General features: G+C 59.9%; 55 protein-coding genes, 4 tRNA genes and 1 riboswitch (2 of these 60 running past the window's edge). Of the genes, 18 read left to right on the forward strand and 41 right to left on the reverse strand.

The window, feature by feature from the left end:
* Positions 1-578, forward strand: partial view of a catalase family protein gene (locus tag FBY01_RS02915; RefSeq protein ID WP_145305833.1) — the 3' portion only. Its footprint begins 556 nt before the window's first position; only the last 578 of its 1,134 coding nucleotides appear in the window; its start codon lies beyond the left edge, outside the window; it ends in the stop codon at positions 576-578.
* Between the two features lie 85 nt (positions 579-663).
* Here the strand turns inward: FBY01_RS02915 and FBY01_RS02920 are convergent.
* The 4 genes from FBY01_RS02920 to FBY01_RS02935 form a co-directional block, all read right to left on the reverse strand.
* Positions 664-740: transfer RNA gene (locus FBY01_RS02920), tRNA-Asp, on the reverse strand.
* A gap of 19 nt (positions 741-759) precedes the next feature.
* Positions 760-835 (reverse strand) — tRNA-Val (locus FBY01_RS02925).
* 189 nt (positions 836-1,024) lie between these two features.
* Positions 1,025-1,101, reverse strand: a tRNA-Asp gene (locus tag FBY01_RS02930).
* An 18-nt stretch (positions 1,102-1,119) separates the two neighbouring features.
* Positions 1,120-1,195, reverse strand: a tRNA-Val gene (locus FBY01_RS02935).
* A 160-nt stretch (positions 1,196-1,355) separates the two neighbouring features.
* Between FBY01_RS02935 and rdgC the strand changes: the two genes are divergently transcribed.
* The 3 genes from rdgC (at position 1,356) to sugE (ending at position 3,821) form a co-directional block, all read left to right on the forward strand.
* Entirely contained in the window at positions 1,356-2,276 is a 921-nt protein-coding gene (rdgC, locus tag FBY01_RS02940) for a recombination-associated protein RdgC (protein WP_077749804.1), read from the forward strand.
* A 145-nt stretch (positions 2,277-2,421) separates the two neighbouring features.
* Positions 2,422-3,387 carry a bile acid:sodium symporter family protein gene (locus FBY01_RS02945; RefSeq protein WP_077749803.1) on the forward strand — a complete coding sequence of 322 codons (966 nt, stop codon included), beginning with the start codon at positions 2,422-2,424 and terminating at the stop codon, positions 3,385-3,387.
* Between the two features lie 119 nt (positions 3,388-3,506).
* Positions 3,507-3,821: a quaternary ammonium compound efflux SMR transporter SugE gene (gene sugE, locus FBY01_RS02950; RefSeq protein ID WP_010456757.1), complete on the forward strand. Its 315-nt coding sequence runs from the start codon at positions 3,507-3,509 to the stop codon at positions 3,819-3,821.
* Between the two features lie 125 nt (positions 3,822-3,946).
* Here sugE and FBY01_RS02955 read toward each other — a convergent pair whose 3' ends face one another.
* From FBY01_RS02955 to FBY01_RS02970, 4 genes are all read right to left on the reverse strand, one after another.
* Entirely contained in the window at positions 3,947-5,821 is a 1,875-nt protein-coding gene (locus FBY01_RS02955) for an MFS transporter (protein WP_145305831.1), read from the reverse strand.
* 99 nt (positions 5,822-5,920) lie between these two features.
* On the reverse strand, positions 5,921-7,072 hold the full coding sequence (locus FBY01_RS02960) for a TDT family transporter (protein WP_145305829.1): 1,152 nt from the start codon (positions 7,070-7,072) through the stop codon (positions 5,921-5,923).
* Between the two features lie 104 nt (positions 7,073-7,176).
* Entirely contained in the window at positions 7,177-7,488 is a 312-nt protein-coding gene (locus FBY01_RS02965) for a cupin (protein ID WP_010456760.1), read from the reverse strand.
* Between the two features lie 42 nt (positions 7,489-7,530).
* Positions 7,531-8,724, reverse strand: a complete 1,194-nt coding sequence (locus FBY01_RS02970; protein ID WP_145305827.1) for an MFS transporter — start codon at positions 8,722-8,724, stop codon at positions 7,531-7,533.
* Positions 8,725-8,815: 91 nt separating this feature from the next.
* Between FBY01_RS02970 and FBY01_RS02975 the strand changes: the two genes are divergently transcribed.
* Both FBY01_RS02975 and FBY01_RS02980 read left to right on the forward strand, forming a co-directional pair.
* Positions 8,816-9,355 carry a TetR/AcrR family transcriptional regulator gene (locus FBY01_RS02975; RefSeq protein ID WP_010456762.1) on the forward strand — a complete coding sequence of 180 codons (540 nt, stop codon included), beginning with the start codon at positions 8,816-8,818 and terminating at the stop codon, positions 9,353-9,355.
* Between the two features lie 279 nt (positions 9,356-9,634).
* Positions 9,635-13,105 carry a hybrid sensor histidine kinase/response regulator gene (locus FBY01_RS02980; RefSeq protein ID WP_077749800.1) on the forward strand — a complete coding sequence of 1,157 codons (3,471 nt, stop codon included), beginning with the start codon at positions 9,635-9,637 and terminating at the stop codon, positions 13,103-13,105.
* 137 nt (positions 13,106-13,242) lie between these two features.
* On the opposite strand, the gene rmuC is transcribed toward FBY01_RS02980, so the two are convergent.
* On the reverse strand, positions 13,243-14,607 hold the full coding sequence (gene rmuC, locus FBY01_RS02985; protein ID WP_169857066.1) for a DNA recombination protein RmuC: 1,365 nt from the start codon (positions 14,605-14,607) through the stop codon (positions 13,243-13,245).
* 175 nt (positions 14,608-14,782) lie between these two features.
* Positions 14,783-15,106 (reverse strand): sel1 repeat family protein, encoded by a 324-nt coding sequence (locus FBY01_RS02990; RefSeq protein ID WP_077749798.1) that lies wholly within the window; start codon positions 15,104-15,106, stop codon positions 14,783-14,785.
* 940 nt (positions 15,107-16,046) lie between these two features.
* Here FBY01_RS02990 and FBY01_RS03000 point away from each other — a divergent pair.
* From FBY01_RS03000 to FBY01_RS03010, 3 genes are all read left to right on the forward strand, one after another.
* Positions 16,047-16,271, forward strand: coding sequence for a hypothetical protein (locus FBY01_RS03000; RefSeq protein ID WP_008031832.1), 225 nt, complete (start codon positions 16,047-16,049; stop codon positions 16,269-16,271).
* Between the two features lie 277 nt (positions 16,272-16,548).
* Positions 16,549-17,031 carry a hypothetical protein gene (locus FBY01_RS03005; protein ID WP_077749797.1) on the forward strand — a complete coding sequence of 161 codons (483 nt, stop codon included), beginning with the start codon at positions 16,549-16,551 and terminating at the stop codon, positions 17,029-17,031.
* A 146-nt stretch (positions 17,032-17,177) separates the two neighbouring features.
* The gene (locus FBY01_RS03010) at positions 17,178-18,449 is read left to right on the forward strand and encodes an OmpP1/FadL family transporter (RefSeq protein ID WP_077749796.1); all 1,272 of its coding nucleotides are present in this window, start codon (positions 17,178-17,180) and stop codon (positions 18,447-18,449) included.
* Between the two features lie 90 nt (positions 18,450-18,539).
* Here FBY01_RS03010 and FBY01_RS03015 read toward each other — a convergent pair whose 3' ends face one another.
* From FBY01_RS03015 to cobO, 14 genes are all read right to left on the reverse strand, one after another.
* Positions 18,540-19,091, reverse strand: coding sequence for a glutathione peroxidase (locus FBY01_RS03015; protein WP_010456770.1), 552 nt, complete (start codon positions 19,089-19,091; stop codon positions 18,540-18,542).
* Between the two features lie 55 nt (positions 19,092-19,146).
* Complete coding sequence (locus FBY01_RS31770; protein WP_010456772.1) at positions 19,147-19,269, reverse strand: hypothetical protein; 123 nt, start codon at positions 19,267-19,269, stop codon at positions 19,147-19,149.
* Positions 19,266-20,474 (reverse strand): MFS transporter, encoded by a 1,209-nt coding sequence (locus FBY01_RS03020; protein WP_010456774.1) that lies wholly within the window; start codon positions 20,472-20,474, stop codon positions 19,266-19,268. The genes FBY01_RS31770 and FBY01_RS03020 overlap by 4 nt, the downstream gene beginning before the upstream one ends.
* 52 nt (positions 20,475-20,526) lie before the next feature.
* A complete protein-coding gene (locus tag FBY01_RS03025) occupies positions 20,527-20,931 on the reverse strand; it encodes a MarR family winged helix-turn-helix transcriptional regulator (RefSeq protein WP_010456776.1) in 405 nt (134 codons plus the stop codon).
* A 203-nt stretch (positions 20,932-21,134) separates the two neighbouring features.
* Positions 21,135-21,866, reverse strand: coding sequence for an adenosylcobinamide-GDP ribazoletransferase (locus tag FBY01_RS03030; RefSeq protein WP_102595111.1), 732 nt, complete (start codon positions 21,864-21,866; stop codon positions 21,135-21,137).
* A gap of 2 nt (positions 21,867-21,868) precedes the next feature.
* The gene (gene cobC, locus FBY01_RS03035) at positions 21,869-22,444 is read right to left on the reverse strand and encodes an alpha-ribazole phosphatase family protein (protein WP_083376022.1); all 576 of its coding nucleotides are present in this window, start codon (positions 22,442-22,444) and stop codon (positions 21,869-21,871) included.
* Positions 22,441-23,496 carry a nicotinate-nucleotide--dimethylbenzimidazole phosphoribosyltransferase gene (gene cobT, locus FBY01_RS03040; protein WP_145305824.1) on the reverse strand — a complete coding sequence of 352 codons (1,056 nt, stop codon included), beginning with the start codon at positions 23,494-23,496 and terminating at the stop codon, positions 22,441-22,443. The genes cobC and cobT overlap by 4 nt, the downstream gene beginning before the upstream one ends.
* The gene (cobU, locus tag FBY01_RS03045; protein ID WP_010456782.1) at positions 23,493-24,014 is read right to left on the reverse strand and encodes a bifunctional adenosylcobinamide kinase/adenosylcobinamide-phosphate guanylyltransferase; all 522 of its coding nucleotides are present in this window, start codon (positions 24,012-24,014) and stop codon (positions 23,493-23,495) included. Before cobU ends, cobT begins: the two co-directional genes overlap by 4 nt.
* 118 nt (positions 24,015-24,132) lie before the next feature.
* On the reverse strand, positions 24,133-25,584 hold the full coding sequence (locus tag FBY01_RS03050; RefSeq protein ID WP_145305822.1) for a cobyric acid synthase: 1,452 nt from the start codon (positions 25,582-25,584) through the stop codon (positions 24,133-24,135).
* Entirely contained in the window at positions 25,581-26,573 is a 993-nt protein-coding gene (cobD, locus tag FBY01_RS03055) for a threonine-phosphate decarboxylase CobD (RefSeq protein WP_010456784.1), read from the reverse strand. Before cobD ends, FBY01_RS03050 begins: the two co-directional genes overlap by 4 nt.
* The gene (gene cbiB, locus FBY01_RS03060; RefSeq protein WP_145305820.1) at positions 26,566-27,474 is read right to left on the reverse strand and encodes an adenosylcobinamide-phosphate synthase CbiB; all 909 of its coding nucleotides are present in this window, start codon (positions 27,472-27,474) and stop codon (positions 26,566-26,568) included. The genes cobD and cbiB overlap by 8 nt, the downstream gene beginning before the upstream one ends.
* Positions 27,471-28,121 carry a 5,6-dimethylbenzimidazole synthase gene (bluB, locus tag FBY01_RS03065; RefSeq protein WP_010456788.1) on the reverse strand — a complete coding sequence of 217 codons (651 nt, stop codon included), beginning with the start codon at positions 28,119-28,121 and terminating at the stop codon, positions 27,471-27,473. Before bluB ends, cbiB begins: the two co-directional genes overlap by 4 nt.
* Positions 28,118-29,515, reverse strand: a complete 1,398-nt coding sequence (locus tag FBY01_RS03070) for a cobyrinate a,c-diamide synthase (RefSeq protein WP_145305818.1) — start codon at positions 29,513-29,515, stop codon at positions 28,118-28,120. The genes bluB and FBY01_RS03070 overlap by 4 nt, the downstream gene beginning before the upstream one ends.
* Before the next feature lie 10 nt (positions 29,516-29,525).
* Positions 29,526-30,137: a cob(I)yrinic acid a,c-diamide adenosyltransferase gene (cobO, locus tag FBY01_RS03075; RefSeq protein ID WP_010456792.1), complete on the reverse strand. Its 612-nt coding sequence runs from the start codon at positions 30,135-30,137 to the stop codon at positions 29,526-29,528.
* A 79-nt stretch (positions 30,138-30,216) separates the two neighbouring features.
* Positions 30,217-30,450: riboswitch (cobalamin riboswitch) on the reverse strand.
* 155 nt (positions 30,451-30,605) lie between these two features.
* Here cobO and FBY01_RS03080 point away from each other — a divergent pair.
* Together FBY01_RS03080 and FBY01_RS03085 are read left to right on the forward strand one after the other, a co-directional pair.
* Positions 30,606-31,190 carry a hypothetical protein gene (locus tag FBY01_RS03080; RefSeq protein WP_077749786.1) on the forward strand — a complete coding sequence of 195 codons (585 nt, stop codon included), beginning with the start codon at positions 30,606-30,608 and terminating at the stop codon, positions 31,188-31,190.
* Positions 31,191-31,257: 67 nt separating this feature from the next.
* Positions 31,258-32,571 carry a sorbosone dehydrogenase family protein gene (locus FBY01_RS03085; protein WP_145305816.1) on the forward strand — a complete coding sequence of 438 codons (1,314 nt, stop codon included), beginning with the start codon at positions 31,258-31,260 and terminating at the stop codon, positions 32,569-32,571.
* Between the two features lie 102 nt (positions 32,572-32,673).
* Here FBY01_RS03085 and FBY01_RS03090 read toward each other — a convergent pair whose 3' ends face one another.
* The 6 genes from FBY01_RS03090 to FBY01_RS03115 form a co-directional block, all read right to left on the reverse strand.
* Entirely contained in the window at positions 32,674-33,327 is a 654-nt protein-coding gene (locus tag FBY01_RS03090; protein WP_145305814.1) for an O-methyltransferase, read from the reverse strand.
* Positions 33,328-33,349: 22 nt separating this feature from the next.
* Positions 33,350-33,886, reverse strand: coding sequence for a C40 family peptidase (locus FBY01_RS03095; protein ID WP_010456801.1), 537 nt, complete (start codon positions 33,884-33,886; stop codon positions 33,350-33,352).
* A gap of 219 nt (positions 33,887-34,105) precedes the next feature.
* A complete protein-coding gene (locus tag FBY01_RS03100) occupies positions 34,106-34,732 on the reverse strand; it encodes a C40 family peptidase (protein ID WP_010456802.1) in 627 nt (208 codons plus the stop codon).
* A gap of 214 nt (positions 34,733-34,946) precedes the next feature.
* Entirely contained in the window at positions 34,947-35,651 is a 705-nt protein-coding gene (gene hda / locus FBY01_RS03105) for a DnaA regulatory inactivator Hda (protein ID WP_010456804.1), read from the reverse strand.
* 230 nt (positions 35,652-35,881) lie between these two features.
* Complete coding sequence (locus FBY01_RS03110) at positions 35,882-36,955, reverse strand: AI-2E family transporter (RefSeq protein WP_145305812.1); 1,074 nt, start codon at positions 36,953-36,955, stop codon at positions 35,882-35,884.
* A 38-nt stretch (positions 36,956-36,993) separates the two neighbouring features.
* On the reverse strand, positions 36,994-38,052 hold the full coding sequence (locus FBY01_RS03115) for a DUF2066 domain-containing protein (RefSeq protein WP_102595119.1): 1,059 nt from the start codon (positions 38,050-38,052) through the stop codon (positions 36,994-36,996).
* 384 nt (positions 38,053-38,436) lie between these two features.
* On the opposite strand from FBY01_RS03115, the gene purM reads away from it, so the two are divergent.
* Genes purM through FBY01_RS03130 form a run of 3 tightly spaced genes read left to right on the forward strand, consistent with a single transcriptional unit; the run spans position 38,437 to position 40,867 of the window.
* On the forward strand, positions 38,437-39,495 hold the full coding sequence (purM, locus tag FBY01_RS03120; protein ID WP_010456810.1) for a phosphoribosylformylglycinamidine cyclo-ligase: 1,059 nt from the start codon (positions 38,437-38,439) through the stop codon (positions 39,493-39,495).
* Positions 39,495-40,145 (forward strand): phosphoribosylglycinamide formyltransferase, encoded by a 651-nt coding sequence (purN, locus tag FBY01_RS03125; protein WP_010456811.1) that lies wholly within the window; start codon positions 39,495-39,497, stop codon positions 40,143-40,145. The genes purM and purN overlap by 1 nt, the downstream gene beginning before the upstream one ends.
* Positions 40,146-40,153: 8 nt before the next feature.
* Entirely contained in the window at positions 40,154-40,867 is a 714-nt protein-coding gene (locus tag FBY01_RS03130) for a DUF3108 domain-containing protein (RefSeq protein WP_077749780.1), read from the forward strand.
* A gap of 64 nt (positions 40,868-40,931) precedes the next feature.
* Here the strand turns inward: FBY01_RS03130 and FBY01_RS03135 are convergent, their stop codons facing one another.
* From FBY01_RS03135 to FBY01_RS03145, 3 genes are all read right to left on the reverse strand, one after another.
* A complete protein-coding gene (locus FBY01_RS03135; protein WP_145305810.1) occupies positions 40,932-42,110 on the reverse strand; it encodes a PLP-dependent aspartate aminotransferase family protein in 1,179 nt (392 codons plus the stop codon).
* Entirely contained in the window at positions 42,107-43,483 is a 1,377-nt protein-coding gene (locus FBY01_RS03140; RefSeq protein ID WP_077749778.1) for a pyridoxal-phosphate dependent enzyme, read from the reverse strand. The genes FBY01_RS03135 and FBY01_RS03140 overlap by 4 nt, the downstream gene beginning before the upstream one ends.
* Before the next feature lie 149 nt (positions 43,484-43,632).
* On the reverse strand, positions 43,633-44,643 hold the full coding sequence (locus FBY01_RS03145; RefSeq protein ID WP_010456819.1) for an amidohydrolase family protein: 1,011 nt from the start codon (positions 44,641-44,643) through the stop codon (positions 43,633-43,635).
* 142 nt (positions 44,644-44,785) lie between these two features.
* On the opposite strand from FBY01_RS03145, the gene FBY01_RS03150 reads away from it, so the two are divergent.
* Together FBY01_RS03150 and FBY01_RS03155 are read left to right on the forward strand one after the other, a co-directional pair.
* Positions 44,786-45,202, forward strand: a complete 417-nt coding sequence (locus FBY01_RS03150) for an OsmC family protein (RefSeq protein ID WP_010456822.1) — start codon at positions 44,786-44,788, stop codon at positions 45,200-45,202.
* A 61-nt stretch (positions 45,203-45,263) separates the two neighbouring features.
* Positions 45,264-46,124, forward strand: a complete 861-nt coding sequence (locus FBY01_RS03155) for a pirin family protein (protein ID WP_145305809.1) — start codon at positions 45,264-45,266, stop codon at positions 46,122-46,124.
* A gap of 135 nt (positions 46,125-46,259) precedes the next feature.
* On the opposite strand, the gene FBY01_RS03160 is transcribed toward FBY01_RS03155, so the two are convergent.
* From FBY01_RS03160 to FBY01_RS03175, 4 genes are all read right to left on the reverse strand, one after another.
* Positions 46,260-46,988 (reverse strand): dienelactone hydrolase family protein, encoded by a 729-nt coding sequence (locus FBY01_RS03160; RefSeq protein WP_010456825.1) that lies wholly within the window; start codon positions 46,986-46,988, stop codon positions 46,260-46,262.
* A 66-nt stretch (positions 46,989-47,054) separates the two neighbouring features.
* The gene (gene htpG, locus FBY01_RS03165) at positions 47,055-48,959 is read right to left on the reverse strand and encodes a molecular chaperone HtpG (RefSeq protein ID WP_102595537.1); all 1,905 of its coding nucleotides are present in this window, start codon (positions 48,957-48,959) and stop codon (positions 47,055-47,057) included.
* Positions 48,960-49,040: 81 nt separating this feature from the next.
* A complete protein-coding gene (locus FBY01_RS03170) occupies positions 49,041-49,493 on the reverse strand; it encodes a PaaI family thioesterase (protein ID WP_010456830.1) in 453 nt (150 codons plus the stop codon).
* Positions 49,490-49,966: a PaaI family thioesterase gene (locus FBY01_RS03175; RefSeq protein ID WP_102595531.1), complete on the reverse strand. Its 477-nt coding sequence runs from the start codon at positions 49,964-49,966 to the stop codon at positions 49,490-49,492. The genes FBY01_RS03170 and FBY01_RS03175 overlap by 4 nt, the downstream gene beginning before the upstream one ends.
* 157 nt (positions 49,967-50,123) lie before the next feature.
* On the opposite strand from FBY01_RS03175, the gene FBY01_RS03180 reads away from it, so the two are divergent.
* On the forward strand, positions 50,124-50,381 hold the full coding sequence (locus tag FBY01_RS03180; RefSeq protein WP_010456834.1) for a hypothetical protein: 258 nt from the start codon (positions 50,124-50,126) through the stop codon (positions 50,379-50,381).
* 68 nt (positions 50,382-50,449) lie between these two features.
* On the opposite strand, the gene FBY01_RS03185 is transcribed toward FBY01_RS03180, so the two are convergent.
* Both FBY01_RS03185 and FBY01_RS03190 read right to left on the reverse strand, forming a co-directional pair.
* On the reverse strand, positions 50,450-50,851 hold the full coding sequence (locus tag FBY01_RS03185; protein WP_145305807.1) for an MAPEG family protein: 402 nt from the start codon (positions 50,849-50,851) through the stop codon (positions 50,450-50,452).
* Positions 50,851-51,588, reverse strand: coding sequence for a DUF599 domain-containing protein (locus FBY01_RS03190; RefSeq protein ID WP_010456838.1), 738 nt, complete (start codon positions 51,586-51,588; stop codon positions 50,851-50,853). The genes FBY01_RS03185 and FBY01_RS03190 overlap by 1 nt, the downstream gene beginning before the upstream one ends.
* A gap of 262 nt (positions 51,589-51,850) precedes the next feature.
* On the opposite strand from FBY01_RS03190, the gene FBY01_RS03195 reads away from it, so the two are divergent.
* Complete coding sequence (locus FBY01_RS03195) at positions 51,851-53,122, forward strand: hypothetical protein (protein ID WP_145305805.1); 1,272 nt, start codon at positions 51,851-51,853, stop codon at positions 53,120-53,122.
* Between the two features lie 90 nt (positions 53,123-53,212).
* Here FBY01_RS03195 and brnQ read toward each other — a convergent pair whose 3' ends face one another.
* Positions 53,213-54,526, reverse strand: coding sequence for a branched-chain amino acid transport system II carrier protein (gene brnQ / locus FBY01_RS03200; protein ID WP_010456842.1), 1,314 nt, complete (start codon positions 54,524-54,526; stop codon positions 53,213-53,215).
* Positions 54,527-54,989: 463 nt separating this feature from the next.
* Positions 54,990-55,536 carry the 3' portion of a succinate--CoA ligase subunit alpha gene (gene sucD, locus FBY01_RS03205; protein ID WP_008148605.1) on the reverse strand. 335 nt of this gene lie beyond the right edge of the window, so 547 of the gene's 882 nt are visible here — the last part of the coding sequence; its start codon lies beyond the right edge, outside the window — the gene reads right to left on this strand; its stop codon occupies positions 54,990-54,992.

Raw genomic sequence — 55,536 nt, forward strand, 5'->3', positions numbered from 1 at the left:
CCGATGGCAAGAAGCTGATGGCGTTTTTCCCCGGATGGGATCCGCGCACATGGCAGGTCCGTCATCTGTTTATCGCTTTGGCGACACTCTCCCCTGCGCCGGAAAGTCCGACACAGACGACGTACTTTTCGGTCTCGCCCTACAAGTTCGGTAACGCCAATGCGAAGTTTCGGGTGACGCCCGACCCTGACAGTTGCCCGGCCTACACGTTGCCGGCGCAGAACCAGAAGCTGCCGAATTTTTTACGCAATGCGCTGAATCAGCAGTTGTCGACGGATCGGGTGCCCGCGTGCTTTGTCTTGCAGATCCAGCGCCAGGATCCGGGCAAGTACATGCCGATCGAGGACACGAGTATCCAATGGAAGGAAAAGGATGCGCCGTTCGAAACCGTGGCACGGATCAGGCTGCCCGCCCAGGACTTCGACACGCCAGCGCTAAACGTGCAATGCGATAACCAATCGTTCAACCCGTGGTTCGGGCTTGAGGCTCATCGCCCGATTGGCGGGATCAACCGTCTGCGCAAGGCGGTGTACGAAGCGATCAGCGATTACCGACACAGCCGCAACGCCGAGCAATAAAGCCAAATCCCGGACAGCAAAAAGCCCGCATAAAGCGGGCTTTCTGTGTGGTGACCTGGCGTTCAGCGTTCCAGATTACCGAATATGGCGCAGCGGACGGGACTCGAACCCGCGACCCCCGGCGTGACAGGCCGGTATTCTAACCGACTGAACTACCGCTGCGCGTAGCGTTGAAAGTAAGTGGTGGGTGATGACGGGATCGAACCGCCGACATTCTGCTTGTAAGGCAGACGCTCTCCCAGCTGAGCTAATCACCCTTTACCTTCGTTGCGGGGCGCATTGTGCCACAGATTTTCGTAAAGTGTTGATTTAATTGAATAAATCTTCAAAAAAATCTGAAAACCGGTGAAACAACACATTCCGCAGGAACAACAGACAGAAAAAAACCCGCATTGAGCGGGCTTTTCCGTGGTGACCTGGCGTTCAGCGTTCCAGGTTACCGAATATGGCGCAGCGGACGGGACTCGAACCCGCGACCCCCGGCGTGACAGGCCGGTATTCTAACCGACTGAACTACCGCTGCGCGTAACACTAAAGCGAATGGTGGGTGATGACGGGATCGAACCGCCGACATTCTGCTTGTAAGGCAGACGCTCTCCCAGCTGAGCTAATCACCCTTCACTTTCGGTGTGGCGCGCATTCTACGGAGCGACCCAACCTCTGGCAAGCACTTTTTACAATAATTTTTGCAGGCCTTCCAAAGGCTTAGAGAAGGGTTGGCCTATGGCTTCGCTAAGAGAATAATGCCCCCCTTTGTATAAAGGAGAGACTCGCCCCATGTGGTTCAAAAACCTGCTTATCTATCGCCTGACCCAAGATCTGCCTTTTGATGCCGAGGCGTTGGAAACTGCACTGGCCACCAAACTGGCGCGTTCATGTGCAAGCCAGGAGTTGACCACCTATGGTTTCGTCGCGCCCTTCGGCAAAGGCGAAGATGCCCCCCTGGTGCACGTCAGCGGCGACTTCCTGCTGATCTCCGCCCGTAAGGAAGAGCGCATCTTGCCGGGCAGCGTCGTGCGTGACGCTGTGAAGGAAAAGGTCGAAGAGATCGAAGCCGAACAAATGCGCAAGGTCTATAAAAAGGAACGCGACCAGATCAAGGATGAAATCATCCAGGCGTTCCTGCCGCGTGCCTTTATCCGTCGTTCGTCGACCTTCGCTGCTATCGCGCCGAAACAAGGCCTGATCCTGGTGAACTCGGCCAGCCCGAAACGCGCCGAAGACCTGCTGTCCACCCTGCGCGAAGTGATCGGCACACTGCCGGTACGTCCGCTGACCGTTAAAATGTCGCCGACCGCGACCATGACCGAATGGGTCACCACCCAGAAAGCCGCGGACGACTTCTTTGTGCTGGACGAGTGCGAACTGCGCGACACCCACGAAGATGGTGGCATCGTGCGTTGCAAGCGTCAGGACCTGACCAGCGAAGAAATCCAGTTGCACTTGAGCACCGGCAAAGTGGTGACTCAGCTGTCGCTGGCCTGGCAAGACAAGCTGTCTTTCGTCCTCGACGACAAGATGGTGGTCAAGCGCCTGAAGTTCGAAGACCTGCTGCAAGACCAGGCGGAACAGGACGGCGGCGAAGAAGCCCTCGGCCAGCTGGACGCCAGCTTCACCTTGATGATGCTGACCTTCGGCGACTTCCTGCCGGCCCTGGTTGAAGCGTTGGGCGGTGAAGAGCTTCCGCAAGGGATCTAAAAGCGTGTGATATCACTGTGGGAGCAAGCCTGCTCGCGAAGGCGTTGTGACAGTCGGCATTTATGTCGACTGATACACCGCATTCGCGAGCAGGCTCGCTCCCACATTGGTTTTTGTGGTGTTACTTAATAATAAGGATCAGGCCATGCGCGCCCTCGCTGCATTGAGTCGTTTTGTCGGCAACACCTTCGCTTACTGGGTATTGATTTTCGCGGTCGTGGCGTTCTTGCAGCCGACGTGGTTTATCGGCCTGAAAGGCGCGATCGTGCCGCTGCTGGGCCTGGTGATGTTCGGCATGGGCCTGACACTCAAACTCGAAGACTTCGCCGAAGTCGCTCGCCATCCGTGGCGCGTGGCGCTGGGCGTGGTTGCACATTTCGTGATCATGCCCGGTGTGGCGTGGTTGCTCTGCCAGGCGTTTCACCTGCCACCGGAAATCGCCGTCGGCGTGATCCTGGTCGGCTGCTGCCCAAGCGGCACCTCGTCGAACGTGATGACCTGGCTGGCACGCGGCGACCTGGCGCTGTCGGTGGCCATCGCCGCCGTCACCACCCTCCTCGCTCCGCTGCTGACCCCGGCGCTGATCTGGCTGCTGGCCTCGGCGTGGCTGCCGGTGTCCTTCATGGAGCTGTTCTGGTCGATCCTGCAAGTGGTGCTGTTGCCGATCGTGCTGGGTGTGGTTGCCCAGCGTTTGCTCGGCAGCCGGGTGCGCCATGCGGTGGAAGTATTGCCGCTGATTTCGGTGGTGAGCATCGTGATCATCGTCACCGCCGTGGTGGCCGCCAGCCAGGCGAAGATTGCCGAGTCCGGCCTGCTGATCATGGCCGTGGTGATGTTGCACAACAGCTTCGGATATCTGCTGGGTTACTTCACCGGGCGCCTGTTCAAGTTGCCGCTGGCCCAACGCAAATCCCTGGCACTGGAAGTCGGCATGCAGAACTCCGGCCTCGGTGCTGCGTTGGCCAGTGCGCACTTCTCGCCACTGGCGGCGGTGCCTAGTGCGCTGTTCAGCGTCTGGCACAACATTTCGGGGGCGTTGCTCTCGACGTATTTCCGTCGCATGAGCGAAAAACAAGACCGGGAAACCGCAGTTCAGCAAGCGGCCGAGTAATCCGCAAACTTGATCCCCGGGTTAATGATGGGCACTCTATGGCGCAACGCGAGGACGACCTCGCGGCTCGATCGAGTCATTAATCTGGGGACGACCCCGTCAATCGATGGAGGTCTTTCATGTCCTGGATCATTCTGTTTTTCGCCGGCCTGTTCGAAGTCGGCTGGGCCGTCGGCCTGAAATACACCGATGGTTTCAGCCGCCCTCTCCCCACCGCATTGACCGTTGCCGCCATGGCGATCAGCCTTGGCTTGCTGGGCCTTGCCATGAAGGAATTGCCGCTGGGCACGGCCTATGCGATCTGGACCGGTGTGGGTGCGGTGGGCACGGTGATCGCCGGGATCATTTTGTTTGGTGAATCCATGGCGCTGTTCAGGCTGGCCAGTGTGGCGTTGATTATTGCCGGGTTGATTGGGCTCAAGGTCAGCGCCTGACCTTTAGATGGCCTTCGCGGGCAAGCCTCTTTCCTGCAGGGTTTCTGGCGCATCCCGAATGATGGATATGCCACAAACCCCGCAGGAGCGAGGCTTGCCCGCGAAGAGGCCCTCACAGTCACCGACTATCTAACGGCCCCACGCAAATCCCCGACCATCGCCTGCAACGTCGCCGGCTCCGCCGCCTCAACCGCCACCGCCGGCCCCGCCACCAACGTCACCCGCGACCACAACCGACGAAACAAGCCCTTGCCCGGATCGCGGCTGAAGAAACTCCCCCACAACCCTTGCAACGCCAGTGGAATCACCGGCACCGGCGTCTCTTCGAGAATGCGCACCAGCCCGCCCTTGAACTCACTCATCTCCCCGTCAGCGGTCAACTTGCCTTCCGGGAAGATGCACACCAGTTCACCGTCCTTCAGGTATTGAGCGATACGCGTGAAGGCTTTTTCGTAGATTTGAATGTCTTCCTGGCGCCCCGCAATCGGAATCGTCCCCGCCGTGCGAAAGATAAAGTTCAGCACCGGCAAGTTGTAGATCTTGTAGTACATGACAAAGCGAATCGGCCGACGCACCGCACCGCCAATCAGCAACGCATCCACAAACGAAACATGGTTGCAGACCAGTAATGCCGCGCCTTCATCCGGGATCAAATCGAGATTGCGATGCTCCACGCGGTACATCGAATGGCTGAGCAGCCAGATCAGGAAACGCATGGTGAACTCAGGCACGATGCTGAAGATGTAGGCGTTGACGCCGATGTTCAGCAGCGACACCACCAGAAACAGCTGCGGAATCGACAGCTCGACCATGCTCAGGAGCACGATCGAGACAATCGCCGACACCACCATGAACAGTGCGTTGAGAATGTTGTTGGCGGCAATCACCCGCGCCCGCTCATTCTCGGGGGTGCGCGACTGAATCAGCGCATACAGCGGCACAATGTAGAAACCGCCGAAAATCCCCAGGCCCATAATGTCGATCAGCACCAGCCAGGCGTGACCAAAACCAAGGATTTCGATCCAGCCGTGGCCGGCAACGCTGTCTGGGATACCGCCGGAATGCCACCACAGCAGCAAGCCAAAGACCGTCAGGCCAAACGAGCCGAACGGCACCAGGCCAATCTCGACTTTGCGTCCGGAGAGCTTCTCGCAGAGCATCGAACCGAGCGCGATCCCCACGGAAAACACCGTCAGAATCAGCGTCACCACGGTCTCGTCGCCGTGCATCCATTCCTTGGCATAGGCCGGGATCTGCGTCAGATAAATCGCCCCGACAAACCAGAACCACGAGTTGCCGACGATGGAACGCGATACCGCAGGCGTCTGCCCCAGGCCCAGTTTCAAGGTGGCCCAGGATTGGCTGAAGATGTTCCAGTTCAGGCGCATTTGCGGCGACGAGGCCGCTGCCCGTGGAATGCTGCGACTGGCCAGGTAGCCGAGCACCGCGACAGCGATGATCGCGGTGGACACGATGGGCGCGTAATGACTGGACGACATCATGATCCCGGCGCCGATAGTCCCGGCGAGGATCGCCAGGAACGTGCCCATTTCCACCAGCCCGTTGCCACCCACCAACTCTTCTTCACGCAGGGCCTGGGGCAGGATCGAATATTTCACCGGCCCGAACAGCGCCGAGTGCGTGCCCATGGCAAACAGCGCCACCAGCATCAGCGACAGGTGATCGAACAGGAAACCCACGGCGCCGACCGCCATGATGGCGATTTCCCCGAGCTTGATCAGTCGAATCAGCGCGTCCTTGGCGAACTTTTCCCCGAACTGGCCGGCCAGCGCCGAGAACAGAAAGAACGGCAGGATAAACAGCAACGCGCACAGGTTGACCCAGATCGAACGGTCACCGTCGATGGTCAGCTTGTACAGAATGGCGAGGATCAACGACTGCTTGAAGATGTTGTCGTTGAACGCCCCGAGGGACTGCGTGACAAAGAACGGCAGGAAGCGCCGGGTGCGAAGCAAAGTGAACTGTGAGGGGTGGCTCATCTTCCATGGGTCCCTGAGATTGGGTAAAGAGTGGCTTGGCGATTTGCTATTGGAATGTCGAACGTCGATCCAGGCCACACATTACCTAATCTTTGCGGCTTATTTCTTTAATCCTGCAATGCACGGCGAGACAAACAACTCACCCCGCCACGCGCCCCGCACTGTGCGTTTCGAGACAATCAGCCACATCACCGCCAGCATCGCCACCAGCACGCAGCCAAAGACATTGAAAAACGCCAGGTTCAAGGTGCTGCCCAGTTTCAACGTCGTCAGAGAATAGACGCCCAGCGGGAAGGTGAAGCCCCACCAGCCCAGGTTGAACGGGATACCGTCGCGCAGGTAACGCACGGTGATCAGCACCGCCATCAGCATCCACCAGAAGCCGAAGCCCCACAGCGTGATCCCAGCCACCAGGCCCAACCCGGCTGCAATTTCACCGATGCCTGGCAGGCCGTTGGCCGCAAAGATGGCCGGCGCATCGGCGCCCAGCAGCAACATGCCCAACGCCCCGGTGCCGATCGGCCCCAGCGCCAGCCAGCTGGAGGCGGCCATGTTTTCGTGCGGCAGTTTATGCAGCGCCATGCGCAGCAACAGAATGGTCAGAATGCTGAACGCCACCGGCAGGGAAAAGGCCCACAGCACGTAGCTGGTTGTCAGCACGACCAGTTGCGAATGGGCATCGGTCAAGTGCGGTGCCAACAGGCCCCCACTGGCGGCCGCCACTTCCGCCGCAACCACAGGCAACAGCCAGACCGCTGTCATCTGGTCGATGCTGTGCTCCTGACGGGTGAACATCATGTAGGGAATCAGCACACCGCAGGCCAGCGACATGACCACATCGAGCCACCACAGCACCTCGGCGACATGAATCACTCCATCGCCCCAGCGCGGCAAGCCGAACACCAGGAAGCCATTGATGATGGTCGCCAACCCCATGGGGATGGTGCCGAAGAACATCGAGACCGTGGAGTGACCGAAGATCCGCCGAGCCTCATCGAAGAACAGCACCCAGCGTGCCGTGTACGCGGCGGTGAATAATACGAACAAGCAGATATTGAGCAGCCAGAGACCTTCGGCCACCGCCTTCAGTCCGGGTATGGCGACGGGCAATTGCGCCAGCGCCAATGCCAGCACGCCCGTGCCCATGGTTGCGGCGAACCAGTTGGGCGTGAATTGGCGAATCGCCTCAAGCGGGTGCTGCAAATGGCTGAACGGTCTTGAACCGAGGGTGGTGCTGTTGGGGCATGTCATGGTGAATTCCTCTCCTCTTGTGAGGTGGAATCCATGGTAGATCCGAATCGAATATCTATATAACGGGTAATATCTCTAACTGTTATCTGTTTTGTAGATATGCGTCAGACGCTACCTTCCGTCTCGATCACCAGGATCCGCGCCGCACCTTGTGGATGGGCAACGTGTTCGGTGCCCACCGAGGCGTAGAAAATGTCGCCGATGTCGAGCAGCGTGTCCTTTTCAACGCCGTCTTCGCGATAGCGCATCTGCACTTGGCCATCGAGTACGACGAACACTTCCTGCCCATCGTTGACGTGCCATTTATACGGCTGATCGGTCCAGTGCAAACGGGTGGTGATGCCGTTCATGTTGGCGATATCCAAGGCGCCCCAGGCGCGGTCAGCAGTGAAGGATTTGCTGCGGATGATCTTCATCGGGTGGTCCGTTGAAATGGGTGGCGACGCCAAGGCTAGCGGTCATCGAGCATCGGCGCCACAGACTTTGGCAGGCTGTTGACGCATCAACGCGGGCAGAGCACTGACCGCCAGGATAATCAGCACCGCGCCATAACCATCAGTCGTGGTCACCAGCCCAAAAGCCCGCGTCAGATTCCCCGCCAGCAACGATGGCAGGCAGAACGCCAGATAACTGAGCACATAAAACGCCGACATCAACCCGGCCCGTTCATGAGGCAAGGCTAGCGGCACGACACTGCGCAACGCGCCGAGGAAACTCGCGCCAAAACCGCAACCGGCGACCAGCGTCCCGATGAAAAACAACGGCAGGCTGGCGCTGTGAACCGCCAGTAAAATCAGCGCCACACCGACGGGCAGAATGCTCGCGCCGACCCGCAAGACTTTGTCGGCCGGGCGACTGCGCAAGGTGTAGATCATCAGCGCGCCGGTGACGGTCAGCACCGCCACTGTCGCACCGCCAATCAGATTTGAAGTCGATCCGGTGGCCGTCCGCACAAGGGATGGAGCGAGGGACGCGTAAAAACCGCCGAGCGCCCAGGCGGCGGTGTTGATCGGCAACACCAGCCACAACGCACGCCTTGCCTGGGTGGGCACATGCAGGGTCGGGCGCAGCGACGCCAACGCGCCACGTTGCGCACTGACACTTTCCGGCAGACGCCAGACGTACAGCGCCTGCAACCCGAACATCGCGAGCAGCACCCAGAAGGTCAATTGCAGTGGCAGCGGCGCAAACTCGGCCAACAAACCGCACCCCATGGCGCCGGCTGCCATGCCGAGCAGCGGAGCGACGCTATTGACCAGCGGACCTTGCTGGCGATCCGTGTCGAGCAGCGCGGCGCCCAACGCAGCCGTGGCCATCCCGGTAGCAAAACCCTGAAGCACCCGGGCACTGATCAACCAGGCGACGCTGTCGGCATTGATAAAAAGCAGCATGGCCAGCATGTTCAGCGCCACAGCGGTGAAAATCACCGGTTTGCGTCCCAGGTAATCCGAGAGCGAACCGACCGTGAGCAGCGCGGCGAGCAAGCTAATGGCGTAGACGCCGAAGATCAGGGTCAGGGTCGCCGGCGAAAATTGCAGGTGTTCCTGATACAAGTGGTACAGAGGCGTTGGTGCAGTGGAAGCGGCGAGAAAACTCAGTAAAGTGATCGCCAGGAACCACAGGCTGGAACGGTTTGATATCGAGCTGGACATGCGCACACTCCGCAAAAGCTAATTTATTGCTTTTGCGGAGTGTGCTACTGGGCCGCGCTTAAAGCAAATTCTTTGTGTTAAGGTCCGCCGTATGGCTATTAAAGAAGGTTTACGCCCGGGCGGTCGAAGCGCCCGGGTGCAAGAGTCGATTCATTCGGCTGTCCGCGCTCTGCTTGAAGAGCAGGACCGCTCGACCGTGACCGTCCCGCAAATTGCTGCGCGCGCGGGTGTAACGCCGTCGACCATTTATCGGCGCTGGGGCGATTTGTCGGTGTTGCTGGCAGACGTCGCGCTGGCGCGCATGCAACCCGACAGCGAACCCGCCAATACCGGCAGCCTGCGCGGTGACGTGCGAGCCTGGGCCGAGCAATACCTGGACGAGATGAGTTCCGAGCCTGGCCGCAACATGCTTCGCGACGTGCAATGCAGCCTCACACCGGTCTATTGCACGACGATCATTGGCGGGCAGTTGCAGACGATTCTGGACCGTTACCCGGATCAGCCGAAGCCGAGTGTTGATCGATTGATCAACCTGGTGGCGGCACCGACGGTGTTTCGTATCCTGTTTTCAGCGGCGGCGCTGGAGGTTGAGGAGTTGCATCAGTTGATCGAGATTGCTTTGAATCAGTGAGGCCGCTTTCGCGGGCAAGTCGGGTCGCCGCATCTCACGCTCCTACAGGCTTTTTTGTCGTTCGCAGATTATGTAAACGACACATAACCTGTAGGAGCGTGAGATGCGGCGACCCGACTTGCCCGCGAAGAGGCCAGCACAAACACTAAAAATCCAACTGACAAACACCCTGCGACACCCCACCACGCCACGACCTTGGTCGACACTGACTATCCCCGGCCATCGTGCGAGACTGTCTGACCGGGCGGGAGTCCCGGGTGTCTTTTGTCGGGAGTTCCCATGTCGCTGTCCAGCGGGCTGATCGCCGCCGTCGCCCTGGCCTATATGGCCATCATGTTCGCCATCGCCTTTTACGGCGACCGTCGCAGCACACCGTTGCCGCCGCGAGTGCGCGCCTGGGTATACAGCCTGTCGCTGGCGGTCTATTGCACCAGCTGGACCTTCTTTGGCGCCGTCGGCCAGGCCGCCGAGCAACTCTGGTCATTCCTGCCAATCTACCTCGGGCCGATCCTGCTGCTGGTCTGCGCGCCGTGGGTCCTGCAAAAAATGGTGATGATCAGCAAGCAGGAGAACATCACCTCCATCGCCGACTTCATTGCCGCCCGCTATGGCAAATCCCAATCGCTGGCGGTGGTGGTGGCGCTGATCTGCCTGGTGGGCGTGTTGCCCTACATTGCACTGCAACTCAAGGGCATCGTCCTCGGGGTGAACCTGCTGATCGGCGCCGGTGCCGACGCCATGGGCACCCGCGCCCAGGACACGGCGCTGATCGTGTCGCTGGTGCTGGCGCTGTTCACCATTGTCTTCGGTACCCGCAACCTCGACGCCACGGAACACCACCGCGGCATGGTGCTGGCGATTGCCTTTGAATCGCTGGTCAAGCTGTTCGCGTTTCTCGCGGTCGGCGCGTTCGTGACTTATGGCCTGTACGACGGATTCGACGACCTGTTCAACCAGGCCATGCTCGCCCCGCGCCTGGAGGCGTACTGGAAGGAAACCATTAACTGGCCGTCGATGGTGGTGCAGACCGGTGTGGCCATGATGGCGATCATCTGCCTGCCCCGGCAGTTCCACGTGACGGTGGTGGAAAACATCGACCCTCAGGATTTGCGCCTGGCGAAATGGGTGTTCCCTGCCTACCTGGCGCTGGCAGCGCTGTTTGTCGTGCCTATCGCCCTCGCCGGCCAGATGCTGCTGCCCAGCTCGGTCCTCCCGGACTCTTTCGTCATCAGCCTGCCACTGGCCCAAGCCCATCCGGCCCTGGCGATGCTGGCCTTTATCGGTGGCGCCTCGGCGGCGACCGGCATGGTGATTGTCGCCAGCGTGGCGCTATCGACCATGGTTTCCAACGACATGTTGCTGCCGTGGCTGCTGCGCCGAAACAACGCCGAGCGACCGTTCGAAGTGTTCCGCCAGTGGATGCTGTCGGTGCGCCGGGTCAGCATCGTGGTGATTCTTTTGCTGGCTTACGTCAGTTATCGCCTGCTCGGCTCCACAGCGAGCCTGGCGACCATCGGCCAGATCGCCTTCGCTGCCGTGACCCAATTGGCCCCGGCCATGCTCGGCGCGCTGTACTGGAAACAGGCTAACCGCCGGGGCGTGTTCGCCGGTCTCGCCGCCGGGACATTCCTCTGGTTCTACACCCTGATTCTGCCGATCGCGGCCCACAGCCTCGGTTTGTCCTTGAACAGTTTCCCGGGGCTGGCCTGGTTGCACAGCAACCCGCTGAACCTGCCGCTCACCCCGCTGACCCAAGGCGTCGTACTGTCGCTGGCGGCCAACTTCACGCTGTTCGCCTGGGTGTCGGTGCTGTCACGCACGAGGGTGTCGGAACACTGGCAGGCCGGTCGTTTCATCGGTCAGGAAATCAGCGCGCGCCCCAGCGCCCGCTCGATGCTCGCAGTGCAGATCGACGACTTGCTGCAACTGGCCGCACGCTTCGTCGGTGAAGAACGGGCGCGGCAGAGCTTCATCCGTTTTGCCTACCGCCAAGGCAAAGGCTTCAACCCGAACCAGAACGCCGACGGTGAATGGATCGCCCACACCGAACGCTTGCTGGCGGGTGTACTCGGCGCTTCTTCGACGCGAGCGGTAGTCAAGGCCGCCATCGAAGGTCGGGAAATGCAACTGGAGGATGTCGTGCGGATCGCCGACGAAGCCTCGGAAGTGTTGCAGTTCAACCGCGCCCTGTTGCAAGGCGCCATCGAAAACATCACTCAAGGCATCAGCGTGGTCGACCAGTCGCTGAAACTGGTGGCCTGGAACCGGCGTTATCTGGAACTGTTCAATTACCCCGACGGGCTGATCAGGCTTGGCCGCCCGATTGCCGACATCATTCGCTACAACGCCGAGCGCGGACTGTGCGGCCCCGGTGAAGCCGAAGTGCACGTCGCCCGCCGCCTGCACTGGATGCGTCAGGGCCGCGCCCACACCTCTGAAAGACTGTTTCCCAACGGGCGTGTGATCGAGCTGATCGGCAACCCGATGCCCGGCGGCGGTTTCGTCATGAGTTTCACGGACATCACCGCGTTCCGTGAGGCCGAGCAGGCGCTGACCGAAGCCAACGAAGGCCTGGAGCAGCGGGTCACCGCGCGGACCCACGAACTGTCCCAACTGAACGTGGCCTTGACCGAAGCCAAGGGCACCGCCGAATCGGCCAACCAGTCGAAAACCCGCTTTCTGGCGGCGGTCAGCCATGACTTGATGCAACCGCTGAATGCCGCACGCCTGTTCTCCGCCGCGCTTTCCCATCAAGAGGACGGTCTGTCCAGCGAGGCGCAGAAACTGGTGCATCACCTCGACAGCTCGTTGCGCTCGGCCGAGGACCTGATCAGCGATCTTCTGGACATTTCCCGCTTGGAAAACGGCAAGATCAACCCGGACCCCAAACCCTTCGTGCTCAACGAGTTGTTCGATGCGCTCGGTGCCGAGTTCAAGGCACTGGCTCAGGAACAAGGGCTGAAATTCCGTGTTCGGGGCAGCACATTACGGATCGACAGCGACATCAAACTGCTGCGTCGGATCCTGCAGAATTTCCTGACCAACGCCTTCCGCTACGCCAAGGGGCCCGTGCTGCTCGGCGTCCGGCGGCGCAAGGGCGAGTTGTGCCTGGAGGTGTGGGACCGTGGACCGGGAATCCCTGAAGACAAGCAGCTAGTGATTTTCGAAGAATTCAAACGCCTCGACAGCCACCAGACGCGCGCCGAGAAAGGCCTGGGACTGGGGCTGGCGATTGCCGACGGGCTGTGTCGCGTTTTGGGTCACACTTTGCGTGTAAGGTCCTGGCCGGGGCGCGGCAGTGTGTTCAGCGTCAGCGTGCCGCTGGCGCGGGCTCAAGTCGTCGCGCCAACCCAGGTCAGCGAGCTCAATGGCCATGTGCTGAGCGGCGCGCAGGTGCTGTGTATCGATAACGAAGACAGCATCCTGATCGGCATGAACAGCCTGCTGACACGCTGGGGTTGCCAGGTCTGGACCGCACGCAACCGCGACGAATGTGCGGCGCTGCTGAAGGACGGTGTACGCCCGCAATTGGCGCTGGTGGATTACCACCTGGACCATGGCGAGACCGGGACCGAGTTGATGGCGTGGTTGCGCACCCAACTGGGTGAACCGGTGCCGGGGGTGGTGATCAGTGCCGATGGCCGGCCGGAGACGGTGGCCCAGGTGCATGCGGCGGGCCTGGAGTACTTGGCCAAACCGGTGAAACCGGCGGCGTTGCGGGCGTTGTTGAGCCGGCATTTGCCGTTGTAAGGACAGGTTTTAATCCCGTAGTGATTGAACCGACACCTTCGCGAGCAGGCTCGCTCCCACGGTGGATCGGTGTTGCTGCCTACATCGAGTGAACATACAAAACCCTGCGGGAGCGAGCCTGCTTGCGATGCTTTCAGCTATTCAGGCAACTCGGCCAAGCCATCGACGTCGGTCATCGCTCGCTCCAACAGATCAGCCGGCAAGCTCTTGCTGGCGCGCGCTCCCAGCAGCTTCAACTGCTCACTGCGACTGACCAGGTTGCCGCGCCCTTCTGTCAGCTTGTTGCGCGCAGAGCTGTAGGCCTTGTCCAGTTGCTGCAAGCGATTGCCGACTTCATCCAGGTCCTGGATGAACAACACGAACTTGTCGTACAGCCACCCGGCGCGCTCGGCAATTTCCCGGGCGTTCTGGCTCTGGCGCTCTTGCTTCCACAGGCTGTCGATGACCCGCAGGGTCGCCAGCAACGTGGTCGGACTGACGATGACGATGTTGCGGTCGAAGGCTTCCTGGAACAGCGTCGGCTCAGCCTGCAACGCAGCGGAGAACGCCGCTTCGATCGGCACGAAAAGCAAGACGAAATCCAGGCTGTGCAAGCCGTCGAGTCGCTTGTAATCCTTACCTGACAGGCCTTTGACGTGATTGCGCAGCGACAGCACGTGCTGCTTGATGGCGATCTGGCCGATGGCATCGTCGTCGGCTGACACGTATTGCTGATAGGCCGTGAGGCTGACCTTGGAATCGACCACCACCTGCTTGTCGCCCGGTAGATAAATGATCACGTCCGGCTGGAAACGCTCACCGTCCGGCCCCTTGAGAGTGACCTGAGTCTGGTACTCGCGACCCTTTTCCAGCCCGGCGTGTTCAAGCACGCGCTCGAGAATCAACTCGCCCCAGTTGCCTTGGGTTTTCTGCCCTTTCAACGCACGAGTGAGGTTGGTGGCTTCGTCGCTCAGGCGCAGGTTCAGTTGCTGCAGGCGTTCCAGCTCCTTGGCCAGGGAAAACCGTTCACGGGCCTCGGCCTGATAGCTTTCCTCAACGCGTTTTTCGAAAGACTGAATGCGTTCTTTCAAAGGATCGAGCAACTGGCCCAGGCGCTGCTGGCTGGTTTCGGCGAAACGCTGCTCGCGTTCGTCGAAGATCTTGCCCGCCAGTTCGGCGAATTGCGCTCGCAGCTCGTCACGCGAACCTTGCAGGTCGTTGAGGCGTTGTTGATGGCTGTCCTGCTGCTCACGCAGCTCGGCCTGGAGCGAGGCCGCTTGAGAGTCCAGACGCCGCAGTTCGGCTTCTTTGCCGGCGCGCTCGATGTTCCAGGCGTGAGCCGCATCGCGGGCATCGTCGCGCTCTATCTGTAGCAGTTCGATTTCGCGGCGCATGGCGGCCAGCTCTGCCTGCTTGGCGGCGTTGGCCTGGCCAAGATCACCGATTTCATCGCGGCAGGCTTCGAGCTGAGCGTTCAAGCCGTCCTGCGCCAGTAGCGACATGGCCAGACGCTCTTCCAGCAAAGCCACCTCGGCTTGCCCCACGCTCGCCCGACGCTGGATTTGCCAGGCCAGTACCAGCAAGGGCAGTGCGGCACCCGCCAGACCCAGCAAAATGCTGGTCAAGTCCATAGCCATAGCGACTCCTGCCGATGAGATAAAGCTTGAAGGGTAACCAAGGCGTCAGGACTTGGACAGCTCAGTCTTCGACCAGGCCCAGTTCCTGTTGAGCACGCCGGTCCCCTGCCCGCGCCGCCTGGCGCAACAGATCCTGACCAATGCGGCGATCGCGGGCATTGCCGCATTCGCGGCACATCAGCTGGCCGAGACGACTTTGCGCGGCCACCACGCCTTCACGGGCAGGCTGTTTGAGCAAGCGTCCGGCGAAATGTTTGACGTTGGTGTTTTCACCCAGGCGCGGGCTATCGAGCAGCCACTCCGCCACGCGCATCGAAAAGCGTTTGGGAGGGGTAACACTGGGAGGTGTTGAGGTAGCAGAAACTGATACGGAGCGAAACTTCATAAAGCACTGTGGGGCAGATCGGAAGGCGCGCCACTCTACTCTTTTTTTCTTACAGGTAAAGCCTAAAAAAACCCGGCACGCCCGTCCTAGAGCAAGCGCTCGGGACAATCCACAGAAGCTGTGGATAACTCAGTGGACAACCGCCCTTGAACTCGCGCAAAGCCCTGTGGAATGGGGCTCGCAGTCAAACTGACGATTTTTTCACCAGTAAAAAAAAGCGATGTTTTTCATTGACTTAAATTTTCAATACAGGCACCCACTGGGGTCGTGGCGTGGATGACAGTCCGGTTACAGTCTGCGCAACTTATGTGCACAAGTACCTTCGCGGCAGTTATATCGATGCGTTTTTTCGGAGCGTTTTGTAGGCATTTTCTGGGGATAACCTTGGCAAACCCTTGTTCCAGGCGTTTGCCCGAGCGACGACCAATGGTCGGAAATGATCCCATTACCCAGCGTGTCAGCAGGGCATGGCAATTATTTTGCTTTAACGCTTCCCTTCGCCCATTCAATTCGTTACTATCCGCGGCGTTAGTACCAAGCTGAAAGTCAATTCTGGTCGAACAAATCCTCCCGGTCAGCCTTCCCAACGGAAGCCTCTACCGAACAAGCGGGATCGACCACCTCGATGGTTTCCAGGTAAACCTTGCGCCAACACTGCCTTTGAATCGAATGCAAAGGGTGTTGCGAAGCTCACTTACTCTGACCGAACCAGCCTGCAAATTGATCAGGATCTTCACCCCGGGCCCAGAACCTTTGCCCTTGATGTGTTGCCTGCCCTCCTAAGTACCTACCTGCCAGCCCAAGCGCGCCAATTATCAGCGCTTCAAACTGGCTGCTTTGTTCCAGTCGGGTTCTTCGTTCGACCAATGGTGGTCGTCGTCACTGGAACGTTTTAATTTTGCACGGTTCTTATCCGTGTCGCTTGTAGGAACACCCAATCATGACTACTCAAATCCACACTCAGGATGCAATCCGCACCCTAACCAACGCTTTTGCTCCAATGAACTGCCTGATCATGGCCGCTCGCAAAGGCTGCTTCAGCTTCACCCTGGTCAACGAACACGGCATCGCTCGTCACAGCGAACGTCTGTACCCCGATCAATACTCCAGCGCAGAACCGCTGCAGGCCGTGATCGAGCGTACCCGTCAGGCACTGGTTGCCTGATACGCCAGAAAGACTGAAAACCTCAAAAGCCCTGCTCAAAAAGCGGGGCTTTTTATTGCCTGATATTTCTCATTGCGCAGCCTTCGACTAAGTTCCAAACGATATAACGGTTATAACTCGAAGCCGGAAATATTTTAAAAACAGACCTTTACAGCGCGAATATGACACTACACTTCAACTCAAGCGGCTTGATCCGCTTCCGGCGAGCCTGAGTCGATCCACCTGCTGCCAACGCTCCCTTCAGGTATCGCCGCCCATTTGATGTTTCGAGGGCTTTATGGGTATCGCTGCCAGCGAACTGTGCCGTTATGTGATCCGTCCGACATTGATTTACCTCGGGCGCCATAGCGCAACTGCCGAATCCCTTCTGCTGGGCATCGCCGCCAGCCAGTCAGCCCTTGGTTCCGCCCTGCATGACCGCCGTGGACACGGCCTGTACCGAATTGCCGAACCCCGCCACCAGGCTCTCTGGGATCACTACCTGGCGTTGGACCCGGAGCGCGCGAGCCTCGTGCGCGGCCTCGCCAGTCAGCATGCCTTTCTCAGCGGGCCTCATCTGGAATTGATCGTCAACCTGCGTTACGCCACTGCCATCGCCTGGATGCTGGTAGAAGAACAGAACACTCCCCTCCCCGCCGCGGATGACTTGTTGGGAATGGCCCGAATCTGGCGCCAGACTTTTCAGCCTCAAGGACGCCTGCGCGATTTCACCTACGCCTGGCAAACCTGTGTTTCACCCCTGAATCAGGTTGCCTGCTGATCCACCGATTTCCAAAGATCCCGCAACGGGACGCGAATCTGGTCGGATTGTCCTACAAAACCGCTCTAACTCAAGCCATACAGCCTATAGCGCTGGGACGAAAATGTTGGTAATTTTCGCCCCGGTGATCACCAGGAGTTCTAATAATGAAAAAAGTAATGCTCAAAACCACACTTAGCCTCGCTGTTACCTTGGCATCCACCCAGATTTTCGCAAGTGGCTTCGCCATCAACGAACAGAGCATCAGCGGGATGGGTACAGGTTTTGCCGGGCGATCTTCCTCTGCCGATGACGCAAGCACAATTTTTGGCAACCCTGCCGGCATGTCCCGCCTCAAGCGCGAACAAGTCACCGGCGGTGCTGCATTTCTCGACGCACACACTGACATCAGCCACGCCAGCTCCAGCCCGAACAGCGGCAGCAACGACGGCGACATGGTTCCGTTCATCGCCGTGCCTATGGGCTACTACGTCAAGCCAATCGACGACCACTGGGCTTTCGGTATCGGCATGTACGCGCCATTCGGCCTGGTGACCGACTACGAGAATGGCTTCGCCGGCCGTTACTTCGGCAGCAAAAGCGAAGTCAAGATCGTCACCCTGCAACCGACTGTCAGCTACGCCTTCAACGACAAGGTCTCCATCGGTTTCGGCCCGACCATCAACCGCATCGACGGCACCCTGGAATCGAACCTGTCGATCACCCAGGCCGCACCGGACGGCAAGGTCAAGATCAAGGGTGATGACACCGCACTGGGCTACAACATCGGTGTTCTGGTGCAAGCCACCGACAGCACTCGCGTCGGCCTGACCTACCACTCGAAAGTGAAGTACAAGCTCGAGGGTGACACCAAGGTCAACTATAACGTCCTGGGCCTGGTCGGCCAGAACCCTAGCCAGAAGTACGACGCCTCGCTGGACCTGACCACGCCTGAATCGGTGGACTTCTCGGTGACTCATAAGCTGGACGACCAGTGGACACTCTACGCAGGCAGCACCTGGACGCGCTGGAGCCGCCTGAAAGAAATCACCGTCGATAACAAAGGTGTTCCGGCCATCCTGAACGGTCAGTTCGGGACCATCACCGAAGATCAGAACTGGCACGACACCTGGGCTCACGCCATCGGCGCGTCCTACCAGTTGAACAAGCAATGGGTATTGCGTACCGGTCTGTCCTTCGACCAGGCGCCGACCAACAACGTCGACCGTTCCCCACGCATCCCGACGGGCGATCGCAAGATTTTCAGCGTGGGCGCCGGCTGGAGCCCGACCGACGACCTGACCATCGACGTAGCGTATTCGTACCTGCGTGAAGAGTCGGTCAAGGTCACCAACAGCAACGACCGTGGCCAGAACTACAACGCCAAGTATGAAAACTATGCGAATGGTTTCGGCGTAGGCGCGACCTACCGCTTCTGATGAAGCCCGGCGAGCCTGAAACGCTCGCCGCCTGAATCAAAAAAGCCCCGCTCTCTTGTACAGAGGCGGGGCTTTTTCATGGGCGTTCAATCAGGGTTGCGAGGCGAGGGCTTTTTCCACCGCGGCAATGAACTCGGGATCGTCGGGCTTGGTCAGGCTGGAGAAATTGGCGATCACCTTGCCTTTGCGATCGACCACGTATTTGTAGAAATTCCACTTCGGCGCGCTGGTCTGTTTGGCGAGGACCTTGAACAGGTGAGTCGCGTCATCGCCGCGGACTTTCTGCGGCTCGGTCATGGTGAACGTCACCCCATAGTTCACGTAGCAGACCTTGGCGGTCTCAGCGCCGTCCTTGGACTCCTGCTTGAAGTCATTGGACGGAACACCGATCACCTCCAGCCCCTGATCCTTGTAACGCTGATTCAGAGCCTCAAGGCTTTTGAACTGTGGGGCAAAGCCACAGAAGCTTGCGGTATTGACCACCACCAGCGGCTTACCCTCAAACCGCTGGCACAGGTCGATGGATTCCTTGGCGCGCAGCTTGGGCAACGAGCCCTGCAACAGCTCCGGGCACTCGGCCGCTTGTGCCAATCCGGTAAACGCCACCAGCAACGCGGGGACTGCAATCCAGCGCATCAGCATGTCGGTGCATCCTTGATTAATGGTCACAAACGAAGTTACTCGCCCTCGCCTGTTCCTAGCAAGCGCCCATGCCCAACTGCATCAGTGCCAATCCGCCCTGATGCCAGCCCCACCAGGCCAAGGCCAGCAGCAAGGCACCGACCGCGACCACCGCCACTCGCGGCCAGAGACGGTTCATATCGCACTCAACCGGGTTTGCAGACGCGCCACCGGCTGCTCACGCACCGGCCAGTTCAGGGCGGCGGCCAACAGACTCAAGAGAATCGCTACTTGCCAGATCAAGTCATAGCTCCCGGTTCGGTCATACACCACGCCACCCAACCAGCCGCCGAGGAACGAACCGAGCTGGTGGAAGAGGAAAACAATCCCGCCGAGCATGGACAGGTTTCGCACGCCAAACAAGGTCGCCACGGTGCCGTTGGTCAATGGCACGGTCGACAACCACAGGAAGCCCATCGCCATGCCGAACAGGTACGCGGTAGTCGTGGTCACCGGCGCCCACAGAAACAGCGTAATCACCACCGCCCGCAGCAGGTACAGACCGGTGAGCAAGCGCGGCTTGGACATGCGACCGCCGAGCCATCCTGCGGTGTAGGTGCCGAAGATATTGAACAGCCCGATCAGCGCCAGCACCGTGGTGCCCACTGTGGCCGGAAGGTGCTGATCCACCAGATAGGCCGGCAAATGCACGCCGATGAACACCACCTGGAAACCGCAGACAAAAAAGCCGAACGCCAACAGCCAGAACCCCGAATGGGAGCAGGCTTCCCGCAGCGCTTCAGAGAGGGTTTGTTCATGGCCGAGCACTGGCAGCGGTTTGTCCTTGAGCATGCTCACCAGCGGGATAATCAGCGCCACCAGCAGGCCCAGGACCAGCAATGCCGCGGACCAGCCCAGCCAGCCGATCAGCCCCAGCGTACCGGGCAACATGGCGAACTGACCGAAAGAGCCGGCAGCGCTGGCGAGGCCCATGCCCATGCTGCGTTTCTCCGGGGGCACGGCGCGACCTACCACGCCAAGGATCACCGAGAACGAAGTGCCCGACAGGCCGATGCCGATCAACAGGCCCGCACTCAGGGACAACGTCACCGCCGAGTCGGACAAGCCCATGAACACCAGGCCCAACGCGTACAGCACACCGCCGACCAACACCACTTTCGCCGCGCCAAAACGGTCGGCCAGCGCGCCGGTGAACGGCTGCGCCAGACCCCAGATCAGGTTTTGCAGGGCGATGGCAAAAGCGAACGTCTCACGCCCCCAGCCGAATTCGGCACTCATCGGTGCCAGGAACAGCCCGAAACCGTGTCGCACGCCCAACGACAATGCCAGGATCAGCGCACTCCCCACCAACACCCAACCGCATGTACGCCACATCGAGGTCATTCTTATTCTCCGGTAGCGGGTATATACCCGCTTAAGATCGGAAAAACCGGCATCACGCCAGTTCGTCCAGCAGTCGCAACAAGGTTTCGCGTTTTTCGGCGCCCAGACGATCGACCAGCCGCTGCTGCGCCGCCTCCCACGCAGGCAAGGCCGCGGCCAGGCGAGCGGCGCCCGCCTCGGTCAGCCGGACAATGCGATTACGCATGTCCTCACCCTCGACCAGCGCCACCAGGCCCTCACCTTCCAGCACCCGAAGATTGCGCCCCAGGGTGCTGCGGTCCAGACCCATGGCTTCGGCCAGAGTGGAAATACTCGGTTCATTCAGACGCTGCAGATTGCACAGCAAAGAATACTGGGCAACGTTGATCCCGAAGCCATCGAGAGCGCCGTCGTAATGCCTGCTGACGCCACGGGCGGCGCGACGCAGGTTGATGCATAAACATTGGGAATCGAGCATGGTGCGTGTATATACCCGCGAGTGTGTTAAATCAAGTTACAGATGGGTTCATTGATAAATATTCGAGGTGCTTGGTCGACCGCCTTCGCGAGCAGGCTCGCTCCCACAGTGGATCTTCAGTGGACGTTAAATTTATGTAAGACGCCATCAACGTGGGAGCGAGTCTGCTCGCGATGAGGCCGGCACATCCTGCCCACAAACCATCAGACCAACGCCCATCCCACCAGCACCACCATCTCCAGCAATTCCAGCATCGCCCCGGCCGTATCGCCCGTCGTCCCGCCCAATCGCCGCAGCATCACCTGCCGCAACCAAACGAACATCACCCCCGCCAGCACAAGCGCCCAGACACCACTGAACCCTGCGATCAGCACACACGCCAACGCGCTGACTGCCAGCACCCGCTTACCCGCCAAACGCGGCAAATGATCCGCCAGCGCCTGCCCCAACCCGCCGGCACGCACATACGGCGTGGTCAGGAACAATCCCAGCATCGCGCTGCGGCCAATCAGCGGAACGATCATCAGAAAAAGACTGTGCTGCTGCTCGATCAATGCCAGCAACGCGGCGAATTTGAGCAGCAACACCAACACCAGCGTCACCACCGCAATCGGTCCGCTGCGCGGGTCTTTCATGATGGTCAGCGTGCGCTCGCGGTCGCCGAAGCCCCCGAGCCACGCATCGGCGCTATCGGCCAGACCGTCCAGGTGCAACGCGCCGCTGAGCAATACCCAAGTGCTCAGCAGCAGCGCGGCGTGAAGCAACGAAGGCGTGCCCAGTAGCAGCCAGTTCAGTGCCCATAACAGCGCGCCGAACAGCAGCCCCACCAGCGGATAAAACAGCAGCGACCGACCCAGTTCCTGAGGCGCCGGCATACCCGGCAGACGAATCGGCAAACAGCTGAGAAATTGCAGGGCGATCCAGAAGGGCAGCATGGTCAGATCGCTTCCTTGAGGAGGACGCCTGACTCGACGCTCAACGAAAACAGCGAGCCATGCCCGACCTCGACATTCAGCAACTGCTCACGGGGCAAACCACGTGCCTGAGCCAGCAACAAACGCATGACACCGCCATGACTGATCAGCAAGATCCGTTCACCCGCATACGCCGCGTGCAGACGCGCTACCGCCGCCAGCACCCGCGTTGAGAAATCCTCGACCGGCTCACCTTCCGGCGGCGTAAAGGCATACGGATCGGCCCAGAACAGCCCCAACCCCTCGGCGTCAGTCTCCATCAGCGCCGCCGCGCTCTGTCCTTCCCAGGCACCGAAATGCAGTTCTTGCAGATCCTTGTCCAGGTGCACAGGCAATTCCAACTGCGCACCGAGCTCATGCGCAAACCGCGCACATCGTTGCAGCGGCGAACTGATCAACCGATCCCATGGCCCTTGCTCGACCACCGCCGCGCGCATCTGCGCCCAGCCCTTGTCGGTCAGCGCATCGTCGAGGCTGCCGCGCAAACCGCCGCCCAGTTCGGTTTCCCCGTGGCGCAGAAGATCCAGTCGCAACGTCATGCCGGACGATCCGCCACCGCCGCTTCGGCGAAGGTTGCCATCTGCCCGTGAAGATCGCAGGCCAGACGCAGCAACGGCACGGCCAACGCGGCGCCACTGCCCTCGCCCAGACGCAGCCCCAGATCCAACAGCGGCTCGGCATTGAGGGTTTCCAGTACATGACGATGACCCGGCTCGGCACCGCGATGGCCGAACAACAGCCATTCGCGGCAGCCAGGGTTCAAACGCACCGCCACCAACGCGGCGACGCTGCAGATAAAGCCGTCCACCAGCACCGCAACGCCCTCCTGGGCGCACGCCAGATACGCGCCGACCAGCGCCGCAATCTCAAAACCGCCGATATTGAACAGGGTTTGCAACGCATCACCGCGCTGAGCACCGTGTAATGCCAGGGCACGCTCGATGACTTGGGCTTTGTGGCTGACCCCCGCCGCGTTCAAACCGGTGCCCGGCCCGGCCAGATGCACCACCGGGCAATCGAGCAAGGCACAGGCCAGCGCGCTGGCCGCCGTGGTGTTGCCGATGCCCATCTCGCCGCCGATGAACAGCTGCGCGCCATTGGCGACCGCACGTTGCACGCTGTCGCGACCAGCCTGCAAGGCGAGTTCACCCTGGGTAGCCGTCATGGCCGGGCTTTCGACGAAATTGGCGGTGCCCGCGCCGATATTGAGGTGACGCACGCCTGGCAGATTCAACGACGGCGTTACCGTGCCGAGGTCGACCACTTCGAGGGAAGCCCCGAGCTGGCGCGCCAACACGCTGATCGCTGCACCGCCGCTGACGAAGTTGTGCAGCATCTGCCCGGTAACTTCCTGAGGGAACGCCGACACGCCTTCTGCAACTACACCATGATCGCCGGCAAAAATGGCAATCCACAGCTGATCGAGACTCGGTTTGACCTGCCCTTGCAGCCCCGCCATTTGCACGGCCAACGATTCCAGTCGGCCAAGGGAGCCAGCGGGTTTGGTCAGTTGCTGTTGACGTGCCTGCGCCTGCTCGACGGCTTGCGCGTCGATCGGCTTGCACGGGTTCAGCCACCAGGATTGAGTCATAACGCGGTTCCTTTCAAAGTCAGGGGCAGGCCGGCGACGGTCAGGACGACTCGTTGGCAGCGCTCGGCCAGGGCTTGATGCAGCCAACCGGCTTCATCGACATAGCGGCGAGTCAATTCGCCCAGCGGCACGACACCCATTCCGGTCTCGTTGCTGACAAAAATGATTTCACCCGGCAAGGAGGCCAGGCAGTCCAACAGGGCTTCGCGTTCAGCGTCGAGACGTTTGGCGTCGTCGAGCATCAGCAGATTGGTCATCCACAGGGTCAGGCAATCCACCAGCAGGCAACGCTCGGCGCGGGCGCTTTCGCGCAATACGCGGGCGAGTTCGATTGGCTCTTCGATCAACGCCCATTCGGCTGGACGACGGGCCCGATGATGGGCGACCCGTTCGTTCATTTCACCGTCCAGCGGTTGACTGGTGGCGATGTAAGTCACTTGGAGGTGACTGTCTAACGCAAGTTTTTCAGCCAGTCGGCTTTTGCCGGAGCGGGCGCCGCCGAGGATCAGTTGCAGCATGGTTCATTCCTTAAATATGCGGTGTAGCTGCTGGCCTATTCGCGGGCGAGCCTCGCTCCTACAGGGCTGAGCCGCTCTTGACCTTGTAGGAGCGAGGCTTGCCCGCGAAAGCGTCCTCTCAAAAACCGCAGAGCTCACGCAACAACGCGGTATCCAAATGCTTCTCCACCAGATCCGCCAACCGCTCGATATCCCGCTCGCGCAACCCGTGGTAATCCACGTCCTGCACCTCCTGCAAACCCGCCCAGCGCAGCAGCGCGCTGCACGCCGCCGGGGATTCAAACAGGCCGTGCAGGTAGGTGCCGAAAATCTGCCCGTCAACACTTTGCGCGCCATCGCAGCGACCATCGTCCAGCTGCACCGCAGCGTTTTCCAGCGCTGGCCCGGTGGTCACCCCGGCATGGATTTCATAGCCACTGACCTGCGCATCCTCCAGCGCCAGACGACCGCGCACATTGCGCAATTGCTTCTCTTCTTCGAGCTGTGTTTCGAACGCCAGCAAGCCCAGGCCAGCACTGGAACCCGGCGCGCCTTCGAGGCCCAGCGGATCGTGCACCTGCTCACCGAGCATCTGCAGACCGCCGCAAATCCCCAGCACTTTTCCGCCATAACGCAGATGACGACTGATGGCCGTGTCCCAGCCATTGGCCCGCAGGTACGCAAGATCACTGCGCACACTTTTCGAGCCGGGAAGAATGATCAGATCAGCCGGCGGGATTGCCTGGCCGGGGCCGATGAATTGCAGGTCGACTTGCGGATGCAGGCGCAGCGGATCGAAATCGGTGTGGTTGCTGATGCGCGGCAGCACCGGCACCAGCACTTTGAGCACGCGTTCAGCCTTGTCGGCCTGGCGCTGATCGATGCCGTCCTCGGCTTCCAGGTGCAAATCCATCACATACGGCAGCACGCCGATCACCGGTTTGCCGGTGCGCGCTTCCAGCCAATCGAGGCCGGGTTGCAACAAGGCGAGGTCACCGCGAAAACGGTTGATGATGAAGCCTTTGACCCGCGCCTGCTCGGTCGGCGACAGCAGTTCCAGCGTGCCCACCAGATGCGCGAACACCCCGCCGCGATTGATGTCGGCGATCAACACCACCGGACAATCCACCGCTTCGGCAAAGCCCATGTTGGCAATGTCGCCGGCACGCAGATTGATCTCGGCCGGCGAGCCCGCGCCTTCGACCATGACCACCGGATACGCCGTGCTCAATCGTTCATGGGAAGCCAGCACGGCTTGCATGGCGATGGCTTTGTAGTCGTGATAGGCGACCGCGTTCATGGTCGTGACCGCGCGACCATGGATGATGACCTGGGCGCCGGTGTCGCTGTTGGGCTTGAGCAGCACCGGATTCATGTCAGTGTGCGGTTCCAGGTTGGCCGCCTGGGCCTGCACCGCTTGGGCGCGGCCGATCTCACCACCGTCGGCGGTCACGGCACTGTTGAGGGCCATGTTCTGCGGCTTGAACGGCACGACGCGCACACCCTGGCGCGTGACCCAGCGACACAACGCCGTCACCAGCGTGCTTTTACCGGCGTCGGAGGTGGTGCCCTGCACCATCAATGTTGTCATTGGGCTTCCTTTACGAAGGCTTGAAGCGCTTGCTCAAGACGCAGCCAATCGGCTTCATCCGCCGGCAAGCCGAAACGCACGCTGCTGTTGTGGGCGAACAGCCGCAGCAAGATGCCGCGCCTGGCCATGAACTCGTGAAGCGCTTCGGCATGCTCGGTCATCAGCCATTGAAACAAGGCGCAGCCACCCTGCGGCTGCAAACCATACTGCCCAAGCAAAAGTGCCAGGCGTTTGCCGGCCTCTTCGCTGCGTGCGCGCTGCCTTGCATGGCCTTCGGTGTCCAGCAAACAGGCTTGGCCCAACACCCGTGTCGGCCCGCTGACCGCCCACGGGCCCACCTGCTCTGCGAGCAACTTGAGCAACTTGCGCTCAGCCAGCACAAAGCCCAACCGCACACCGGCCAAGCCAAAAAACTTTCCGAAGGAACGTAGCACGATCAGGCCGACCTGATGGGCAAACGGCGCGAGGCTCAACGCCGGCGTGTTGTCCATGAACGCTTCGTCCACCACCAGCCAGCCGCCGCGCGAGGCCAGTCGGGCATGCCAGTCGAGCAAGCGACTCGGGCTCAGGCTCAAGCCTGTCGGGTTGTTCGGGTTGACCACCACCAGCACGTCGAGGCTGTCGATATAGAAGTCGACTTCCTGCTCCAGCACCTCGCGCACGATGTAACCATTGCTGCGCCATGCGTGCGCGTGTTCGGCGTAACACGGCGACAGCACGCCGACCTTACCGGCCCGACGCAAACGCGGCAGTAACTGGATGGCCATTTGCGAACCGGCCACCGGCAGCACCTGTCCGGTGCCGTAATAATCGCAAGCAGCCTGCTCCAGACCATCATCGGTTTCCGGCAAGCGCGCCCAGGCGCGCAACGGAATGTCCGGGATCGGGAATGGCCACGGCGCGAGGCCGCTGGACAGGTCCAGCCAGTCAGCTTCGGCAATGCCATATTCGAGCGCGGCCTTGCGCAAGCGACCACCGTGCTCAAGCATAGAATTCAGCTCCCACGCAGAGAATCAGCAGCCATAACCATACCCCGCGCTGAACCAATTGCCAGCCACGGTCGATGGAATCGGCATCCGCCGGCACGCCTTCGCCCAGTTGCGGGCGCTGATGCAATTCACCGTGATAGATCGCCGCCCCGCCCAACTCGACGCCGAGCGCACCGGCACCGGCCGCCATGACGGGCCCGGCGTTGGGGCTGTCCCAGGTCGGGCCCTGGGTGCGCCAGCATTTCAAGGCCAGCCGGGTTTTGCCCAGCAGCGCGTAGGTCAACGCCACCAGGCGTGCAGGCATGTAGTTGAGGACATCGTCGATCTTCGCCGCCGCCCAACCGAAACGTTCGAAGCGTTCGTTGCGGTAACCCCACATGGCATCGAGGGTGTTACTCAAGCGATAGAGCACCACGCCGGGCGCGCCGGCCACGGCAAACCAGAACAGCGCAGCAAATACCGCGTCGCTGCCGTTCTCCAGGACAGATTCAGTGGCGGCACGGGCCACTTCGGTTTGATCCAGTTCGCTGGTCTGACGGCTGACCAAATAACCCACGCGCTTGCGGGCTTCGTCCAGATCATCGCTGCGCAAAGCCTTGGCCACCGGCTCGACGTGCTCACCGAGGCTACGCATGCCGAGGGCGCAATAGAGCGCGAGAATCTCGACAATCCAGCCCACATACGGTGCCCAGGAAAAAGCCGTGGCCAGCAACGTCAGCGGCACGACCGCGATCACCCACGCGGTGACGCCATGGCTGCGCCAGCCACGTCCCTCACCGTTGAAACGTTGCTCGATGCGGTCGGCAAAACGGCCGAACGCCACCAGCGGATGCCAGCGTTTGGGTTCACCCAGCAGCGCGTCCAGCGCAACCGCGGCGACACTCAATAACGCGACACTCATTGACTCACTCCCCAATAATTTTCATACAGCAACTCACTGAGCGGACGCGCCTGCGCCCACCCTTCGAGTACCAGCATCGGCGCCGCATAGAATTCCTTGACCGGGCCGAGACAAAGAACCGCCAACGGCTTGGCCCCGGGTGGCAAACCCAGCAGGTCCGCCAGCGCTTGCGGTTCGAACAGCGACACCCAGCCCATGCCCAGACCTTCGGCGCGGGAGGCCAGCCAGAGGTTCTGGATCGCGCAGGACAGCGAGGCCATGTCCATTTCCGGCAAGGTGCGACGACCGAAGATGTGGCGCTCTCGATCATCCATGAGCGCGGCGACCAACACCTCGGCGCAGTCGTTGATGCCTTCGACCTTGAGCTTCATGAATTCGTCAGTGCGCTCGCCGAGGGCTTCGGCGGTGCGGATGCGTTCTTCTTCCACCAGTCGCTGGATGTTGCCTCGCAGGGCCCGGTCGCTGATGCGGATGAAGCGCCAGGGCTGCATCAGGCCGACGCTCGGGGCCTGGTGGGCGGCTTCGAGCAGACGCCGCAACAACTCGGGCTCGACGGTGCCGCCGCTGAAGTGGCGCATGTCGCGACGTTCGGCGATGGCTCGGTAGACCGCTTCGCGTTCGGCTTCGGAGAATGCGTTGTCGGTCATGGCCTCTTCGCGAGCAGGCTCGCTCCTACAGGGGTTAGGTGATCCATTGTAGGAGCGACGGTGCGACGATTCGGCCTGCTCGCGAAGGCGGCATCAAGGTCAGGCGCAAAAAGCGCGGCGACTGCGGTGGGGTTGGACGGAAAATAAAAATGCACATAAGAGGCGGTCATCCGCCCCTCACGGTAAACCGCCTCCGCCCCACGCCCGCCGTTCGGACTGAGTCCACGGGCAATCGGCTCAAGTTCGGTGCTGGTCAATGAATGGTGATAGGTGTGCCCACGCAGTGAACCTTCCGGCAACTCAACCGCTTGCAACGCCAGCGCGGCCAGACGCTTTTGCATCACCGCATCACCTTTGAGCAAGCCCACCAGTTCGGCGCGAGTTCCCTCGACATCAGTCAACGAATCGAGCAGGTACAACATCCCGCCGCACTCGGCCAGCAACGGTTTGCCGGCAGCATGATGGGCGCGGATCGCGTCGAGCATCGAGGTGTTCTGTGACAGCGCCACATGGTGCAGTTCCGGATAACCGCCCGGCAGATAAAGGCTGTCAGCTTCCGGCAAATCAGCATCGCGGATCGGCGAGAAGAACAGCAACTCGGCGCCCATGGCCCGCAGCAAGTCCAGGCTCGCGCCGTAGGTGAAGGCAAACGCTTCATCACGGGCCACGGCAATTCGGATGCCTTTAAGCAAAGGCTCGGCGGCGATCACGTCGGGCCCGGCGAACTCCACGGCAGGCGGCAGCGCCACATCGCAACTGCTGGCCAGCGATTCGGCCGCCGCATCGAGGCGCAGGTCCAGATCATTCAACTCGCTGGCCTGGACCAGACCGAGGTGCCGACTGGGCAATTCGATCGCGGTTTCCCGCGACAAGGCGCCGTACCAGCGCAAGCCTTCCGTCAGGCTGCCTTCGAGCAATTGCGCATGACGCAGCGTGCCCACGCGGTTGGCCAGTACACCGGCAAACGGCAAGTCCGGCTGATACTTCGCCAGCCCCAACGCCAACGCACCAAAGGTCTGCGCCATGGCCGTGCCGTCGATCACGCCGAGCACCGGCACACCGAAGTGCCGCGCCAGGTCGGCGCTGGACGGAGTGCCGTCGAACAGGCCCATGACGCCTTCTATCAGGATCAGGTCGGCTTCCCCGGCCGCTTCCCATAACAGACGACGACTTTCCTGCTCGCCGACCATCCACATGTCCAGTTGATACACCGGCGCACCGCTGGCGCGTTCGAGAATCATCGGATCGAGAAAGTCCGGGCCACATTTGAACACGCGGACCTTGCGCCCCTGATTGCGGTGCAAACGGGCCAGCGCGGCGGTGACGGTGGTCTTGCCCTGACCGGAGGCCGGCGCGGCAATCAATACCGCCGGGCAATGACGATGACTATTCATAAAGTGCGGCTCACAACTCGACGCCTTTTTGCGCTTTGATGCCGGCCTGGAACGCGTGCTTGATCACGCCCATTTCGGTGACTGTGTCGGCCAGTTCGATCATCTCTGGCTTGGCGCCGCGACCGGTGACCACCACGTGCTGCATCGGCGGACGCGCCTGCAAATCACTGAGAACCTGATCGAGGTCGAGGTAGCCGTGCTTGAGGGCGATGTTCAACTCATCCAGCACCACCAGACCGATCGACGGGTCACGCAGCAGTTCCTGAGACACCGCCCATGCGGCCTCGGCGGCGGCGATGTCACGCTGGCGGTCCTGGGTTTCCCAAGTGAAGCCCTCGCCCATCACATGAAAACGCACCTGCTCCGGGAAACGGCGGAAGAACAGCTCTTCGCCGGTGCTGTTACGGCCCTTGATGAACTGCACCACGCCGCACTGCATGCCGTGGCCCATGGACCGGGCGAGCATGCCGAAGGCCGAACTGCTCTTGCCTTTGCCGTTGCCGGTCAGCACCAGCAGCAGGCCGCATTCGTTCGGGGAGTTGGCGATGCGTTCGTCGATCACCGCTTTTTTGCGCTGCATGCGCGCCAGGTGGCGTTCGTCACGATCAGGGGAATCAGTCATGGGGAGCTCTCCGTTGAGGCTGGATAACGGCGGGCAGGCACAAGAATAGACGGCAACAAGCCTGGCATCGCCCACCGTGATGCCGTTGGATGAATCAGGCCGGTCTCCGGGCTCATGAGCGGCTTGCGCCGGACTGCGCGCCTTCCCATATCGACAGTCGACACAGTGGCTCAAGACGCAGTCTTTACTCATTTACCGTTGCGGGGGCAGCGCCGGGATCATGACTCTTCGTCGCTTGAAGAGAGTCACTCACCGGCTTCCCTGTTTCACTCTGTCGGCTTCGCCACAGAGCACCTGAAACAAGCCGCGAAGGTTAGAGGGTTGGGGGGGGAGCGTCAATTGAAGACAGGGCACGGATTCTCGATAGACTGCCGCCCATCAATAACCTGACGTCAATCTTGCGCCATACTGCCAGCAGTGATATCAAAGCGCCATAAACCCAACAACACAATTACAAGGGTGAGCGACATGCAAGGCATGATCATCAGTAATCCGAAGCTGGAATTCCTGCGACCGGTGCTGGAACGCTGGTTTGACTGTATCGACCGCTTTAACGCCGTGCGCGGCGATAACGACACGCCTTATTGGTACGACGAGAAAGCCAACCTTGGCCTGCTCTGCGCCGCGGCCTGGATGGCGGAAATGGTCACGCTGCAACAAACGCCGACCCGTAAACAGAACGAAGAAGGCGAACGCAACAGCCGCGCCGATCTGTTTATCGCCACCGCCGAAGAACGCGCCTACCTTCAGGCCACTCAACGCTGGCCGAAGGTCAACAGCCTGAACCTGAGCCAGGCGCTGCAGGACATCACCAGCGACGCCAAACGCATCAGCTACGCCAGCGACCTGAAACTCGGCTGCCTGTTCGTTGCGCCACAAAAGGCCCAACAGAGCGCGACCCCGGAAGAACTCCAGGACATGGTCGACGACCTGCAAAAGGAACACAGCTGCGCCGTGGCCTGGTATTTCCCGTACGCCTATCGCAAGTTGCGCAACGAAGCCGGTCACTATCACCCCGGCATCGCCGTGTTGCTCAAGGAAGCCCGCGGCTGACCGGTTGAACCATCGCGTGTCTAAGCTTCTCTATGACTAAGTCAATGCATTCATAGGGAAGTCCAGCATGCGCAAGCCTCAGCTCGTTCTCGTCATCGCGCTCGCCGGAGGGCTCGCCGCCTGTGGTGAAACCTCCAGCCTGCAAGTCTCCGACGGCACCGGCCCGTCACCCAAGCTGCCCGAGCCGAACAAGACCCTGATCCCGACGGTGAATATCGCCCCGGCGATCGGCTGGCCGGAGGGTGCAAAACCCACCGCTGCGGCAGGCACTCAGGTAGCGGCATTTGCCGAAGGGCTCGATCACCCGCGCTGGCTCTACGTGCTGCCCAACGGCGATGTATTGGTGGCGGAAACCAATGCCCCTCCCAAACCCGATGACGGCAAAGGCATTCGCGGCTGGGTGATGGGCAAAGTCATGGGCCGTGCCGGCGCCGGCGTCCCTAGCCCCAACCGCATCACGCTGCTGCGGGACAAGGACCACGACGGCATCGCCGAAACCCGCACGGTGTTCCTGGAAAACCTCAATTCGCCCTTCGGCATGACCCTGGTCGGCAATGACCTGTATGTCGCCGATACCGACCGCTTGCTGCGCTTTCATTATGAAAATGGCGACACCGCAATCAAGTCGCAGCCGATCAAGGTGGTCGATCTGCCGGGCGGCACGCTGAATCACCACTGGACCAAAAACGTCATCGCCAGCAAGGATGGGAGCAAGCTGTACGTCACCGTCGGCTCCAACAGCAACGTCGGCGAAAACGGCCTGGATCAGGAGGAAGGTCGTGCGGCGATCTGGGAAGTGGATCGCGCCACCGGCAATCACCGGATCTTCGCCTCGGGGATTCGTAATCCGAACGGCCTGGCCTGGGAACCTCAGACCGGCGCCCTGTGGACGGCGGTCAATGAGCGCGACGAAATCGGCAGCGACCTGGTGCCGGACTACATCACGTCAGTGAAGGACGGCGGGTTCTATGGCTGGCCCTTCAGCTACTACGGCCAGCACGTCGATATCCGCGTCGAGCCGCAAAACCCAGATCTGGTGGCCAAGGCCATTGCCCCGGATTATGCGGTCGGCCCACATACCGCATCGCTGGGCCTGTCGTTTGCCGAGGGCAACACACTTCCCGCGCAATTCAAGGAAGGCGCCTTCATCGGCCAGCACGGCTCCTGGAATCGCAAGCCGCACAGTGGCTATAAAGTGATTTTCGTCCCGTTCGCGGGTGGCAAGCCGACCGGCCAACCGGTTGATGTACTGACAGGCTTCCTCAACGAAGATGAAAAAGCCATGGGTCGGCCCGTAGGCGTGGTGATTGATCAGCAGGGCGGTTTGCTGGTGGCCGATGATGTGGGGAACAAGGTGTGGCGCGTTTCGGCCGCTAAATAGCCGCCCTGCAGGGGCGAGGCTTGCCCGCGAAGGCTGTAGGACAGGCAACATCAATGTTGGATGTGCCGACGCCTTCGCGGGCAAGCCTCGCTCCTACAAGGATCAGCGTTTACGACAGAGCGTGAGCCCATCACCCAACGGCAACAACGACAGATCCACACGCGCGTCATCCTTCAAGGCGCGATTGAGCGCCTGGATGGCTCGGGTGTCTGCACTCTCGGGATTCTCCTCAAGCACCCGCCCACTCCACAGCATGTTATCGAACACCGCCAGCCCGCCGACGCGCAGCAGACGCAGTGCATGCTCCAGATAGTTCGGATAGTTGGACTTGTCGGCATCAATGAAGATCAGGTCGAACGCCTCCGGCTGATTCAGCATGGCGAGCGTTTCCAGTGCAGGGGCCAGCCGCAGGTCAATTCGCTCGGCCAGCCCCGCTTCCTGCCAATAACGGCGTGCGATAGCGTTGTAGTCGCCGGGAATGTCGCAGCAAATCAGCGAACCGCCCTGCGGCAATGCAGCGGCCATGCACAGGGCGCTGTAACCGGTAAACGTACCGACTTCCAGCAAGCGCTTGGCACCAATGAGTTTGACCAATAACGCGAGGAACTGCCCCTGCTCCGGCGCTACCTGCCAGCGCGCCATTGGCATCGCCTGGGTTTCGTCGCGCAAGCGCTTGAGCAGCGGCGTTTCCCTCAGGGAAACGTCGAGCAGGTATTGATACAGGGCATCGTCGAGATTGAGAGTGCGAGCGGTCATGACAACCTCTTCGGACAGGACGCTACGGATTACGCGCCAGGTGTTCAGGCTGCAGAACGCGCTTGGCGCTCAGATAAGCCTTCTGCCAGTAAGCCTTGGACAGGCTGTCGAGCTTCACCGTGCCGCCAGTGGCCGGCGCATGAACGAAGCGACCTTCACCGACGTAGATACCGGCATGACTGACCTGGGATCCGCCATTGGTGGCGAAGAAGATCAAGTCACCGGTTTGCAGGCCTTCCTTGCCGACGTTGGCCGCCTGCATGCTGATCATTTCGCGGGTGGTACGCGGCAGGGAAATACCGGTGACGTCATGGTAGACGTAACCGATCAGGCCGCTGCAATCGAAACCCGAATCCGGCGTGTTGCCCCCCCAACGATACGGCGTGCCCACCAGGCCCAGCGCGCGGAACAGCACGTCTTCTGCCTCGGGGGAAAAGGGTTGCGGGTTACCGAAAACAATGGGTGCACGAACCACCGGCGCAGGCGGCGGTGTGCGACTGGCGCAGGCGCTGAGCAGCGCTGCGAAGAACATGATTGCGAGGCGGGCCGACATCGTCATAAGCAGAACATCCTGATCTGGCTGCGGCTTTTTCTGCCGGGAAGGCAGAAAAGAAAACCGCCTGCGCAGGACGCAGGCGGTTTGCCATCAATAATAGATCTGGATTCTAGCGGCTATGGGCCAAACTTCAAGTAAGACTTTAAGTTCGCCTTACAAAGTGTCCGCCTACTTCGTTGCGAAGAGGTAGTTGTCGCCACCCACGTGGCGACAGGTTAAGCCTTATTTGCGTGCGGTGACCACGGTCGGAGCCATCGCGAGGGCGCGTTTGGCTTCGATGAAGGTCTTGCTCCAGTAGCTGTCGCCCAGGCTATCGACCCGGACACCACCGCTTTTGCGGCTGCTGGAGTGGATGAACTGGTTGTCACCCAGGTAGATCCCGGCGTGACTGACACGACCACGACGACCATTGGTGGCGAAGAACAGCAGATCACCCGGCTTCAGCGCGCTGCGAGCTACCAGCGGAGCGTCGACGTTGATCATTTCGCGAGTGGAGCGCGGCAGGTTCATGCCGGCTTCTTCACGAAACAGATAACCGATGAAACCGCTGCAATCGAAGCCAGCCTCGGAGGTGCCGCCGAAACGGTAACGGGTACCGATCAGGGACATGCCACGCTCGAGGATGCTGTCAGCCAGAACCGGAAGCTGGTACGACTTGCCATCGGCGAAGTTTGCCAGTTCTTTATCGGTGGCTAGCTCTTCCTGGAAAAGAACGGAAGAAGACTGCGCAGTAACTGAATTCTTGACCTGCTGTTGTTGCTCTTGCTGAGTCACTGGGGAGTGGGCAGCGCAACCGAACAACAGGGTAACGAGTGCGAGAGGCACGAGGGGTGCGAAGCGCTTTAGCATGGGCACGACCGTGGCTGATAGTTGTAAAGAAGCCGAGACTATGCCCGCTATCATCCTCATTTGCAAATTCAATCGAACTTTATGTGACTTCCCGGTTTCGCGATTACATCTAAGCGCTTAAGCCCCATTTAGACACTCGCGCAGCCTGCACCCTGCAGGAAAGCGGATTTTCTGGCGCCTGAAATATGCCAAAAACCCCCGCCAAGCTTAGGTTTTACCAGCCTAGGGTTTCTTTCAGGAAGGGAATCGTCAGCTTGCGCTGAGCTTGAAGGGAGGCCTGATCGAGACGCTCAAGCAGCTCGAAAAGCGCGCTCATGCTGCGGGTACCCCGAGTCAAAATAAAATGACCGACTTCATCGGTCAGGTGCAGGCCGCGACGGGATGCACGCAGTTGCAAGGCGCGCAATTTGTCTTCGTCAGAGAGCGGACGCATCTGGAAGATCAGTGCCAGGGTCAGGCGCGATTTCAGGTCAGCCAGTTTCACCGGCAATTCACGCGGCGAGGTTGATGCAGCAATCAACAGACGCCGACCGCTGTCGCGCAGACGATTGAACAGATGGAACAACGCCTCTTCCCAATCCGCCCGGCCGGCCACGGCCTGCAAATCATCCAGGCAGACCAGTTCGTATTGTTCGAGGTTGTCGAGGATCGAGATGCCGCGGTCCAGCAGCTCGGCCAGCGGCAGATACACCGCCGGCTCCCCCAGTTGTTCGAAGCGCAGGCAGGCGGCCTGCAACAAGTGCGTGCGCCCTACCCCGTCCTTGCCCCAGAGATAAATCAGGCTTTCTGTCCAGCCGGCGTCGGCTTCGCATAGCCGCTCGACATAGCCGAGTGCAGCGGCATTGGCGCCTGGGTAGTAATTGATAAAGGTAGCGTCATCACGCAGACGCACACCTAGGGGCAGCTGAATCGGTTTCATGCTGACTGAACAGTTCCAAAGGAACCGTTAGTGGCCTCTGTGTAAAGTTTGCGAAGTTTATACCCGTGAGGCGGGTCGCACAATGCGACAGACCACAAGCAAAATCAAAGGTTTGCGTTAACGCCCTGGTTTCATGACAGTTTCTTTGGCGGCGCATGTGACAGCCGCGCGAGGGATACGGGCCGACCTGGCATGGAACCAGGCCGCCCGCCACAGGACTTCAACGACTCTTACAGCTCCAGTTCGTCGACACCACTGTAGATATCAGAATCCTTATACAAATCATGCACATGGCGCACCAGCACCATGATCACTGCCGCCACCGGCAACGCCAGTAACACGCCGGTAAAGCCGAACAGTTCGCCCCCCGCCAGAATCGCGAAGATCACCGCCACCGGGTGCAGACCGATACGATCGCCCACCAGCAACGGCGTTAGCACCATGCCTTCCAGTGCCTGCCCGACCATGAACACCGCAACGATGCCGATCATGGGATACAGATCGCCACCGAACTGGAACAGGCCGGCGATCAACGCCGCGCCGATCCCGATGACAAACCCCATGTACGGCACAATGGCCGCCAGGCCTGCGATCAGACCGATCAACAACCCCAGCTCCAGCCCCACCAGCATCAAGCCCGCAGCGTAGATCACGCCCAGCGCCAGCATCACCAGCAACTGCCCGCGCACAAATGCCCCCAACACTTCATGGCATTCGCCCGCCAGGGTCACCACGCGTTCTTCACGATCACGGGGAAGCAGGCTGCGGATCTTGGCCATCATCAGGTCCCAGTCCCGCAGCAGGTAGAAACTCACGACAGGGATCAGCACCAGATTCGCCAGCCAGCCGATCAACGCCAGCCCGGACGCCGTCGCCTGACTCAGCACCACCCCGACGATGTCGGTGGTCTGGCCCATGTGTTCGCTGATCGCGGCCTTGAGCTTGTCGAACTTCCAGAAGTTATCCGACAGTCCGAATTTTGATTGCGCCCACGGCAGTGCAGTGTGCTGCAGCCAGTCAAGCATCTGCGGCGCCAGTTCATACAAGCGAAATAACTGCTTGGCGAGCATCGGCACCAGCACCAGCAGCAATGTGGTGAAGATCAAGGTGATCAGCGCAAACACCGCCACCACGCCCCAGGTGCGTGACAGACCGGCCTTTTCCAGCCGATCCACCAGCGGATCGAACAGATAGGCCAGCAGCAACGCGACCAGAAAGGGCGTCAGGATCGGATGCAACAACCAGACAAACACGCAGAGCAGAACCACCCCACCCAACCAGAACCAACGCCGCGTATCCGCCATGTACCACTCCATATGCATCTATATAAAGAAAGAAAACCTTACCAACGGAATCTCAGCTGTGGCACCGGTGCCGGGGTTGGTGCTACGACCGGCGCCGCACCCTCGGCTGGCTGCGCAGGCGCTGCCGGTGCAGGCGCCTCACCGGCTGGAACTTCCTGCAACTTCGCGAGGGACAGCTGCGAACGTAACTGCTCGGCGCTGCCATTGACCCGATAGAGAATGCGCTCGCCATCAACCGTTTGCAGGCGCGCCCTAAAAGGCTCCAGCAAGCGTCCAAGGGCGGCGTAGCGTTCCAGGTTCATGCCCTGCACTTCCAGCAATTGTTCGCCCGAAGCGCCCGGTTTGACGACAAACCGCGGTGCCAGGCGCTCACTGACCGCCAGCATCACCGCATCGGCCACAGCGGCCTGATCCGCCCCCTGTACGCTGCCCGCCTCTTTCTTGTCGCCCAGCCACATGTTCCATTTGGCCTGCCACTGGCCGCCCTCTTCCCGGGCATGCACCGCGAGCAAGGCATCGGCGTTGTAACGGTCGGAGGCAGCGCGCAACGGCGTTGCATCTGCCCCTTCAAGGTTGGGTGCCGTAGCCACCAGTTGCTCACTCAGGTCCGCCAACGGCAACCGCAACGGCAGACCACGATGCTGGGCTGCGCGACGCAACGGCGCGGCGCTGGACTGGCCATCGCCCACCAGGCTCGATCCCTCGGCGGAGTCGTTCAACCACCAACTCAGGATCGACGGCCGATTCGTCCCCCACAAAGACAACCCGGCGCGGCGCAAGGCTTGTTCGGTGCTGGCCGGGTCGAAATCGACTTTCAGCACTTCCGGCGGACCGGCGTCGAAACCGTATTGACTGATGATCTGTTGCGGGTCTTTGCGCAGCGCCGCCAACCCCGGACTTTGCGCAGCCTTGGGATCACCGGTCAGGCGCAGCACCAGGGTGTCCAGCGCGCGCTGGGTCGCCTGGTCGCGCTCCTCAGACGATTGACTGCTGACAGGCTCGCGCACTTGATACAGGCCTTTGACGGTTTCGGCATGACTCGCCAGGCTGACCAGTGAAAAACAGCCTGCAAATAAAAATCTGGAAAAAAAACGCATGGGAGATTCCTGACGACGAGAGCGGCTGGAACAGACCGCATGAAGATGATCGAGCAAGGCTGTGACCACATCCCTGCGCAAAACATTCACCACGATCTGACTAAGTTTTTCGCACTGTCATAACGATAGACGGTTAATCGCGATACCTTATACAGCCATCGAGGCGGCGACCAACACGGGCAATAAAGGTTTTTTTCAGCCGATATGCCCCTGCCGTCGGCGTGAGGATGGCCGCTGCCCTTCAAGCCTGATAAAATCGCGCGCCTTCGCAGACCGGCAACAGCCGGGCACCCTGAAATTCGTGCAAGGCGCTCGCCTTCGTTTATTTCAGCGGTCCCACTGGACTCGGTCGTTACCCCTGAATCCCCCCTAAAGGCCTGGATCATGAGCAAGCAACCCTCCCTGAGCTACAAGGACGCCGGTGTAGACATCGACGCCGGTGAAGCATTGGTCGAACGCATCAAGAGCGTCGCCAAGCGCACTGCGCGCCCGGAAGTCATGGGCGGCCTGGGCGGTTTCGGCGCCCTCTGCGAAATCCCGGCCGGCTACAAGCAGCCCGTTCTGGTTTCCGGCACCGACGGCGTGGGCACCAAGCTGCGCCTCGCTTTGAACCTGAACAAGCACGACAGCATCGGCATCGACCTGGTGGCCATGTGCGTGAACGACCTGGTGGTCTGCGGCGCCGAGCCGCTGTTCTTCCTCGACTACTACGCCACCGGCAAGCTGAACGTCGAAACCGCGACCCAGGTCGTGACCGGCATCGGCGCTGGCTGTGAACTGTCCGGCTGCTCCCTGGTCGGCGGCGAAACCGCTGAAATGCCTGGCATGTACGAAGGTGAAGACTACGACCTGGCCGGCTTCTGCGTCGGCGTCGTGGAAAAATCCGAAATCATCGACGGTTCGAAAGTCGCTGCCGGCGATGCCCTGCTCGCCCTGCCGTCTTCCGGCCCGCACTCCAACGGCTACTCGCTGATCCGCAAGATCATCGAAGTCTCCGGTGCCGATATCGAAAACATCCAGCTCGACGGCAAACCGCTGACCGACCTGCTGATGGCCCCGACCCGCATCTACGTGAAACCGTTGCTCAAGCTGATCAAGGACACCGGCGCGGTCAAAGCCATGGCCCACATCACCGGTGGCGGCCTGCTGGACAACATCCCGCGCGTACTGCCAAAAGGCGCCCAAGCCGTGGTTGACGTCGCAAGCTGGACCCGCCCTGCCGTGTTCGACTGGCTGCAAGAGAAAGGCAACGTCGACGAAAACGAAATGCACCGCGTGCTGAACTGCGGTGTGGGCATGGTCATCTGCGTGGCTCAAGAGCACGTTGAAACTGCCCTGAACGTCCTGCGTGAAGCCGGCGAGCAGCCATGGGTTATCGGTCAGATCGCCACCGCTGCCGAAGGCGCAGCCCAGGTTGAACTGAAGAACCTCAAGGCTCATTGATGTCCCAGACCTGTGATGTGGTGGTGCTGTTGTCCGGCACCGGCAGTAACTTGCAGGCCCTGATCGACAGCACGCGGACCGGCGACAGCCCGGTCCGCATCGCCGCGGTGATTTCCAACCGCGCCGACGCTTACGGCCTGCAACGCGCCAGGGACGCGGGTATCGACACCCGCTCCCTGGATCACAAGGCTTTCGAAGGCCGCGAAGCCTTCGATGCCGCGCTGATCGAACTGATCGACGCCTTCAACCCCAAACTCGTGGTACTGGCCGGTTTCATGCGCATTCTCAGCGCTGACTTCGTGCGCCACTACGCGGGTCGCCTGCTCAACATCCATCCCTCGCTGCTGCCCAAATACAAAGGGTTACACACTCATCAGCGCGCGCTGGAAGCCGGCGACACGGAACATGGCTGCTCCGTGCACTTCGTCACCGAGGAACTCGATGGCGGACCACTGGTCGTACAGGCAGTAATACCGGTAGAGTTGCACGATTCGCCGCAGAGTCTGGCGCAGCGAGTCCATGTTCAGGAACACCTGATCTACCCGATGGCTGTACGCTGGTTTGCCGAAGGCCGTTTATCGCTCGGTGAGCAAGGTGCTTTACTGGATGGAAAGTTACTCGCGGCCAGCGGCCACTTGATTCGACACTAGGAGATTTTATGCGTCGCGCCCTGCTCTTCGCTTGCGCTCTGTTTGCCCTGCCTTTCGCGCAGGCTGCAGACCTTCAACCTTTCTCCGCCAGCTACACCGCCGACTGGAAGCAGCTGCCCATGAGTGGCACGGCTGAACGCAGCCTGACCCAGGGTGCCAACGGTGTCTGGAAGCTCAGCTTCAAGGCCTCGATGATGATCGCCAGCCTGACAGAAGAAAGCACCCTGACCCTGGACAAGGACACGTTGCTGCCCCAGTCCTACCACTTCGAACGCGGTGGTCTGGGTAAAGCCAAGAAAGCCGACCTGGACTTCGACTGGACCAACAAAATGGTCACTGGCACCGATCGCGGTGATGCGGTCAAGATCCCGCTGAACCGTGGCATGGTCGACAAATCCACCTATCAGCTGGCCCTGCAACACGATGTGGCCGCCGGCAAAAAAAGCATGAGCTATCAGGTTGTCGATGATGGCGAAGTCGATACGTATGACTTCCGCGTGCTGGGTTCGGAGAAAGTCGACACCAAGGCCGGCCAGATCGATGCGATCAAGGTCGAGCGCGTGCGCGACCCGACGCAAAGCAAGCGCATCACCGTCCTGTGGTTCGCCAAGGATTGGGATTACCTGCTGGTTCGCCTGCAACAGGTCGAAACCGATGGCAAGGAGTACAACATCATGCTCCTCGACGGTACGGTCAACGGCAAGGCTGTCAAAGGCAGCTGATCCGGGCCTGAACAAAAATCCGGAATCCCTCAGGGATTCCGGATTTTTTTATGCCTGCTGAACGTCAAATCCGCGCCAGCGCCTGAGCCAGGTCAGCGCGCAGATCCTCTACATCCTCGACCCCCACGGACAAACGCACCAGCGCATCGCCGATCCCGAGTTGCGCACGGGTGTCTGCGGGAATGGTGGCATGCGTCATGATTGCCGGATGCTCGATCAGGCTTTCCACCCCGCCCAGGCTCTCGGCCAGGGCAAATATCTGCACATTTTCAAGGAAGCGTCTGGCGCCAGCCAGGTCGCTGTTCAGGTCGAGGGAAATCATCCCGCCGAATCCACGCATCTGCTGTCGAGCCAATTCGTGCTGCGGGTGCGACGGCAAGCCCGGATAGTAAACGCGTGCCACTTGCGGCTGCCGCTCCAGCCATTGCGCCAGCTCCAGCGCGTTACTGCAATGACGCTCCATGCGCAACGCCAGGGTCTTCACGCCGCGCAGGGTGAGGAACGCGTCAAACGGCCCGGCGATGGCTCCTACCGCGTTCTGCAAAAAGCCCAGGCGCTCGGCCAGTTCGGCGTTCTGCCCGACCACCGCAATGCCGCCGATCACGTCGGAGTGGCCGTTCAGGTACTTGGTCGTCGAGTGCACCACGATATCGAAACCCAACTCCAGCGGGCGCTGGATCCACGGGCTGGCGAAGGTGTTGTCGGCGACACAGAGGATGCCGCGCTCGCGGCAGCTACGCGCAATGGCGGCGAGATCAGAAAGGCGCAGCAAAGGATTGCTCGGCGTCTCGACACAGACCATCCGCGTGTCGTCCTGCAACGCCGCTTCGAAGGCGGACAGGTCGGTCAGGTCGACGTAGCTGAAGCGATGCCCGGCGCTGCGCTGACGGACTTTGTCGAACAGCCGGAACGTTCCGCCGTACAGGTCGTTGCCGGAGACGATGTGCGCGTTGGCATCAAGCAGTTCGAGCACCGTGGAAATCGCCGCCAGCCCGGAGGCAAAGGCGAAGGCCCGGGTGCCGCCCTCGAGGTCCGCCACGCAACGCTCCAGCGCAAAGCGCGTCGGATTGTGCGAGCGGCCATAGTCGAGGCCCTTATGCACGCCGGGGCTTTGCTGCAAGTAAGTGGAGTTAGCGTAGATCGGCGGCATCAGCGCCCCGGTGGAAGGATCCGGCGTCTGTCCGGCATGGATCACTCGGGTGCCGAAGGCGCGGGGCGCGCCGGATTCATCGTGCTGACTCATGTAAGCGATCTCCGTAAGTGATTAAGCAGGTCGACTCGCGTAATCAGGCCATGGAAGCCCGAGGCGTCGGCGATGATCGCCACCAGCCCACGATCGAGTTCCGCCTGCAGTTCGGCCAGGCTGGCGTTTGCCGGCAGGGTTTGTAACTTGTCAGTCATGGCGCTGGCTACGGGCATGCGCAAGTGCGAAGCGTCTTCGTGCACGCCCAGCAGAATATCGGATTCGTCGATCACGCCGACCAGCCGCTTGCCGTCCGCCAGCACCGGCAATTGCGAGACATCCGCCAGGCGCATGCGCTGGAAGGCGGTGAGCAGCGTGTCGTCGGGGCCGACGCTGATGACGCGGCCATCCTCGAAACGCCGCGCGATCAGGTCGCGCAGATCGCCGTAGCGCTTGTATTGCAGCAGGCCCTGATCGTTCATCCACTGGTCGTTGTAGACCTTCGACAGGTAACGGGTGCCGGTGTCGCAGACGAAGCTGACCACCCGTTTCGGCTCGGTCTGCTCGCGACAGTAACGCAACGCCGCCGCCAGCAAAGTGCCAGTCGAGGAACCGCCGAGAATGCCTTCGGCGCGCAGCAATTGACGGGCGTGATCGAAGCTTTCCTCGTCGCTGATCGAATAGGCGTGGCGCACGCTGGAAAGGTCGGCAATCGATGGAATGAAGTCTTCGCCGATGCCTTCCACCGCCCATGAACCGGCCTTGCCGAGGGTGCCGCTGCGGCTGTACTCGGCCATCACCGAACCGACCGGATCGGCCAGCACCATTTCCAGGTTCGGTTGCACGCGTTGAAAGAAGCGCGTCAGCCCGGTCAGGGTGCCGGCCGAACCGACGCCGACGACAATGGCATCCAGATCATGCTGGGTCTGTGCCCAGATCTCCGGCGCGGTGCTGCATTCGTGGGCCAGCGGATTGGCCGGGTTGTTGAACTGGTCGGCGAAGAACGCATCGGGTATCTCCTGCGCCAGCCGCGCCGCCACGTCCTGATAGTAATCGGGATGGCCCTTACCGACATCGGAGCGGGTGATGTGCACCTCGGCGCCCATGGCCTTGAGGTGCAACACCTTCTCGGTGGACATTTTGTCCGGCACCACCAGCACCACTCGATAGCCTTTGGCACGGCCGACCAGGGCCAGGCCGAGGCCGGTGTTGCCGGCGGTGGCTTCGACGATGGTGCCGCCGGGTTGCAGACGGCCATCGCGTTCGGCGGCGTCGATCATCGCCAGACCGATGCGGTCCTTGATCGAACCGCCGGGGTTCTGTGATTCGAGTTTGAGAAACAGCGTACACGGGCCGGTATCGAAACGGCTGACGCGCACCAGCGGCGTATTGCCGATCAGTTCAAGCACGGCAGGGCGGGAGTCGTTTGGCATGTCGTTACCTCGCTGCGAGAATCCGCACTGGATGGACAGCAACCGGCATCGGGTCTTCGTGCGCCAGTCACCAGTAATGCCTCGCAAGGAACATAGGCAGGGAATGCGCTATCCGCAACCGTGCGCAGCCAACCGGTAGCGTCGCAGCCTTAACGGTTGCGCGGCAGAATCGACAGAAAATTGTCCCGCGCGACTTTTCTCGCCACCTGCTCAGGCAAGGCGTCGAGAAACGGGTCGAAGCTGCGCATTTCCTTACCCAGCTTGTTGAAACGTCCCACCACATCAGAGCCGAGCATGAAGCGATCCGGGAAGCGCTCCACCAGCCCCAGCCAGGCTTCAGAAGGCTTGCCCTGCTCATCCAGCAGGTAAGGCGTCAGCATGCTCCAGGACAGGTCGATGTACAGATTGGGGTAGGCCTCGAGCATTCGGCTCAGGGTCGGCAACAGAAAATCCAGTCGGGTTTGATGCCGATGGACCTCGGCGCTGGTGCCTGCGTGCGCCCAAATGAATCGTGTATGCGGATGATTACGCAACGGCTCCTCGACTTCCGACAGGTACAGCGGATTTTTCTCACGCTTGGAGGTGATGTTGGAGTGCAGCATCACCGGCAAGTCGTTCTCCGCCGCGAGGTGATAGATCCGCGTCATCGCTTCGTTGTTGGCCCGTGGCGTGTCGCCGGCGGTCAGCGCGGTCAGGTCATCGTGCCGGGTAAACACTTCGCCGATCCCCTGCCACAGCCCCGGATTGAGATCGAGCATTCGCTGGATGTGCGCTGCGGAGTTTTTGTCGTTGGGGTTGAAACCGGACAGGAACGGGTGAAAGCGCTGACGCTGCTCGGGGGTCAATTTGTTTACCGCTGCCGCGACGATCACATCCGTCGCGCTGTACCAATAGGCATCGGCGTCATCACCGGCGTAATAGCGCGGGCGCTTCGGTTCGTCTTCGTGCCATTTCTTCGCCACCGGGATCCCGGAAATCATCACATGATCAATGGCATTGTCGTCCATGGCCTTGAGCAATGTCGGCATGCCGGCGGTTTCCTGAAAAAAGTCCACGTAATGCAGGTGCGCATCGCTGTAGGCGTATTCGCGTGCATTGACGTAAGCACTGGATAGCACCAGCAAACAGGCAAGGCTCAAACGGAACAGGGGCACGGGCATTCTCCGGGGGCAGGAAAGACGTAGACCTTTGCACACTCAAGACGGTTCAGCCGGTAAGAAAGTGGAACGCGCATCGTCAGGAATGCTCTATAACTTCGAGGTCTGTTTTGATCGAATGACTTTTTAGCCTGGGAGGCTCCCAATGACCGTTACCGTCAATACCGTTTCCGCCGAAGGTTTTCGCCACAGCGTCCAGATCGATGACCACGAGCTTTTTGCCGATGTGCCGACCACGTCTGGCGGCGAAGGCTCGGCCCCTGAGCCACACGACTACTTCGACGCGGCCCTGGGTGCCTGCAAGGCCCTGACACTGAAGCTGTACGCAAAGAAGAAAGACATTCCGCTGACCGGCGTCACGGTTGAAGTCAAACGTGACAACAGCGAAGAGCAAAAAGGCAAATATGCCCTGCACGTCAAACTGACCCTCAAGGGCGTGCTCACCGACGCCCAGCGCGACGAGTTGCACCGCGTGGCCGACCGCTGCCCGGTACACAAGCTGATGACCAGCACCGAGGTGAGCATCGAAACCCATCTCTCCGAAGGTGCCTTCAGCCAATAGCGGCAAGGGCTGCGCAAGCGGGTTATGCTCCACGCGTCACCCGCTCAGCCTGGAATGCACCATGAACACGCCACTCGTGATCCGCCCTCGCGCCGAAGATGTCGAGGGCCAACCGATTCTGCGCCCGCTGCCGTCAGCCAAATGCCGCAGCGTCGGGCCTTTCGTCTTTTTCGACCACATGCTCGAAACCCGTTATGCGGCGGGAACAGGCATGAACATCCGTCAGCACCCGCACATTGGCCTGTCCACCCTCACGTATTTGTTCGAAGGAAAAATCCAGCACAAGGACAGCCTCGGCTCCGATCAGGTGGTCGATGCCGGCGATGTCAGCTGGATGACGGCGGGCAGTGCAATTGCTCACGTTGAACGCACGCCTGAAACCTTGAAGCAAAGCGGCTTCACGATGCACGGTTTGCAGGTTTGGCTCGCCTCCCCCAAGACGCAGGAACAGGGGCCCGGCCACTACAGCCATCATCCGGCGTCGACGTTGCCGGTCAGCGATAACCTTGGCGTGAAGATCCGCATGATTGCCGGGTCAGGCTTTTGCCTGGAATCGCCGGTGCCGGTGCTTTCTCCTACGCTGTATGCGGAATTGAACCTGCAAACGGCGACCACCTTGCTGATCCCGACCGAGCATGAAGAGCGGGCACTTTATGTGCTCAGCGGCGACGCACAGCTTGACGGCGAGCTGCTGGAGCCGCATGCGCTGGTGGTGCTGCCTGCCGGAGAGGAAATGACGTTGTTCGCCGAGAGCGACTGTCATGCCGTGCTGTTTGGTGGGGCACCGCTGGACGGGCCGCGGCGAATCAACTGGAATTTTGTGGCGAGCGATCCGGCGGCGATCGATGAAGCGCGACGACGCTGGGCGGCTGGGGATTGGCCGACGGTGCCGGGGGAAAGCGAGCGGATCGAGCTGCCTTAGCATCGTCGGTAGCAGTAACACCGCCATCGCGAGCAGGCTCACTCCTACAAGGGAGAATGCATTCCAATTGTAGGAGTGAGCCTGCTCGCGATGAGGTCGGCCCTGACACCGAGAGTGTCAGGGCGGAATCAGCTATCAGTCTTTAAAAACTTCATCCAGCAGATTGTGCATCGAAGTAAACGCCCGAGCCGCCGTCTTCGCGTCATACATCATCTTGCCCGGCACATTCGCATGCGGGTCAGTAAACGAATGCACCGCGCCGCCGTAACTCAGCAGTTGCCAATCCACGCCCGCCGCATTCATTTCCTCTTCAAACGCCGGCAATTGCTCTTTCGGCACCAGCGGGTCGGATGCACCGTGCAACACCAGCACCGAGCCCTTGATGGTTTTAGCATCGTTGACGTTCGGCGTATCCAGCGTGCCATGGAACGAAACCGCCGCTTTTACCGGCGCGCCCGTGCGGGCCAGTTCCAGTGCGCAGCAACCGCCGAAGCAGAAACCGAAGGTCGCCAGTTTCGAGGTATCAACCGCCGCCTCGCCCTGCCCTTGCAACTGTTCGAACGCCGCTTGCATGCGCTTGCGCAGCAAGGCGCGGTCGTTCTTCAGGGGCATCATCGCTGCACCCGCCTCGTCGCCATTCTGTGGACGCACCGACTGGCCGTACAGGTCGGCGATCAACACCACATAACCCTTGGCCGCCACCGATTTGGCGATCTCCTCGGCACCGGCGCTGACACCCATCCAGTTCGGCGCCATCAACAGACCGGGGCGCGGGCCTTTGTGGTCGGCATCGAACGCCAGACGGCTTTCATACGACTGGCCATCAAGCTGATAAGCGACGGAACGAACAGTGATTTGGCTCATGACTAACTCCCAGTAAAAGACACCAGAATGAAAAAACCCGCCGAAGCGGGTTTTTTTACAACTCGGTTAAACCGACAGTTCAACCAGCAGCTTGTTGAGGCGGCGCACATACGCGGCCGGGTCTTTCAAGCTGTCGCCGGCTGCCAGTGCCGCCTGATCGAAGAGAATGTGCGACAGGTCGCCGAAGCGCTCGTCGCTCTGCTCGTTGTCGAGTTTCTCGATCAGCGGGTGAGCCGGGTTGAATTCGAAGATCGGCTTCGAATCCGGAACCTTCTGACCGCTGGCTTCGAGGATCTGACGCATCTGCATGCCCAGGTCCTGCTCGCCGATGGCCAGGATCGCCGGGGAATCAGTCAGACGGTGGGAAACCCGTACTTCAGCGACGGATTCGCCCAGTGCAGTTTTCAGACGCTCAACCAGGCCCTCTTTGGACTTGGCGACTTCTTCCGCGGCTTTCTTGTCTTCTTCCGAATCCAGGTTGCCCAGGTCCAGGTCACCGCGCGCCACGTCGACAAAGCTCTTGCCGTCGAAGTCGCTGAGGTAGCTCATCAGCCACTCATCAATGCGGTCGGTCAGCAGCAGCACTTCGATGCCTTTCTTGCGGAAGACTTCCAGGTGCGGGCTGTTTTTGACCTGCGCGTAGGTTTCGCCGGTCAGGTAGTAGATCTTGTCCTGACCTTCCTTGGCGCGCGCCAGGTACTCGGCCAGCCCCACAACCTGCTCGCCTTCTTCGCCCTGAGTGGAGGCGAAACGCAGCAGGCCAGCGATTTTCTCTTTGTTGGCGAAGTCTTCTGCCGGGCCTTCTTTCATGACCTGGCCGAAGTTCTTCCAGAAACCTTTGTATTGCTCAGGCTCGTTCTTCGCCAGTTTTTCCAGCATGTCCAGAACGCGCTTGGTCAGGGCCGACTTCATGGAGTCGATGATCGGGTCCTTCTGCAGGATTTCCCGCGACACGTTCAGCGACAGGTCGTTGGAATCGACCACGCCCTTGATGAAGCGCAGGTACAGCGGCAGGAACGACTCGGCCTGGTCCATCACGAATACGCGCTGTACATACAGCTTCAGGCCTTTCGGCGCTTCACGCTGGTACAGATCGAACGGAGCACGGGTCGGCACATACAGCAACGAGCTGTATTCGAGCTTGCCTTCGACCTTGTTATGGCTCCAGCTCAGCGGATTTTCGAAGTCATGAGCGATGTGTTTGTAGAACTCCTGATATTCCTCGTCCTTGATCTCGGTGCGAGGACGGGTCCACAGGGCGCTGGCGCGGTTGACGGTTTCCCATTCAACTGCAGGCTTCTCTTCACCTTCGACAGCTGCCACTTCTTTCGGCAACTCGATCGGCAGAGCGATGTGGTCGGAGTACTTCTTGATGATGTTGCGCAGACGCCAGCCATCGGCGAATTCGTCTTCACCGGATTTCAGATGCAGGACGATACGGGTGCCGCGCTCGGCTTTCTCAACGGTGGCAACTTCAAAATCGCCTTCACCTTTGGACGACCAATGCACGCCCTCGCTGGCAGCAGAACCGGCACGACGGCTGAACACGTCAACTTTGTCAGCGACGATGAAGGCCGAGTAGAAACCGACACCAAACTGACCGATCAGGTGCGAGTCTTTCTTCTGATCGCCAGACAGGTGTTTCATGAAATCAGCAGTGCCGGATTTGGCGATGGTCCCCAGGTGGGTAATCGCGTCTTCACGGCTCATGCCGATGCCGTTGTCTTCGAGGGTGACGGTCTTGGCGTCCTTGTCGAAGCTCACACGGATTTTCAGTTCGGCGCCACCTTCCAGCAGTTCAGGCTTGGACAGGGCTTCGAAACGTAATTTGTCGACAGCGTCAGAGGCGTTCGAGATCAATTCGCGAAGGAAAATTTCCTTGTTGGAATACAGCGAATGGATCATGAGGTGCAGCAGTTGCTTCACCTCGGTCTGGAAGCCCAGGGTTTCCTTTTGAGTTTCCACACTCATGGTCATCAAACTCCAATCAGATGGCAGTGGCCGCGACCTGAAGGGTCGGCGGCGGGTTGTCATCAGAGTTTGGGGCTGAGTTCAGGATTTCAAGGGCTCTTCAATTTTGAAATGGCCGCGGGCGGTGGCAATCGGCTCGGCTTCGGTGGTTTGCCAGGCTGTAATCGCCACGTTTGCCACGCGTCGACCCTGGCGGCAAACCTGACATTTGGCCCAGGTATCGCGAAACTGCCCGGCTCGCAGGTAGTCGAGGGAGAAATCGATGATCTTCGGTACACCGGGCGAGCCGGTGAAAATCAGCAGGTGCAGCGCTGCGGACAGCTCCATGAACCCGGCGATCACCCCACCATGGATGGCCGGCAGTAAAGGGTTACCAATGTTGTCCTTGTTGGCCGGCAAGCGAAACAGCAGCTCATCCCCGACACGGGAACACTCGATGCCGATCAGTTTGGCATAAGGCAACAGGTGCAGCAGCGAAGCGTAGTCCCCCTGCGCGTGGGCTTGCTGGAGTTGCTCCTTGAAAGAGTCAGTCATTTCGCACCTCCGGCGATTGCGCCACCCAATCCCTTGGCGCCTTTGACGGCTTTGCCCATACGCATGAACGTGCCGACGACATGGGCGATGGGCTGCTCGGGATCGTCCTGGTAGGCAAAGCCTCGGGCGAAGATCACGTCGGTGGTCACCCGGTAGCATTGGGCGAAACCGTAGACATCCTTATGCGGCTCGGCGGCGTGCATGTAGTCGATGCGCAAATCGAGGGTCGGGCAGACTTCAAATTCGGGCAGGACGCAGAGGGTCGACATGCCACACGCGGTGTCCATCAGCGAGGTCAAAGCCCCGCCATGGATCACACCGGTCTGCGGGTTGCCGACGATTTGCGGGCTGTACGGCAGGATGACCGTCAGCCCTTCGTTGCTGGCGCTGTGAACCCGCAAACCCAACACCTGACAATGCCTGAGTGCCGAAAGAAATCGCGTCGCGCGCTCAAAAACGGGGTTTTCGGCCATGTGATAAACACTCTTCTTAATAGTCGGAAATCGTATTCGGCGTATTCGTAAAAGTTCCCGCAGGAATATTCTTATATATCTGAACGAATTGAGGAACTTAACCCTGGGGGCTGTGCTCGAAAGGCCAGTAGATATTTTCCATAAGGAGATACACCCCATGCGTAAGACTTTAGCTATTGCCTTGATGTTGACCGCTTCCCTCGGTCTCGCTGCTTGCGATAAAAAATCCGAGGACAAAGCTCAAGATGCTAACCAACATGCTGAGCAAGCTCAGGAAAAAATGGGCGAAGCTCAGGATAAAGTGAACGAAGCTGCGAAAGAAAACGCCGAAGCTGCCAAAGCTCAGGCCGAATCGAACAAAGCCGCTGTTCAAGAGTCGGCTCCAGCCGCTCCTGCTGAAGCACCTAAAAACTAAAACAGTTTTTAGCGTGATAAAAGAAAACCCGCCAAGTGCGGGTTTTCTTTTGTCTGTCATTCGAACCTTTAGAGCAAAACAGTTCTAAAAGTCGGACTAATCATCAACAGCAATGAACACACTAGTCCGACGATCCATACCAGGCTGCGCTGCCAGGCAAGATCCGCCCAATAGCACACTAAATAAATGATTCGGGAAATCACAAAGATGATGGCCAGCGAATCGATCAGCCACCCCGCGGTCTGCGTGGTGTGCGCCATCAACACCCCCACCGTAAACAATATGAACGCCTCGAAGCTGTTTTGATGCGCCGCCACTGCACGGGCGCCGAAACCTGTGAGTTGCGCCTGTTGCTGACGCGGCAGGTGATTGTTGTAACCGCCCTGCTCTTTCATGGCCTTGGTCACGGGCATGCGGGCCACGTAGATCAGCAAGGCGCTGATAAACACGCACCAGAACGGAATACTCATCAAGCGGCCTCTTTATTGGCTTCGGGCAATGGCGCCTCTGTAGGGGTATAGACCATCACATCGAGAACGTCGGAATGAAACTCCCGGCGATACAACACCAGCACCACGCCAGCACTCATCAGCATGAACAGCCATGGGCTGACGAACCAGGCCAGCATGGTCATGCCAAAGTAGTAAGAACGCAGGCCAAAGTTGAACTGGTTGGCCGCCATGGAAATTACCCGGGCGGCTCGGGCGGCGAAGGCTTTGCGCTCTTGTTCGGACACGTGACGTTCGCCAATCATCGGCGCCGACCCGATCAAAATGGCGGCGAAGTTGTACTGGCGCATGCACCAGCTGAAGGTGAAGAACGCATAGACAAACACCAGCGCCAGGCACAGTAACTTGATCTCGGACATCCCCTGCGACGCCTGTTGCACCATCGGAATATCCGCCAGCAACGACACGGCCCGTTCCGACGCACCGAGTACGGTGAGAATGCCAGCCAGGATAATCAGCGTGCTGGAGGCAAAGAACGAGGCGTTACGCTCCAGGTTGCCGACCACGCTGGCGTCGGCGATGCGGTTGTCGCGCAAGAGCATGCGGCGCATCCAGTCTTCACGGTACAGGTGCAGCACACTGGCCAGGCATGCGGTGTCGCGGCCCTTCCATGAGGCATAGCGGGTGTAACCGCCCCAGCAGATGACAAACCACAGCGCGGCAACGATGTGGATGATATTGGCGTGGATGAACGACATGCAGGTCCTTAAACGTGGGCTGAAGCTGAGTTTTCAATACGAATTGGCTGTGCAAGGCAACCACTACCTCTCGCGTTCAACGTTACATAAGCGCTTGTTCAATGCAAAGTCGAAAAAGGGCGCATTTCATTAAATTCTATCGATTGAACATCATCAATAGCTGTCATATTTGACAGCTATTCAGTCTTATTTTTACCGGTTAGCCTCCAAGGTATTGCTTGTAGCCTCTTGAACTTTATCAATCGGCACCTGGAGAATTCCTATGCTCAGCCCCCAAAAAAAATCAGCCGCGGCTCCTGATGAACAATGGCTTGATCCGTTTTTTGGGGAGGCTGGCGTAGCCTATCAATTTTCTGCAGGAAGTGACCCACTGCAAATTGTTTCCAGAAGACCCGACGATAAGTTACTTCTGGCAGGCGGCGTCTACTGGGAAGGTCATCAAGACTTCCAGCTTGTACAACTGCTGGAAGATGGCAGCCGGGATCCTGATTTTGCGGATGACGGAATACTCAAGGGCGGGTTTAAGGCTGGATCTCGGGCCTCTCTACACGGCGCCCAACTTTACAAAGATGGGAAGATCCTGGTCATTGGTACACACCGCGACGATATTGAGTATCTTGCTTTCGCGCGCTTTCTCGAAAACGGCAAACCTGATTACACGTTTGGCGATGAAGGTCTGGTACTGAATCCCTACCCAACCCACTTGAGTAACCTGGCCGTTTCAACCAGCCCCCATCTTTCAATGACTCAACCAACCTCCAACACTGCAATCGGTCCAAATGGCGAAATCATAATGGCGGGTTGGACGAGCATCTTTCGATACGACCCAGACGGCAAACTTGATCTGTCATTTAACGGAAGCGGCAGCATCAATGTCGATTTCGTCATCCATGCAGTCGGCGCGTCCGCTGATGGCGCCATTACTGTCGTCGGATCCAGCTCCGTAGGCTTTAGCCCTCAGAACGAAGGTATCGTCGCCCGCTTCAAAGCTGATGGAACTCCAGACAATTCCTTTGGGACGAGCGGCATCACGAGAATCCGCATCGACGAAGCCGATACAGTATTTTCAGGCCTGTTACTGCGCGAAGATGGCAGTACGTTCGTGACTGGCTCGTTGGACCGAACCCCGAACGATGTTTGGGGCAACGGCCGCCGGGGAGTGCTTGCAGCGTTTAATGGAAATGGTTGGCCGAATCTTGTTTTCAACGGTGGCAAAGCGGTGGTGTCCGAGTTGCCATCAAGCGCAGCCAACGCATGGTCCGACATTGGCGGAGACCCTGCACATGGAATTGTCGTCGTTGGCCTGTCAGGCGCGAGAAGCAGGGAGAGTACGCTGATCGCCCGTTATGAGGCTACGGGAAAACTCGACATCACGTTCGGCGACGAAGGCTTTCTGAATACCCGCTTTGGAAAAGATTACGAGTTCTGGAAGTCGGTGGTTGTGCAACCCGATCAAAAAATCATTGCTTCGGGTGATTGCCGGTATTTTTTTGACAGGGCGACTGTAGCGCGGTTTCTAGCCACCAGAGAGTAGTAACTGGTGATAAAAAAATGCCCCGTATCGATTGATACGGGGCATTTCTATAGCGACTCAAGACCCGCTTGTGGCGGGCCATGAAGCAACTTAAGCCAGCACTTCTTCGCGCTTGCCCAGCAGACGATCGCAAACCACCGCAACCACCAAAGTCATCACCGACGGCACCAGCCACGCCAGACCTTGCTCGCTCAGCGGCAGGTGGGACAGCTGAGCTGGCATCCAGTCCGCCAGACCCGCCCCCTTGAGCGCATCGATCATGCCGAAGATGAACGACACCAACATCACCGGGCCAACGATACGGCCCTGTTCATGCCAGAAGTCTTTGCAGAAGCTCAGCGCGACCAGGGCGATGCACGGCGGGTAAATCGCCGTCAGTACCGGGATCGAGAACGCAATCAGCTTGGTGAGGCCCAGGTTGGACACAAACAGGGAGAACACGGCGAGGATGATGACCAATGTCTTGTAGGACAGTGGCAGCACACGGCTGAAGTATTCGGCGCATGCACACGTCAGACCGACCGCGGTGACCAGACAGGCCAGGGAGATCAGCACCGCCAGGAAACCGCTGCCCAGCGAACCAAAGGTGTGCTGAACATAGGCGTGCAACACCGCGGCACCGTTGGCTGCACCGGCCGCCACTTCATGACTGCCGGAACCGAGACGAAACAGGCTGACATACACCAGCGCCAGGCCCACGCCGGCAATCAGCCCGGCAATGATCGCGTAGCGGGTGATCAGCGCTGGTGACTCGACGCCACGGGAGCGGATCGCGTTGACGATGACGATGCCGAACACCAGCGCGCCAAGGGTATCCATGGTCAGGTAACCGTTGATGAACCCTTGGGAGAACGGCGCCGCGACATACTCAGGCGTCGCCACGCCGATGTCACCGGCAGGCAGCGCGAATGCGGCGATGCCGAGTGCGGCCAGGGCGATGATCTTCAGGGGGGCGAGGAAACGTCCTACGGTATCCAGCAAACGGCCCGGATAGAGCGAAATGAAGAACACCAGCAGGAAGTACACCGAGCTGTAGAGGAACAGCGCCAGCGGGCTCTCGCCGGTCAGCGGCGCCAGACCCACTTCGAACGATACGGTCGCGGTACGCGGCGTGGCGAACAGCGGGCCGACCGCGAGGTAGCACGCAGCGGCCAGCAGGCCGCCGGCGATTTTGCCGATCGGGCTGCTCAAGGCATCCATCGCACCACCGACCTTGGCCAACGCAACCACGGTGATCACCGGCAAACCGACTGCCGTGATCAAGAAGCCTAGCGCCGCCATCCAGACATTGGGCCCGGACTGCAAACCGACGATAGGCGGGAAGATGATGTTGCCAGCCCCGACAAACAGGGCAAACGTCATAAAACCAAGTGCCAGGATGTCCTGACCTTTCAAGACTTTCATTAAGGAAATACCACACTACTGAATCGGAATTTAGAGAGGGATTTCCCTGAGGGTGAGGGAAATGCTGTCGGTCCGTATAGGACTGACCCGTTTAGCGCGACGCTTCCTTGTGGGACGCAAACGCAAAAATGGCGGCTAGCCTAACGAATTTGCCCGACAAACGCACTGTTAAGGGGCGATCTATCCGATACGCGACATTTCCGTGTCGCGTTTACATATCTAAATTACCTAAGAAGAGCCCCGTGGCGAGGGAGCTTGCTCCCGCTCGGCTGCGCAGCAGTCGTAAATCCATTGCATGCGGCGTACCAGACAACCTTCGATAGCCTGTTTTGGGGCCGCTTCGCAGCCCAGCGGGAGCAAGCGCCCTCGCCACAAAAAGCACTGCAAATATCTAAACACCAGAAACGACAAAGGCCACCCGAAGGTGGCCTTTGTTTGGTGAAGCGTCAGCTAAGCGCGAGGCTTATTTGATCGCCCAACCGGTCAGCTCGGACAATGCCTTGCCGATGTCTGCCAGCGAACGCACGGTTTTAACACCTGCGTCTTCCAGGGCAGCAAACTTCTCGTCTGCAGTGCCTTTGCCGCCAGAGATGATTGCGCCAGCATGGCCCATGCGCTTGCCCGCAGGGGCAGTCACACCAGCGATGTAGGAAACAACCGGCTTGGTCACGTGTGCCTTGATGTAGGCAGCCGCTTCTTCTTCAGCCGAACCGCCGATCTCACCGATCATGACGATCGCTTCGGTCTTCGGGTCTTCCTGGAACAGCTTCAGGATGTCGATGAAGTTCGAACCCGGGATCGGGTCACCACCGATGCCGACGCAAGTCGACTGACCGAAACCGGCGTCAGTAGTTTGCTTCACAGCTTCGTAGGTCAGGGTGCCGGAACGGGAAACGATACCGACCTTGCCTGGCAAGTGAATGTGACCTGGCATGATGCCGATCTTGCATTCGCCTGGAGTGATCACGCCTGGGCAGTTAGGACCGATCAGGACTACGCCCAGCTCGTCG

The sequence above is a fragment of the Pseudomonas sp. SJZ077 genome (assembly GCF_007993905.1).
In the GTDB taxonomy this organism is placed as follows: Bacteria; Pseudomonadota; Gammaproteobacteria; order Pseudomonadales; family Pseudomonadaceae; genus Aquipseudomonas; species Aquipseudomonas mandelii.

Bases quoted from the DNA above. Each gene is read 5' to 3' on its own strand.
- FBY01_RS02990 (WP_077749798.1), bottom strand. From the start codon at position 15,106: ATGAAGTTTCGCTCCGTATCAGTTTCTGCTACCTCAACACCTCCCAGT.
- cobO (WP_010456792.1), bottom strand. From the start codon at position 30,137: ATGACTGATTCCCCTGATCGTGACGAACGCCACCTGGCGCGCATGCAG.
- FBY01_RS03010 (WP_077749796.1), top strand. From the start codon at position 17,178: ATGAAAAAAGTAATGCTCAAAACCACACTTAGCCTCGCTGTTACCTTG.
- FBY01_RS03005 (WP_077749797.1), top strand. From the start codon at position 16,549: ATGGGTATCGCTGCCAGCGAACTGTGCCGTTATGTGATCCGTCCGACA.
- FBY01_RS03140 (WP_077749778.1), bottom strand. From the start codon at position 43,483: ATGCCAAACGACTCCCGCCCTGCCGTGCTTGAACTGATCGGCAATACG.
- purN (WP_010456811.1), top strand. From the start codon at position 39,495: ATGTCCCAGACCTGTGATGTGGTGGTGCTGTTGTCCGGCACCGGCAGT.
- FBY01_RS31770 (WP_010456772.1), bottom strand. From the start codon at position 19,269: ATGAACCGTCTCTGGCCGCGAGTGGCGGTGGTCGCGGTCGGTGCCTTG.
- FBY01_RS02970 (WP_145305827.1), bottom strand. From the start codon at position 8,724: ATGTCCAGCTCGATATCAAACCGTTCCAGCCTGTGGTTCCTGGCGATC.
- FBY01_RS03150 (WP_010456822.1), top strand. From the start codon at position 44,786: ATGACCGTTACCGTCAATACCGTTTCCGCCGAAGGTTTTCGCCACAGC.
- cobT (WP_145305824.1), bottom strand. From the start codon at position 23,496: ATGACTCAATCCTGGTGGCTGAACCCGTGCAAGCCGATCGACGCGCAA.
- rdgC (WP_077749804.1), top strand. From the start codon at position 1,356: ATGTGGTTCAAAAACCTGCTTATCTATCGCCTGACCCAAGATCTGCCT.
- bluB (WP_010456788.1), bottom strand. From the start codon at position 28,121: ATGACCGACAACGCATTCTCCGAAGCCGAACGCGAAGCGGTCTACCGA.
- FBY01_RS03020 (WP_010456774.1), bottom strand. From the start codon at position 20,474: ATGACCTCGATGTGGCGTACATGCGGTTGGGTGTTGGTGGGGAGTGCG.
- FBY01_RS03155 (WP_145305809.1), top strand. From the start codon at position 45,264: ATGAACACGCCACTCGTGATCCGCCCTCGCGCCGAAGATGTCGAGGGC.
- brnQ (WP_010456842.1), bottom strand. From the start codon at position 54,526: ATGAAAGTCTTGAAAGGTCAGGACATCCTGGCACTTGGTTTTATGACG.
- FBY01_RS03190 (WP_010456838.1), bottom strand. From the start codon at position 51,588: ATGTCGTTCATCCACGCCAATATCATCCACATCGTTGCCGCGCTGTGG.
- cobD (WP_010456784.1), bottom strand. From the start codon at position 26,573: ATGCTTGAGCACGGTGGTCGCTTGCGCAAGGCCGCGCTCGAATATGGC.
- FBY01_RS03145 (WP_010456819.1), bottom strand. From the start codon at position 44,643: ATGCCCGTGCCCCTGTTCCGTTTGAGCCTTGCCTGTTTGCTGGTGCTA.
- FBY01_RS03085 (WP_145305816.1), top strand. From the start codon at position 31,258: ATGCGCAAGCCTCAGCTCGTTCTCGTCATCGCGCTCGCCGGAGGGCTC.
- FBY01_RS03175 (WP_102595531.1), bottom strand. From the start codon at position 49,966: ATGGCCGAAAACCCCGTTTTTGAGCGCGCGACGCGATTTCTTTCGGCA.
- FBY01_RS03050 (WP_145305822.1), bottom strand. From the start codon at position 25,584: ATGACAACATTGATGGTGCAGGGCACCACCTCCGACGCCGGTAAAAGC.
- FBY01_RS03095 (WP_010456801.1), bottom strand. From the start codon at position 33,886: ATGACGATGTCGGCCCGCCTCGCAATCATGTTCTTCGCAGCGCTGCTC.
- FBY01_RS03130 (WP_077749780.1), top strand. From the start codon at position 40,154: ATGCGTCGCGCCCTGCTCTTCGCTTGCGCTCTGTTTGCCCTGCCTTTC.
- purM (WP_010456810.1), top strand. From the start codon at position 38,437: ATGAGCAAGCAACCCTCCCTGAGCTACAAGGACGCCGGTGTAGACATC.
- sugE (WP_010456757.1), top strand. From the start codon at position 3,507: ATGTCCTGGATCATTCTGTTTTTCGCCGGCCTGTTCGAAGTCGGCTGG.
- cbiB (WP_145305820.1), bottom strand. From the start codon at position 27,474: ATGAGTGTCGCGTTATTGAGTGTCGCCGCGGTTGCGCTGGACGCGCTG.
- FBY01_RS03160 (WP_010456825.1), bottom strand. From the start codon at position 46,988: ATGAGCCAAATCACTGTTCGTTCCGTCGCTTATCAGCTTGATGGCCAG.
- FBY01_RS03000 (WP_008031832.1), top strand. From the start codon at position 16,047: ATGACTACTCAAATCCACACTCAGGATGCAATCCGCACCCTAACCAAC.
- FBY01_RS02980 (WP_077749800.1), top strand. From the start codon at position 9,635: ATGTCGCTGTCCAGCGGGCTGATCGCCGCCGTCGCCCTGGCCTATATG.
- FBY01_RS03195 (WP_145305805.1), top strand. From the start codon at position 51,851: ATGCTCAGCCCCCAAAAAAAATCAGCCGCGGCTCCTGATGAACAATGG.
- FBY01_RS03115 (WP_102595119.1), bottom strand. From the start codon at position 38,052: ATGCGTTTTTTTTCCAGATTTTTATTTGCAGGCTGTTTTTCACTGGTC.
- hda (WP_010456804.1), bottom strand. From the start codon at position 35,651: ATGAAACCGATTCAGCTGCCCCTAGGTGTGCGTCTGCGTGATGACGCT.
- FBY01_RS03180 (WP_010456834.1), top strand. From the start codon at position 50,124: ATGCGTAAGACTTTAGCTATTGCCTTGATGTTGACCGCTTCCCTCGGT.
- FBY01_RS02975 (WP_010456762.1), top strand. From the start codon at position 8,816: ATGGCTATTAAAGAAGGTTTACGCCCGGGCGGTCGAAGCGCCCGGGTG.
- FBY01_RS03090 (WP_145305814.1), bottom strand. From the start codon at position 33,327: ATGACCGCTCGCACTCTCAATCTCGACGATGCCCTGTATCAATACCTG.
- cobU (WP_010456782.1), bottom strand. From the start codon at position 24,014: ATGCTGCAACTGATCCTCGGCGGCGCCCGCTCCGGCAAAAGCCGACTG.
- cobC (WP_083376022.1), bottom strand. From the start codon at position 22,444: ATGACGTTGCGACTGGATCTTCTGCGCCACGGGGAAACCGAACTGGGC.
- FBY01_RS03070 (WP_145305818.1), bottom strand. From the start codon at position 29,515: ATGAATAGTCATCGTCATTGCCCGGCGGTATTGATTGCCGCGCCGGCC.
- FBY01_RS02960 (WP_145305829.1), bottom strand. From the start codon at position 7,072: ATGACATGCCCCAACAGCACCACCCTCGGTTCAAGACCGTTCAGCCAT.
- FBY01_RS03110 (WP_145305812.1), bottom strand. From the start codon at position 36,955: ATGGCGGATACGCGGCGTTGGTTCTGGTTGGGTGGGGTGGTTCTGCTC.
- FBY01_RS03080 (WP_077749786.1), top strand. From the start codon at position 30,606: ATGCAAGGCATGATCATCAGTAATCCGAAGCTGGAATTCCTGCGACCG.
- FBY01_RS03185 (WP_145305807.1), bottom strand. From the start codon at position 50,851: ATGAGTATTCCGTTCTGGTGCGTGTTTATCAGCGCCTTGCTGATCTAC.
- FBY01_RS02945 (WP_077749803.1), top strand. From the start codon at position 2,422: ATGCGCGCCCTCGCTGCATTGAGTCGTTTTGTCGGCAACACCTTCGCT.
- FBY01_RS03135 (WP_145305810.1), bottom strand. From the start codon at position 42,110: ATGAGTCAGCACGATGAATCCGGCGCGCCCCGCGCCTTCGGCACCCGA.
- htpG (WP_102595537.1), bottom strand. From the start codon at position 48,959: ATGAGTGTGGAAACTCAAAAGGAAACCCTGGGCTTCCAGACCGAGGTG.
- FBY01_RS02955 (WP_145305831.1), bottom strand. From the start codon at position 5,821: ATGAGCCACCCCTCACAGTTCACTTTGCTTCGCACCCGGCGCTTCCTG.
- FBY01_RS03170 (WP_010456830.1), bottom strand. From the start codon at position 49,493: ATGACTGACTCTTTCAAGGAGCAACTCCAGCAAGCCCACGCGCAGGGG.
- FBY01_RS02965 (WP_010456760.1), bottom strand. From the start codon at position 7,488: ATGAAGATCATCCGCAGCAAATCCTTCACTGCTGACCGCGCCTGGGGC.
- FBY01_RS03030 (WP_102595111.1), bottom strand. From the start codon at position 21,866: ATGCTGCCCTTCTGGATCGCCCTGCAATTTCTCAGCTGTTTGCCGATT.
- FBY01_RS03015 (WP_010456770.1), bottom strand. From the start codon at position 19,091: ATGCTGATGCGCTGGATTGCAGTCCCCGCGTTGCTGGTGGCGTTTACC.
- FBY01_RS03025 (WP_010456776.1), bottom strand. From the start codon at position 20,931: ATGCTCGATTCCCAATGTTTATGCATCAACCTGCGTCGCGCCGCCCGT.
- FBY01_RS03100 (WP_010456802.1), bottom strand. From the start codon at position 34,732: ATGCTAAAGCGCTTCGCACCCCTCGTGCCTCTCGCACTCGTTACCCTG.